Here is a 56746-nt window from a genome sequence, read left to right as displayed (position 1 = left end):
ATCGCAGCCTACCGCGAGAACCTGACGACGCACACGGAACTCTATCCGGGCGCGCGCGAGCTTCTGGAGCAACTCAAGGCAGAGGGCCGGAAGCTTGGACTTTGCACCAACAAGCATCACGCGGCGACGCTCGCCATCCTTCAGAAGCTCGACATCGCGAAATATTTCAGCAGCGTGATCGGCGAGCGCGAGGGGCAGCCTCGCAAACCCGATGCAGGTCCGCTGCTCGATGTTCTTCATGCGCTCGATGTCTCGCCCTGCTGCGCGGTGATGGTCGGCGATAGCGAAGCCGACGTTGGCTGCGCGAAGGCGGCGGGCGTCCGCTCCGTCGTCGTCACCTTCGGCTACAGCCGAACAGCACCCGACCTTCTCGGCGGCGACACCCTCATTTCGTCGTTAGGGGAACTCCCGCAAGCGCTCAAGGCGCTGCGTCGCGCCTGCTAGTAACCCGCTTCCGACATTTGCTCGCAAGCGTGCTGCAAACGGATGCAAATGTCGGAACCAAAAGGACCACTAGCAACATCCTGATTCTAGGGGAGCTTTTGAATTTCACATTCGAGCGAGAGTTCGCAGCCACCGGGACTCAAATGTCAAATTCGCCCCACTAGCGCACACAACCCAAATTTGAATCAAACTATATGGTTGACGCTCCCGGAAAGCTAAATATTGTAGCCGACCTACGGGGTGGGTTACGGATGGGCGAAGTTTCCGTACTTCGGCCTCATGCTGTGTATAGGAGTAAAGATCGACGTTTTGCGTTGAATAAATCCTGTTCGACGCGCGCCGATTGAGCCGCTTATTGGGAACGGCCAAGCCGAGGGCAGTAAATGACTAAGATGCAGGGGCGCGCCTCGCTATTTTTGTGGGCGGCATCGGTGGTTGCCTTCTCATTCTCGGGCGCTGCGGACGCGTCTGCCGCCGAGTGCAAGCGGAAGACCGCAGGTTACTTCCTCGAATACATGAACCCCGATGCGCCGAGCAGGCTGGCGCTTTCGCTCCAGAGCATGCCGTCGCCGCTTACGGGAAAACCGGGCGATGCGAGCCGCGGTCGCGATGTGCTCGTTGACCGTCAGCGGGGCGACTGCCTCAGTTGCCACAAGATCAGCGCGGTGACGACGGTCGCCGATCAGGGCGGCATCGGCCCCGCTCTCGACGGCATCGGAAGCCGCTATTCGGAAGGGCAGCTTCGGCAGATCCTCGTTGATGCGAAGGTCTACTTTCCGGATGCCATCATGCCGTCCTACTACAAGTCGGACTCTGGCGAGCCGTCGATCCTGAGCGCGGCGGAAGTCGAGGACTTGATCGCCTATTTGAAGACGTTGAAATAAATCGGGCCAAAGGTGCCCGCTACTGGGAGACGTACCGGTGAGAGGGAACCTCGGTGCGGCACTGTTTCAGATCGCGATAGGAATATTTGCCGCTGCGGTCTTCACCGCGAAGGGCGAGCCTCGGCGCGCCTTCGCGCCCGCCGATGCTTCGAACCCCCTGAAATATCTGATCCCCGGAGAGGAGTTTCTTCCGCCGTCCGTGGCCGCACAGCAGGCTGACGACTTCGACAATCCCGCCTTCGCTCTTGTCGAATCCGGTGAAAAAGCTTGGTCCGCGCCAGAAGGAACGCTCGGTAAGTCATGCCGCTCCTGCCATGGCACGGGCGACAGAAACGGCGTCAGGCGCGCCGCTGCGTCCTATCCGAAATATCTGCCGGGTCTGAAGGAAGTGATCACACTGCCCGCCCGCATCAACCTGTGTCGCAAGAACAATCTCGGCGCGGATGTTCTGGCGGAAGACAGCGCGCCCATGCTCGCCATGACGGCTTATCTTCGCTGGCTCGCTCGCGGCAACCCGGAGACGGTCGACAAAACCGGCCCGGCGGCGGAACTCTTCGAGCGCGGGCGCGCTCTCTATCAGACGAAACAAGGGCTTCTGCAATTGTCCTGCGCGCAGTGCCATCATGAGAGGTTCGGCCAGAAGTTCGGGGGTGACACCCTCAGTCAGGGCCATCCCGTAGCGTATCCCGCGTACAAGCTGGACCAGCAGCGGGTGATCACGCTGCATGAAAGGTTCCGCATGTGCAACGCGCTGGTGCGTGGCAAGGGGCAGCCCGACGGGTCGGACGATTACATTGCGCTCGAACTCTTCCTGAACTGGCGCAGCCGGAACCTGCCCGTCACCGCGCCCGGCGTGCGCCCATGAGCACGCGGGCGACGAGTTGCCGCCATGAGCGCTGACGGCACCGCCAACACGGCAAAGACTGTTGCTGCCCTGTCCATTGCCGGATCGGATTCATCCGGCGGGGCAGGCATTCAGGCCGACCTCAAGACATTCGCGGCGCTTGGCGTCTATGGCGCGACCGCGATCCCGGCCATCACCGCGCAGAACACGCTTGGCGTGACCGCCGTGCATCTCATTCCGGGCGACATCGTCGCGGCGCAGATCGACGCGGTATTCGCGGATTTGAACGTCCGCGCGGTGAAAACCGGCATGCTCGGCGGGGCGGAGCAGATCGGGGCGACGGCGGACCGCCTCCGCCGTTGGGCGGGCGACGTGCCCGTGGTGGTCGATCCCGTGATGGTTTCGACTTCGGGCGCGCGCCTTCTCGAAGCGTCGGCTGTGCGCGCGCTTGTCGAGGGGTTGTTCCCGCTCGCTGACATCATCACGCCGAACCTCGCCGAAGCGGCCGCGCTTCTCGACGTTTCCATCGCGCGCACCGACGGCGAGATCGACGAGCAGGCGCGCCGCTTTTATGCGCTCGGACCGCGCGCCGTGCTGATCAAGGGCGGCCATCGAGACGACGCCACGGCCACCGATGTGCTTTTCGACGGGACCGAGATCCACCGCTTCACCGCGTCGCGCGTGCCGACGCGCAACACGCACGGCACCGGTTGCACGCTCTCATCGGCCATCGCGGCGCACCTCGCGACAGGCGTCCCCATAGCCGCCGCCGTCGAAGCCGCAAAGGCTTATCTTCAGGGCGCGCTGCTTGCCGCAGACGCCTTCCACATCGGCGACGGCGCGGGGCCGGTCGCGCATTTCTGGAAGATGCCGAAAATTTAATAAAACTCGGCGCACGTGCGCCATTGCCGCCGGTTTCGCCCCGCCTTAAGTCGCTTGGAACGCGGGTTCGAAACGTGAGCGGCGGATCATTTTTTTGCTGCATTCGGCAACGAAACCGCAAATGTCGTTCGCTTGCCCGCGAGAGAGAGGGATTGTCTATGTTCAAGATCGTTGCCGCAGCCTGCACCGCCGCTCTCACGCTCGCGGCAGCCAACCCGGCCTTCGCCTTGTGTTCGAGCCAGGGGCTGGAACTCATGAAGAGCCTCGACGGCAGTTGGAAAGGCAAGGGCGCAGTCACGCCCATCGGCGGGTCGGCCGAGCGCATTTCATGCCGCATTTCCTATTCGCTCGCGGGCGGAGACAAGATCAACCAGCTCATCACTTGCGCCGGGGCGGCCTGGAAGATCGAGGCGGCGAGCCGCGTGACCTGCACGGGCAATCGCGTCGAAGGGCTGTTTGAGGAAAAGGTTGCGCATAACACGGGCTCCGTCACCGGCAGCATCGACGGCAATCAGCTCGTCTTCGAGGCCGACAGCCCGAACTTCAAGGGCAATTTCCACGTGACCTTCAAGGAGACGGGAAGCCACGTCGTCGCTATCACGCAATTCGACAGCGCGAAGGGGCGGCAGGTTCCGGTCGCTTCGGTGCAATTGACGCGCTGATCGGCCGCCTTTCGGGCTAACAGGCGCTGCGGGTAAGAGCGGCGCTTGTGAAGCGCGCGCGCGTCTTCTATTTTGCGTTCATGACAACGCTTTTCGAAATTCCGTCCGCCGCAGACGCCGTGGCGCCGAAGCCCTCGCTCGCCGGCATGACGCGCGCCGAACTGATGGCCGCGCTCGCCGAAGCGGGCGTGCCCGCGAACCAGGCCAAGATGCGCGCCGCGCAGCTCTGGAACTGGATCTATGCGCGCGGCGCGACGGATTTCATGGCGCTGTCCAACATCGCGAAATCCCTTCGCGCGGAACTCGACGCCCGCTTTACGCTGGCGCGGCCCGAGATCGCCGCCGAGCAGATTTCGGAAGACGGCACGCGCAAATGGCTGCTGCGCCTCGCGCCGTCGCATCCGGCCGAAAGCCCGCCGGAAATCGAGACCGTCTACATCCCCGAGCCGGATCGCGGCACGCTGTGCATTTCAAGCCAGGTCGGCTGCACGCTGAACTGCTCCTTCTGCCACACGGGGACGCAGCGTCTCGTCCGCAATCTCACGGCGGCGGAGATCGTCGGGCAGATCCTCGTCGCGCGCGATCGTGTGGGCGACTGGCCGGACGCCGAGGGCCCCGCCGACCGGCACGGCATCCCCGAGTCCGAGCGCAAGATCACGAACATCGTGTTGATGGGCATGGGCGAGCCGCTCTACAATTTCGACAACGTGAAGGCCGCAGTCGGTGTGACGACAGACCCGGACGCGCTGTCCTTCTCGAAGCGGCGGCTGACGCTGTCCACGTCGGGCGTCGTGCCGATGATGCACCGCGCGGGCGACGAAATGGGTGTGATGCTGGCCATCTCGCTCCACGCCGTCCGCGACGACCTGCGCGACGAACTCGTGCCGATCAATCGCAAATATCCGCTGAAGGAATTGCTCGCCGCCTGCCGCGCCTATCCCGGCCTGTCGAACGCGCGGCGCATGACGTTTGAATATGTGATGCTGAAGGGCGTGAACGATTCCGTCGCCGAGGCGAAGGAACTGGTGCGGTTGCTCAAGGGCATCCCGTCGAAAATCAACCTGATTCCGTTCAATCCGTGGCCGGGCACCGCTTACGAATGCTCGGACTGGGCGCAGATCGAGCGCTTCGCCGATGTGGTGAACCGCGCAGGCTATGCGAGCCCGATCCGCACACCGCGCGGCCGCGACATCATGGCGGCCTGCGGGCAGCTCAAATCGGCGAGCGAGAAACTGCGGGCGAGCGCACGGCGCGGCGAGGCGGCAGCGCCTGCCGTCGACGCAGCGGTGTGAGTGGGCTGCAACATGCCTCGCCCGAGCTTCAAACGGGCTCAACAAATTCGGGGCGCCGACGCTCAAGGCCGGCATGGACAAACAGGGCAACGATGAGCATAGGACATTTCTTTCGCGTGCTGTTCGCCATCGTGCTGTCCGGCGTCATCGGCTGGATTTCGCTCGTCGCTCTCCATGCGGTGAAGCTTGTGAAAGAGGTCGAGCGGCTTCAGGCCGCGGCGCCCGACGAGACCTTCATCCTCGACGCGAATTTCGAAAACGCGATCCTCGCGCTTCAGGGTGGCGGTGCGGTGGTGCTGGCGGCAGCCATTGCGGGCGTGCTGCTCGGCGAAGTGCTGCGGTCGCGGTCGCTGTTGTTCTATGCGGGCGCGACGGGAGCGCTTTCCGTGGTACTCGCGGGTGCGTTCTGGCGGGTTGAGCTGTCCTCGCTCACGTCGCCGGTGTCGGCCGCACTGGTGATGGCGGGTTGCATAGCGGGCACGATCTATTGGCTGATCGCGGGCTATTCGGGCCCTGCGCGCTAAGCGGTGAAGACACTGCCTGCCCAAACTGCGGCATCGTAAACGCAATCCTACCAAAATCGCATACAAACGACCGATTTTAACCTCAGCGTGGCCATATTGCCTCATTAAATGAGAGGCTGGGTAAGTTGAGTAGGGGCGTTTGTCATGGGCGACTCGTGGCGTAATATTCTCGAAAGAGCGGCGACCAATCTCGCGGTGGATCTCGATCCGGCTGCGCCGCCACCTCAATACGAGCCACGGCCGTCGTCCTCGCTGTCGCGACCGGCGGTTCAGGCGTATCGGTCGTTCGAGGAAAGCCGCGCGGCTTTGGAGCGCGAGCTTGCCATGGTTTCGGCATCCATTCCGACGGCTTACGTCCAGACCGCACGTGCGCAGCGCGTGGAGCCCGGCCCAATCGGCGAAAGCGCCGCGCCCGTCCGATCAGCCCCCATTATACGGCCCATCGCCGTGCAACCGCCGAAGGCGGAATCGCGCCGGGCGAAGCGCGGACGTGCGTGGAGGAATGTCGCGGCGGTTTCCATCTCCAGTGCTGTGGTGGTTGCGTCCGGCTATGTGCTCGTCGGCTATTTCAAGGCGGGCGAAATCGCGCTGCCACAGATGCCGCGTGTGGAGAAGGCTTTCAACGTCGAGGTGCGCCCGGAGATCTTCGCGCAGCAGCCTTCCACAATACAGGCGAGCGCGGTGTTACCGGATGTCGAATCCGAGCCGGAATTGAACCGCGGCACGGAGGATGCCCTGATGGAGCGCGGCCTGAACCAGCTTGCGCAGGGCGACGGCGCGGGCGGCCGCGCGGTTCTGGAGGTGCTCGCCAGATACGGCAGCGTGCGCGGCGCGCTCGCGCTCGCACAAACCTACGATCCGGCGAATGTGAGGCATCGCCCGGACTGGGGCCTCGCGGCGGATGTCGAGCGTGCGCGCGAATGGTATCGGAAGGCGGCCGATCTCGGCAGCGTCAATGCCTATCAGCGCCTGAAGGAACTGGACCGCTCCAACCAGTCCAGCATGGCGAGGCGATCGAACCCGGTGTAACACTTCCCGGCTTTTGCAGCGTCATGCCGCAAATCGGAGGCGGCACGGCGCTGGACAGCACATGCCGATCGGTCGCCCGCGTCAAATCGGGTCCGATTGACGCGGGCCGATGGATTTCGATCAGCCTCGACATACCAATCCACATCGCCGGGGCCGAAGACCGTCGTCGTTGCGCAACGTTCCGTAATGCCGTATCCACACAGCCGCGCCGCCGCTCGGCATCGGGGGAAGGGTCATGGTGTTGCTTGCGGTCGTCTTTGTCGCGGGGCTTTGGGCGGGCGTTCAGAACGCACTCGCGGGCGGCGGTTCGTTCGTCACGCTTCCCGCGCTCATACTTGCCGGACAAACGCCGCTCGCCGCAAACATCACATCCACCGTTGCGCTGTTTCCGGGGCAGGTGACGTCCGGCCTCGCGGGAAGAAAGCTCGTCTCCGGCCTCGAAGGGCTGCCCTTCCGGGTGCTGTTCGCAATCAGCATAATCGGCGGCGCGCTCGGCGGACTGCTGCTTCTCAACACGCCGGAGCGCGTGTTCGCGGAACTCGTGCCATGGCTCGTGCTCTTCGCCACCGCCGTCTTCACCTGGGGGAGCTTCTTCCGCAAGAAGGGCGCGGAGCCGACGCATATCGGCCCCATACCGGCGGCTTTTGCGCAATTCTGCATCGCGATCTACGGCGGCTATTTCGGCGGCGGCATCGGCATCCTGATGATGGCGGCGCTGACGCTCGCAGGCATGGGCACGCGCAACGCGGGCGCGACGAAAAACGTGCTTGCCGGCGTCATGAACGCGTCCGCCGTGGCCCTGTTCGTGACGTCGCCGCAGGTGGATTGGCGTCTTGCGGTTTCGCTCGGAATTGGCGCGATCATCGGCGGCCTTCTGGGCGCATGGGCGTTGCATCGCGTGAACGAGACGCTGCTGCGCATCGCCATCGTCTGCATCGGACTCGCGCTGACGGTCGCGCTGTTCGTTAAGCCTGTTTAAGGCTTATCCTCCTTCGACGGAAATCAGGCGGCGCATTACCGTGGAAAGCCGGACAAGCCGGCAATTCCTCACAGGCGCCGCAGGAAAAGGTCGGAGCCCGCGATTCCGTTGAAGATCGATTGCACGGCAATCGCGGAGAGCAGCACGCCGAAAAGCCGCGTGACGACCTTTTGCGCTGTCATGCCGATCCGCTCGCGAAGCTCCTGAGCGGCGAGCAGCAACAGGAAGGTGATCGCCATGACGGCGAACAGGGCGATGATGATCGCGACCTGAAGATGGGGCTGGCCGCTCGCATTTGCCATCAGCACCATCGCGCCCGACATGGCGCCGGGGCCGGCGAGGATGGGCATCGCCAGCGGGAAAACCGCGATCTCGTCCGGCGTCTTGATGCGGGCCTCGTCGCTTTCCGGCATGGTGATGGTACTGCCCGCGATGGTCGTCTCGAAAATCATGTCGAGCGCAATGAGGCCGAGAATGATGCCGCCCGCCGTCTGGAGAGCAGGCAGGGTGACGCCCAGCGCTTCGAGGATTTCCGAGCCCACGAGAGCAAAGAAAAGAAGGATGCCGGTCGCGATGCCGACGGCCTTGACAGAAACCTCGACGCGTTCGGAACGGCTGAATTTCGGGGAAATCGAGGCAAACAGCACCGCGGCTTCAACCGGACCGATGGTTGCGAAGAACAACGCGAATGCGGAGAGCGCGATCTCGAACATTCGCTCTTGGTAGCAGGCAAGACTTGGTGAAGCGTCAACGGGATCGCTTCATTGCAGCGAGGTCCAAGCGCGTTTGGAAAAGTGTGAAGCGATTTTCCGACAAGACGCGCGCCACAAAACAAAAGATGGAGCCCGCTTCTGATCAAAAGCGGATGCTTCTAACGCTGGATTTCTTCCGTCCAGACCTGGAAAGTGGAAAGCGTGCCGGGACCAAAAATCTGGGTCAAGGGCACGTCGGCGGCGTCTCTCCCTTGCGCGATCAGAATGCGCCCGAACCGGACGGCGTTGTTGCGCGGATCGAATGTGTACCAGCGCCCGCCCAGATAGACCTCCATCCAGGCAGCGAAGTCCATCGGCGCGTATGGGGGCGGCAGCCCGATGTCGCTCACGTAGCCGGTGCAGTAACGCGCGGGGATGTTGAGGCACCGGCAGAAAGTGATTGCCAGATGGGCGAAGTCCCGGCAGACGCCGCGCCGCTCTGCGTAGGCTTGCGCGGCGGTGCGGGTGGAGCGGGCATGTTCGTAGCCGAACGAAAGATGGTTATGCACAAAATCGCAAACCGCCTGCACACGCGGCCATCCGAGCGGCTGATGCTTGAAAAGCCGCCAGGCCTCCTCCGACAGGACGTCGGTCTCGCAATAGCGGCTGCCGAGAAGAAACTGGAGCGTATCGGCAGGCAAGTGCTCGACCTGATGCTGCAAGGCATTCAGGTCCACCGGATCGGATGCGCCGCTATCGCGGATCACGGCATCGGTCTTGAGCGTGAAGCGCCCGGCGGGAGCGACAACCCGAGTGCACCAATTACCGAAACTGTCGCGATACCCTTCTGTGGGCGCGGCCGGGGTCGTTGTGAGACAATCCGGGCGTTCGAGATCGGAAAAGCGAGAGTAGTGCACGTTGAGAAGGGCAATGATCGGCGTCGGCTGAGGAAAGTCGAATGTCAGTTCACTGCCAACGTGAATGCGCATGAGCGCTCCTTGCGTAAGTGCGCGGAGATAATGTCCGTGCCGCCAGCTGCGGGGCGGCGCCGTAAGGATCACTCGGACGCGGTTTGCACATGACCGCGTTTCTTTCAGCCTGCTACCACGCTTACATGGGATGGCCGCGGCGAATTACAGCAAAAATCGCCCCCCCGCTCCCTAAGTCAAAGCGCAGGCCGATCTAAAGCCCCAGTTCCTCGCGCAGGATTTCGAGTTCGAGCCAGCGGTTTTCCGCCTCGGTCAATTCGGCCTGCGCCTTCGCGAGCGCAGCGGTCGCCTGATCGAACGCCTTGCGGTCCTTCGTGTAGAGGTTCGGGTCGGCAAGCTTTACCTGAAGCGTGCCGATCTCTTTTTCGAGCGCCGTCATCTTCGCGGGCAGCGTTTCGAGCGCATGCTTCTCGTTGAAGCTGAGCTTGCGCTTCGGCTTCGGCTGATCGCCGCCGGACGCCGCGGCCTTCGGCTTCGCTTCCTGCGCGGGCCTCGTCTTCGCGGGCTCGGCGCCGAAACCGCGCCCGCCGCGCTGCGCGAGCATGTCGGAGTAGCCGCCCGCATATTCGATCCACTGGCCGTTGCCTTCAGGGCAGATCATCGACGTCGCGACGCGGTCGAGAAAGTCGCGGTCGTGGCTGACGAGCATGATGGTGCCGCCGTAATCGTCCAGCAGTTCTTCGAGGACGTCGAGCGTTTCGAGGTCGAGGTCGTTCGTCGGTTCGTCGAGCACAAGCAGGTTCGACGGCTTCGCGAAAGCGCGGGCGAGCATCAGCCGCGCGCGCTCTCCGCCCGAGAGCACCTTCAGCGGCGAGCGCACCTGCTCCGGCAGAAACAGGAAGTCCTGCATGTAGGAGGCGACGTGGCGAGCCGCACCGTTCACCACCACGAGGTCGCCATGCCCTCCCGTCAGCGCGTCGGCGACGGTCATGTCGGGCTTGAGGCTGTCGCGGTTCTGCTCCAGCGCGGCGATTTCGAGATTGGTGCCGAGGCGCACCGCGCCTTCGTCGGGTTCCAGCGCGCCGATCAGCATCTTGAGCAGCGTCGTCTTGCCCGCGCCGTTCGGTCCCGCGAGGCCGATGCGCGCGCCGCGCATGACGCGCGTGGAGAATTTCTCGACCACGGGCTTGTCGCCGCCGAAGGACTTCGAGACGCCCTCCGCCTCGATCACGAGCTTGCCGGATTGCGCGCCCTCGGCCGCTTCGAGCCTTGCTGCGCCGGGCGCCCGTCGTGCCGTGCGAAGCTCGTTGCGCAATGCGTGCAGCGCGCCGAGGCGGCGGACATTGCGCTTCCTTCGCGCGGTGACGCCGTAGCGCAGCCAGTCCGCCTCGCGCTCGATCTTGCGCGCGAGCTTGTGCCGGTCGAGTTCTTCCTGCGCCAGAAATTCGTCTCGCCAGTCCTCGAACTTGCCGAAGCCGAAGTCGAGCGTTCGCGTGGTGCCGCGATCCACCCACACGGTCGAGCGCGACAGGTTGGTGAGGAAGCGCCGGTCGTGGCTGATGATGACGAGCGCGGCTTTCATCGCGGCGAGGCGCTTTTCGAGCCACTCGATCACCTGAATATCGAGGTGGTTTGTCGGCTCGTCGAGCAGCATCACGTCGGGGTTCGCCGCAAGGATGCGGGCAAGCGCCGCGCGGCGGGCTTCGCCGCCCGAGAGCGTGCCGGGCGCTTCCTCGCCGGTAAGGTCGAGTTCGCCGAGGAGCAGCCGCGCCTGATAATGATCGTCCGTCGGGCCGAGACCGCTTTCCACGTAGGACAGCACCGTGGCGTGCTCGCCGAAATCCGGCTCCTGCGGCAGGTATCGCATGATCGCGCCGGGCTGCGCGAAGCGGCTGCCGCCGTCCGGCTCGATCAAGCCCGCCGCAATCTTCATGAGCGTGGATTTGCCGGTGCCGTTGCGGCCCACGATCGCGATGCGGTCGCCCTCGGATACGACAAGGCTCGCGCCCTCGAAAAGCGGCGTGCCGCCGAAGGTCAGCTCGATGTTCTGAAGCGTGAGAAGCGGTGCGGCCATGTGCGGGGCGTTGGTTCCAGCTTGTTTGTGGTCCCCGCAGATTTGGACAGGAACGCCGCGCGATGCAATCTTTTCCGGCTAAATTCTCCTACGCCTCGTTTGCTCTCGCTGCATTCGCTGCGCGGCTTAAGCAGCAGGCCAATTCAACGGCAGCTTCGCCTAATGCGGCGTCAATGCTCGATGCACGATCGATATCTATGCGCAGCGTGCAATCGCCTAAGTTAGAAAAGACGACCTTATAGAAAATAGAAATATCAAAAAGTCGCTCGGAACCAGAGCCGTGAGTATTTCTAACGTCAATCTTATCGATCATTATACCAATATCGTCGTGGTCCATCATCATTTGCCTAAATGGACGCGGCCGGACATTGGTCCGGCCGTTAAACATCAAAAAACGGAAGCGGAGGCTTACAGCCCCACTTCCTTCACGCCTTCCGGCTCGCCGACAACCGTCACGATGAGGTTTTTCGGTTCGAGAAGCCGCTTCGCGACGCGCTTCACGTCGTCGACCGTCACGGCTTCGATCTCGCCGTTGCGGCGCTCGATGTAATCGGCGCCCAGTCCGTCGAGCTGGATCGCGAGAAGCTGCGCCGCGATCTTTCCGCTGGTGTCGAAACGCAGCGCATAGGAGCCGATGAGATAGTCCTTCGCCTGCCGAAGCTCGGCGTCGGTCAGGCCCTCCTTCGACACGCGCTCAAGCTCTGCGCGGATGAGGTCGAGGGACTGCGCCACACTCTTGTTTTCCGTCGCGACGCCGCCGGCGAAGATGCCCGCGTGGTCGAGCGGATAGAGATAGGTGTAGACGCCATAAGCGAGGCCGCGCTTCTCGCGCACCTCCTGCATCAGCTTCGACGAGAAGCCGCCGCCGCCGACGACATAATTCAGGATGAACGCCGGGATGAAGTCGGGATCCTTGCGCTTCAAGCCCTGGAAACCGAACTGCACGACGGACTGCGGATTGGGCATCGCCACGACACGCTGTCTGGCGACATTCGCAAGCGTCACCTCGGGCACAAGCTTGAGATCGCCCTTCTCGGGCAGGTCGCCGAAAACGGTGTCGAGCAGTTCGCCGAGCTGCTTCGCGTCGATATCGCCGACAACGGCCACCTTCAGATTATCGCGCGCGAAGATTCGCTTGCGGTAGGCTTTCAGATCGTCGGGCGTGATGGCCTGAATGCTGTCCACCGTGCCGTTCGACGAGCGGCCGTAGGGATGGCTGCCGAAAGCGAGCTTGTACCACTCGATGGAGCTGATCTTGTCCGGGTCTTTCTCCTCCAGCCGGAGATTGGCCAGAAGCTGTTCGCGGATGCGGTTGGCGTCCTCCGCGTCGAAATGCGGATCGGTCAAGGCCGCGCGCAGAAGCTTGACGGCTTCCTCGCGGTTTTGCGTCAGCGTCTGGAACGAGCCGGAAAAGTTGTCGTAGTTCGCGCTGAAGGACATCTTCGCGGCGAGTTCTTCGAGGCGCCTCTGGAAGCCCTGCGAATCGAGATCCCCCGCGCCTTCATCCAGCATGCCCGAAACGAAGGTCGCGACGCCCGACTTGCCGTCGGGGTCCTGCGTCGAGCCGCCCTTGAAGGCGAACTGAAGGCTGAGTATCGGACGGCTGTGATCTTCCACAAGCCAGGCTTCGATACCTTTCTTGCTGACAACGTTTTGAATCTGCATGGCACTCGCTGGCAGGACTGCTCCGAAAAGGAGCGAGATAAACAGGGCTGATGCGGCGAGCGACGTCAACAGTCGGTTGCCGGAAATCGTGGGGCTCATGTGGGTCTTCCGCTCCTTAATGCAACGTGCCGCCAGCGGAAGCCGGACGGGGATCGACCTTGGCCACCTGAGAAGGCTCCGGAATGAGATAGCCCGTGACAGAACGCTTACGCTTCAGGTACTTCGCTGCGACGGCCTGAACGTCTTCGCGCTTGACCTCCTTCAGGCGATCGGCGCGGGCTTCGACATCGTCCACAGTGCGGCCGGTGGCGAGGCTCCAGCCGTAAGTATGCGCGAGGCTCTGCTGGCTATCGGATGAGTAGATAAGGTTGGCGATTTCGCTTGTCTTGGCACGCGCCAGCTCTTCGTCGGTGACGCCATTGCGGATCACGTCATCGATCACGCCATCGATCGACGCCTCTATATCTTCGAGCTTGTTGTCGCCCGCAGCCACCGCGTAGAAGCCGAAGCGCCCATTGTCGAGCGCCAGCCCGCTGTACCAGGCGCTCGCCGCGGAGGCTTTTTTCTCTTCGCGCACGAGCTTGTTGTACAAGCGGCTCGTGTTGCTCGCACCGACGATACGAGCGAGCAACTGCAACGCCTCGGCTTCGCGGCCGGTGGCGGTGCTGAAGCTCGGCGCGGTGTAATAACGCTCAAGCGACGCCTTGCCGACGCGGCCGTCGCGCAGAAGCACGCGTTTTTCGGCAACCGGTTCCGGCTCGACCGGGCGCTTTCGCGTCGCACCGACAGCGGAGTTCGCCGGGATCTTGCCATAGGTTTCCTTGGCGAGTTCCACCACCTGCTCCGGCTCCACATCGCCCGTGACAACGAGGATCGCGTTATTCGGCGCATAAAACTTCTTGTAATGAGCGATCGCGTCCTCGCGGGTCAGGCCCTTCATCTCGGTTTCCCAGCCGATGACCGGCGTATGATAGGGGTGCGCCGTGTAGAGCGAGGCCATCATCTGCTCTTGCAGCAGCGACGAAGGATCATTGTCGACGCGGCTCCGGCGCTCTTCGAGAATGACCTTGCGCTCGGTGAGCACATCGTTCTCGGCGAGCTTGAGGTTCGCCATGCGGTCGGCTTCCATCTCCATCACCCTCGGAAGCTTGTCCTTGGCGACGCGCTGGAAATAGGCCGTGATGTCCTGTGCGGTGAAAGCGTTGTCCTGCCCGCCGAGGCGCGCAACGATTTTCGAGTATTCGCCGGCGGGGATCTTGTCGGTGCCCTTGAACATGAGATGTTCGAGGAAGTGCGCGATGCCCGACTTGCCTAGCGGTTCGTCCGCTGCGCCGACCTTGTACCATACCATATGCGTGACGACTGGCGCGCGGCGATCCGGGATAACCACGATTTCGAGGCCGTTATCCAGCGTGCCGTGATAGGCGAGTCGCGAGGGAGACGATGTTTGCGCTGCGGCGACGGTATCGAGGGGAGAAAGCGCTAAAGCCATGAGCAGGACACCAAGAAGTTTGATTTTGGTCAGTGTGCCCGATCCAGATGGGGTTGAACAGGGGCGCGTTCCATATGATGGAGCTTGAAACATCGGCAATCCGGCATCCTTCTGCAAAGAGTCGCTGGAGATATAGCTCTTTCCGGCGATGGCGCCAGTAGTGGTGCGGCGATTTCATGACGTCACGAGATGAAAGTGCTGCCGCAATCTAGAAACAAGATCGCCCGCTGACATATTACATTTTTGTCATGTGTCCGGTTTGCGTGGAGCGAGAGCCCTACACATCGCCCGACCGCGCAAGAATTTCGCGCGGGCCACGCCAATACATCAAGATCGCCGGAACGGGCACGCAATCGTGATCCCCCAGGCGTGATTCCCCGGCCGGGTTGTCACCGCTGTAGCAGGCCGGGCTTTCGCGGACATGTCTGCGAACTCGGCGTGCACGAGGTTTTGGTCCGGCAGTTCATATGCCGCGTGCGAACGCAAGCGTAGGCCGTACCATTGATGCACTGAGAGAAACGAACGGTTTTCGGAAGGCAAAAGCCGACACGAACAAGCTTATCGTCACTATCGTTAGGCGGCGCTTCCACTAGGAGGAGCGATGCCACCGGTATGACTGCCAATTTTAGCATGGATCTGGTCCTCTGAATTGCAGTGTACTTTTTATCGCAATTATCAGGTAACGCTCATTACTCTATTCAATGGCCAAGCGTTATGGCGGTAATCTTCAGTTAAGCCATGCACGCCTAGCCTGCCTTAACACGTTCCAACAATGAAGAGGCAATGTCCATGAAGACGTTAGCGCTTGCGGTCGCGGCTGTGTTCCTTCTGACCACAGCGGCTTCATTCAATGCCGATGCGGCGAGCCGAAATCAGAGCCAGCACAGCCAGTCTGGCAAGAGCCACCTGAACAAGGCAAAGAACAAGGCCGGTCAGCTCGGCAAGTCGAGCGATCGACGCGCCAAGGCCCGCACCAGCGGTCAGCGCAGCGGGCAATATGGCGGGCGCGGCTGATCCGATCCATGAGACTGAGCTTCGGCGGCCTCCCAGCCGAAGCTCACCCGAACTCACCAACGCGGGCATGTTCATGAAACTCATCGTCTTTGCGGCAATTCCTCTCTTTACGATCCTGGCAATTCCCGGCTCGGTCACGGCTCAAACGGGACAAGGGATCGACAATGCTCAGGCCTCGCGGCAGCTTTCACGCGCCCTGCAGAACCGGGCCAATCCCGTCAGGGATCGCTCGCAGGCTGCCAAACGGGCGACGCAGAAGCGCCAGCAGGCTCGCCTCAAGGCGCGCGCGCAGCAAATGAAACGGGAGCCGGCCAGCGGCGCACGGTATTAGGATTTCTTTTTGAGGGTGTCGACTTATGGGCCGGCGCCTTTCATTTTCCCTTTCGGACGACCGGCGCCCTGCCGGTCTTCGTCGCCTTCGAGACGACGTCGAAAATGAAACCGAGCGCATCCTCGATGTCCCGGTCGAAATCCGTCGGATACATTTCGGCGAGCGTGCGCGCCAAGGCCCATTTCATCGCAGCGAAGTGCTCGGTCTGAACGCCTGCGCAGGCGTGGCGCAACCCGAGATATTCAATCTCCGGCAGCGAGGCGCGGCCCGCTTCGGGGTCGACCGGCCATAGCTGACTCGACCGCGTCAACGCGATTGTGCTGCGCAACATCGAGGCGAATTGCAACTGTTGCGCCGCGAAGTCGCCCTTGAATAAAGAAGCCGCTTCCGGCACCGCCTCAAAAAAGCGATCGTACATCCGCGCAACGATTTCAGGTAAATCACCTTCAACGTTCGAGAAAAAATCTCGTAAAGCAGCTAGCTGGTTTGGCCCTATCAACGAAAACTCCACATACGGCTCGCGGCTTTTCAAAGCGGCGCAAGAATATGGGAAACACCGCTACCATGCAATTTGCTCATGAACTCATGATTGGCTTGGAAATAGGACTGAACGCAAGCCTTCAGCCTTGCGCCAATCTCGCGGCCGCCTCCCGCCTGCCTATGAGAGGCAGAAAATCCTTGAGTTCCGGTCCCCGTTCCAGTCCCGTCAGCGCGAGGCGCAAGGGATGAAACAGAGCGCGGCCCTTTGCGCCGGTCTCCTGTTTCACGGCGTCGGTCCAGCTCTTCCACGTGTTATGATCCCACGGCTCCGGCGGCAACAGCGCCAGCGCCTTCCCGACGAGCGCGGCATCCTCGATCACGGGCGTGATCGGGCCCCTTGCGACGCGCCACCACAGATCGACATCGGCGAACACTTCGAGGTTCGCGCGCACGGCCAGCCAGAAGGCCTCGCCGCCATCGATACCGCGCGCCGCAAGCCGATCCGCCACCGCCTCAAAGGGCGTCGTATGCAGCAGCTTCGCGTTCAGTCCCGCGAGTTCGGCGGGGTCGAAGCGCGCGGGGGCGCGCGAGATCTTGCCGAAGTCGAACAGCTTCGCCAGCGTGTCGAGGCCGTCATGCGGCTGCAACGCCTCCGACGTGCCGATGAGCGCGGCATGCGTCATCACCGCGAGCGGCTCGAACCCGTCCTCCCGCAGCCCCGCGATGGACAGCGAGCCGATGCGCTTCGACAAGGCCTCCCCTTGTGCGCCGATGAGCAGATTGTTATGCGCGAAACGCGGCACGGGCGCGCCCAGCGCCTCGAAAAGCTGGATTTGCACCGCCGTGTTGGTGACGTGGTCCTCGCCGCGAATGATGTGCGTGACGCCGGTGTCGGCGTCGTCGGCCACGCTCGTGAAGGTGTAAAGCGGCGTGCCGTCCTCGCGGATCAGCACGGGATCGGAGATGGTGCCCGCGTCGATTTCCTGCGGCCCGCGAATGAGGTCGTCCCACGCGGTCGGCCGCTGGTCGAGCTTGAAGCGCCAATGCGGCTTGCGTCCGGCGGCCTCGAGTTCCGCGCGCTCGGCGTCGGTGAGGTTCAGCGCCGCGCGGTCGTAAACCGGCGGCTTGCCGCGCGCCATTTGCAACTTGCGCCGCCGCTCAAGCTCCGCCGCCGTCTCGTAGGCCGGATAAAGCCGCCCCGCGCGCTTCAGCTTTTCCGCCGTCTCGGCATAAAAGGCAAAGCGCTCCGACTGGCGGAACTCCTCGTCCCACGAAAGCCCGAGCCAGCGCAGGTCCTCGCGGATGCCGTCGACATATTCTTCCTTCGAGCGTTCGAGGTCCGTGTCGTCGAAGCGCAGCACGAAAACGCCGCCCTCGCGCCGCGCGAACAGCCAGTTGAACACGGCAGAGCGGATGTTGCCGATGTGAAGCCGGCCCGTGGGGCTCGGCGCGAAGCGGACTTTGACGGCGTTGGTCATGGATGCTCGGCTTTTGGCTGCGAAGCGGGCCTTTGCTTGTAGCGATTTGGCGGGGGCAGGTGGACGCTCACGGTTTTAGGCTTGTACCATTGAATGAACTTATCGCTTACGCCTTTTGCGTCTGCTTGCGTAGTAATCGAAGTGCTCGATCAGTCACGAAGCGCCAGCGCGACCGTGTTATGCCGACGCTGCGCGCTTGGCCGTCCTTTCCTTGCGGGCCTTTTTAGAAGCAGGAACGAAAGAGATGGCGAGACGGCTCCCCGTGGCGGCAGCAAAGCGCTTCAAAGTCCGCGTGGACGGAAGGCTGCGGCCGCTTTCAAGCCGGGCAATGACGGTCCGTGAGGTGTCCATACGGCTCGCAAGCTCATCCTGGGTAAGGCCAGCGCGGGCGCGAGCCTCGATCATCTCGCGGGCGAGCGCGAACTCCGTTTCGAGTTCGGCATACGCCTCCGCGTATTCGGGCTCATCCATCCACCGTTCGTGCAAATCTGTCACGCGAGTCATATCACGTCCTTCGCCCTTTTCAGGGCTAACTCGATCTCCTGGCGAGGCGTTTTCTGTGTCTTTTTCACAAACACACGCACCACCACCACTCTTTTACCCCTCGCCGTTACATAAAGCGCCCGCGCGATTCCGTCGGCGCCCTTCATGCGGATTTCCCAAAGCGCCCCATTGATGTGATCGACGTGCGGGTGGCCAACCTTCTCCAAGCCTAGCGCTTCAATCATGCGGGCGATGCGGACAAAGCGCGCCCGCATGTCGGCAGGCAAAGCCTCAAGCTCAGCGTCGACGGCGGCGTTCAGCGTTTCAACGGTCCAGTATGTCATATGTAGCAAATTTGCTACCTTGAGACAATAGACTTCGCAAGCGAAAATGTAGCTTTAGGATGGGTTGCACGCTCAGGGGGAATGCGGCATCGCTGACCGCAGCCAGCGTCCGCGCAAACGGCTCTTCCACCTAACTTGAGGCGTCACTCCGATTTCACTTTCCTCCCCCTCACCCCACCGTCTCACGAAACCGATTGACGATGGGATAGCGGCGGTCGCGCCCGAAATTCCTCTCGGTGATCTTCACGCCGGGGGCCGCCTGCCGCCGCTTGTATTCCGAAAGATAGAGCAGGCGCTCGACCTTTTTCACGGTTTCCGGCGCATGCCCGCGCGCGACGATCACGCTTAACGGCTCTTCGCGGTCCACGAGGCTTTCGAGAATATCGTCCAGCACGTCGTAAGGCGGCAGCGAATCCTGATCGGTCTGGTTCTCGCGCAATTCGGCGGTCGGCGCTTTGGTGATGATGTTGTCCGGGATCACGACGCCGCCCGGCCCAAGGCAGCCCTTCGGCACATGCTCGTTGCGGAAGCGCGACAGCGCGAAGACCTCCGTCTTGTAGAGATCCTTGATCGGGTTGAAGCCCCCGTTCATGTCGCCGTAGAGCGTGGCGTAGCCAGCCGACACCTCGGACTTGTTGCCCGTGGTCACGACCATGCCGCCGAACTTGTTCGACACGGCCATCAGCGTCGTGCCGCGAATGCGCGATTGCAGATTTTCTTCGGCGAGCCCCGGTTCGGCGCCCTTGAACAGCGGCGCGAGCATGCCGCTGAACGCCTCGACCGCCGGATGGATCGGCACGATGTCGTAGCGCACGCCGAGCGCTTCGGCGCAGGCGGCCGCGTCGTCGAGCGAGGCGTTCGACGTGTAGCGATAGGGCAGCATGATGCAGTGAACCCGCGAGGCGCCGAGCGCGTCCGTCGCTATCGCGGCGCAGATTGCGCTGTCGATGCCGCCCGAGAGCCCGAGGACCACGCCAGGGAAGCGGTTCTTTTCCACATAATCGCGAAGCCCTGTCACGCAGGCGAGATAGGCGGCTTCACGCCCTTCCTCGACGCGCGCATTTGGGCCGTCGACGCAGGCCCAGCCACCTGCGTCCCGTCGCCATTCGGTGATCGCAAGCGCCGTCTCCCATGCGGGAAGCTGCGCCGCGAGCGCGCCGTCGCTATTGAGCGCGAAGGACGCGCCGTCGAACACAAGCTCGTCCTGCCCGCCCACCTGATTGACATAAAGAAGCGGCAGGCCGGTTTCAGCCACGCGTGCGCGGGCGACGTCGAGCCGTTGGGCGCGCTTTTTCACCGTGAAGGGCGATCCGTTCGGCGAAACCAGAAGCTCCGCGCCGCGCGCCGCAAGCGAACCGGCAATCGCGGGCGTCCAGATGTCCTCGCAGATCGGCAGGCCGAGACGCAGCCCGGCGAAATCCACCGGCTCGGGCAGGGGCCCCGGCGCGAACACGCGCTTCTCGTCGAACACGCTGTAATTCGGCAGATCCACCTTGTAGCGCAGCGCCTCTATGCGGCCGCTCGCAAGCAGTGCAACGGCGTTGTAAACCTTGCCGTCCTCCCCCCATGGCGTGCCGACGAGCAGCGCCGGGCCGCCATCCGCCGTCTCCGCCGCCAGCGCGCGCACCGCATCCATGCAGGCCGCCACGAAGGCGGGCTTCAAAATCAGATCCTCGGGGGGATAACCCGCAAGAAAAAGTTCGGGAAAGACAACCAGATCGGCGCCGGGCGCGCTCGCTTGCCCGCGAGCTTCAAGAGCGAGCGCCACGTTTCCGGCGAGGTCGCCCACAACGGGGTTGAGCTGAGCGCAGGCGATGCGCAAGGATGCCGTCATGGCGCGTAGGTCTCCGTTCCCCGCCGACGAGAACGGCGAGATGGTGTGCAGGGTGCACCACAAATTACGTCACGTTGCACGATTTTACGTCGGATTACGGCAGACTTGCACACGAATTCAAGACCCGAATGCAGTCCCAGGCCTCGGTCGGCAGATCACCCGTCGCCAAGGGGAAGAGGCGCTTCAGCACGCGACCACAGGATTTCGCCAATCGTCGCCGTCGAGCGGTTGCCTAAACAGGCGCGATTTGTTATTTGCACTGAGAGTGTGCGCTGCGTACGCAGAGTGTGGCGCCGTGCCGGCTTAGCACAGTGGTAGTGCAGCGGTTTTGTAAACCGAAGGTCGGGGGTTCAAATCCCTCAGCCGGCACCACAACGTCACATTGCTGTATAAGGCTTCCAGCGGCGTTCGCGGAACGCGAGCCGTTTCGCTTGGCATTAAAGCTAAGTCCCAGCCCGAGACGGAAGACCTTCACCGAGTCTCAGATCACTTCGACACGTCTTCGCGCCTTGTCAGCGCCTCGCGCAAGGCTGAAAAGCGCCTTTCTCTCCTGCGGGATCGCGTTGCCATCCGTCGCCGAGAGCGCTGCAGCGCCGAGCCGCCGATGAAGCGGCACGACGCTGTTGAGCAGGTCAGGAGCAAACGTCATGCCCTCACCGTCAGACCCGACGAAATCCCTGCATCAGAAATCGATCTTCGTGCTGACCAGGAAGGTGCGTCCGGTTTCATAGAGAGGCTGCACAACGCCGGTGCCATACTCAAGACCGTAGGTTCCGCGCGCGGAATAAGTCGCATCGAAGATGTTCTTCACCTCGCCGCGAAGCGTCAGTGATCGCAGCGACGGCGGACGGTATTCGACAAAGGCATTGGCGACCTGATAGCCCTTGATCGTGCCGAACGTGCTATCCGTCCGTTGCGTGAGTTCGTCATAGTCGAAAACGATTTCGATATCGGCGCCGACGGTTACGTTCCATTGCGCGATGGTATGCGCCGCTTCGAGTGTCAGCACGTCGCCGATCGGGGCCGTGAGGTAGTTTCCAAGATAGGTGTCGGCCTTTTTGCCGTCGATCTCCGCGTCAGTGCGCACAAATCGCACGCGCGCGAAGCCGTCGCCCCAATCATAGGCGGCGCTGAGGTTGAAGCCGCGCGTTTGCACGTCGAAGGCGCGCAAAGGCTCCTTGTAAAGTGGCACGCGCGCATTATCGATTTCGGTCTGGAACACGCCCGCTTCGAACCGCAGGGCCCCGTATGGGATGACGAAGCCAGCGGTGTAGTTGTCAGACGTTACCGACTTCGGTCCGGCGCCGTAATTCCAGGCTGAGTTCTGGACGTAATTCTCCGCAAGCGGAACGCCCGCCCAGACATGGGAATACCCGGCCTTGACGGAAAGAAAGCTCGCCAGTTCGTATTCGCCCGAAACATTGGAGCTGAGGCCTTGATCGCTTGATTCAAAGCCGTTGACGCCCTCGAAGCGCTGGTGATCGCCACGCACGCCGAAAGACAGCTTCGTGCGCTCCAAAGGCGTCAGCCTCGCCTGAGCGTAGGCGCCGAAATTCAGGGCTTTTTCCGCTGTCGAAGGCGTATTGCCGATGTATTTTGCACGCTCGCGATAGAAATCCACGCCCGTTACGACATTTCCAAGCGACAAGGCGAATTTGTTTTCAAAGCGTCCGTTAAGGCTATCGGTGATACCTTCACTGGTGTAATCGTAAATGTATGTCTTTGTTACATACTGATCTATCATCACGTTCGATTTATTATAGGCCAGCACAATTTTTGGATCCCACCAGCCAACCGGCGTCTGATCAGTATAGGTGAACACTGTATTCTGCCGATCCAGCGTATAGGGGCGCAGGACGGGCCACTTCGACTCGTCTGCAGCCATTCGCGCGGCGTTCGCACGAAAGGGCCGGAGGGCGTCGTCCCGCACCTGCTCATGGCTGATCTCGAAGCGATGGCCGCCGGCGCTCTCATAGGCAAATTTGCCGAGGCCGCTCAGGAAGTCCGTCTTTGTGCCGAGCACTTCGCCTCCATTGCCGGCAGTGAAATTGCTTCCCTTGGCATAATTGAACGAGCCGAGGGCCTCGAAACCGTTCTGGCGTCCGTAGGCAGCAAGATTATTCGTCGAGGTATTGCTGTTGAAATTGTAGGTCGTCTTCAGAAAGCCGCCGACGCCATCCTGGGACAACAGATCCGCGACATCCTTGGTCTCGTAAGCGATCGCGCCGCCAAGTGCGCCTGGGCCCGCATCGGCGGGAGCCACGCCCGCATCGACGCGCACGGCCTTGAGAAGGCTCGGATCGATCACCGTCGTCGCGTTGTGATGGAAGACCTTGTTATTCTGGCGCGCGCCGTCAATCGAGACTGCCAGATTGGTTTCCTCGATGCCCTGCACATATACCTTCTGAGAGGTGGGCAAGGACGAACCGACCGTGACGCGCGGCTCTCCTCTGAAAACGCCCCTGACGTCGGTGGCGTTGTGACGTTCGAGGTCCGCGCTCGTGATGTTGACCTCGCTGACGCCGTCTCGCCCGATGCCTTCCCCCGCGCCTCTGACGTCGATCGTATCAAGAGCTATGCCCCCTGCAATACCGCCGGCGCCTGCGCCCGCATCTCCGCCCTGCGTCTCAATCGCGACCGTTCGTGAGCCCGTGAAGCGATAGGTCAGGTCCGAACCGGCGAGGATCGCCCCGAGCGCCGCTTCCGCCGAATGCCGTCCCTTGACGGGCTTTGAGGATCCACCGATAGCACCGGTTCCCGCACGAACCACCTGGATGCCGGTCGCCGCCGTGAAGTCGGCAAGCGCGGAAAGACGCTGCCTGGCCGGAATATTGAAATCGTAGGTGGCGTTCGCCTGAGCCCACGCCGCAGGCATATCGGAGAAGACGAACGATAACGCGCACATAGAAACACCGCAGCTCAGCGCTGCGATTCTTGCGTAGTTCTGCATAGTAATGCCCCACACCCATACTCGGGGCACGCGTCCAGCGGCCCCACCCATGTGTTCAACGGGCGGGAGGGGCAAACCCCGCAAAAAAAGTGAGACTCATCGATAGATCAGGGTCGCGAAGCCGGGCACAGACAAGATTCGGACGTTGAGCGCGCTTCGCACCGCCTCCAGGACAGTTGCCGGATCGTCGGCGCGAAAGGTGCCGGAGAGCGTGAGGCGCTTCAGCTCCGGATTGGCGAACAGGACGCGGCCGGGCGTCATTTTGCCAAGTTCTTCGACGACTCGGGAAAGGGGAGCCCGGTCAAGAATGATCAACCCACGACGCCAGGCGAGAGCCTGGTCAGGATCGACGGCAACGGGCGAGCCCAAGCTGTCATTCTGCAGCGCAACGCTCTGCCGCGCTTTCAGCCGCACCGGGCTGCGTGAGAGGTGTGCATCGGACACGGCAACCTCGCCACGCTCCACGGTGACGGCACCGGCCTCGCGATCGACCCCGAAGGCTGTACCGAGCACCTGGGAATCGACGCGCCCTGCATGCACGATGAAAGGACGTGTCTTGTCCGATGCGACATCGAACCAGACCCTGCCGCGCAGGAGGGTGATCTCGCGGAATTCCTTCCCCATACGACTGTCAAGGGCTGTATCGCCGTCAAGAAAGGCCATCGTGCCGTCGACCAGGCGGACTTCACGCCGTTCCCCGGGCCACGTCGCAACATCGGCGAAAGCACGGTCGAGAAGGCCCGCATCTCGCCATATGGCAACGGCACCCGAGAGGAGCACCATGACTGTCGCGGCTGTGGCGTATCTGAATCCTCGAAGCCGCTCCGCGCGCTGTTGCCTTTCAGAGCGGTCGGGGGCGCGATGCCAGCCGGTAGCCGCAAGCTGCGCCGCCGGGCGGTCGAGCGCCCCCCACAGTTCAGAGACATCGCGCATCGCATCATGATGGGCGGGATCGGCCGCAAGCCAGGTCTGATATGAGCGCCGCGTCGCTTCGGAGGCGAGGGGGTTGTTGAGGCGGACGAACCATTCGGTTGCCTCGCGCGAAGCCCGCTCGCGGTCCTCGCTGTCGTCGGTTGCGGATTCCATCGCAAAGCGTTCTCTCGCAAATCGTCAGTTCTTGAAGCGCGTTTAGACTTATATTAAGGCCTGAGCAGATTGAACCCCAGCGCTCTGGCCGTCGATTTCAGATGGAGAGGGCGCACGTTTTCCGGGGACGCTCGCTCGCGGCGGACAACGCCAAGCCGCAGAAACATGGCCAACGAGAGCGGGGAGCGCTTGCTCTCAACTTCACAAAAAACGCCAGCTTTGCCTCAAGCTTTCTCGCGCCGTCGCTTCCAGTCGCGACAAAATTCGAGGGCGGAGATCATTTCCTTCTCGACGGTAGAGACCGAGATGCCCAAGGTGCGTGCAATCTGGGGATGGGTCATGCCGTCGATCTTGCTCAGAAGCAGGATGCGCTGAGTACGACGCGGCAGCGTTTCCAGCGCGCGCATCAGCGCGTCGAACTCCATCCGGCTCGCAGCCGCGTCCTCCGGACAAACCTCACCGGCTTGCACCTGCTCGGTCGACACGCTCTTGGCATAGGTAGCGCGCACCTGCTCGGCCCGCATGGCATCGAGCGCAAGATTACGCGCCGTGGTGACCACCAGACCGACATCACGTTCCCTTACATCGCGGTTCATGAGTTTGAGAAAGGTGTCGTGAACAACATCCTCCGCCATGTGCGCATTGCCCGTGATCCGCCGGATCAGCCGATGGAGCCGACCTTGCTCAGCACCGAAAATGTTGAGCAGTTGCGTAGCAGACGACATAGCCCCCCTCATCGTCAACCAGCAGCCTGCTCGCGCCAAAGACCACGAGCTAAGGGCCGCCGCGCCCTAAAGTTATAGTAATTCTAAGCTGGTATTGCATGCCCATTTGATTAACCGCATTATTCTCAGAAATGTCAACGCCGCCTAGACGATTGTTTATTCAGATAAGCTGCGCGTCTGACGCGCTTGCAACACCGATAACGGAGGAAACGACTTTGAAAATTTGATAGCAGCGGTATTTAGCGTATACGGGCTCGGTGCGACCCGCACTGAAACACAATGAAGCTGGATCAGAACTCGGTCATTATATAATTATTCTAAATCTTTTTTGCAATTTGGCGCCCCGGCGCCTTGATTTTTACATGAGGACTTTCTGGAAAGGCGCTGGCCGCTGCGAGGCTGGAATCCGCAAGCACTGCGTTGGCCGGGTCAAGCTTCGGCGTGCTGGCCTCATCGATCATCGCGCTTCGTCATCGCGAAGCGTTCGCTCACGAGCAGTGGCCTGCAGCAGATCAACCGATCAGGCTCCATCAGCTCGGCGCCGGTCTCGCGCCTCTCACCGTGACCGGCGGCATCGTCGCCCCTCGCCGATTGCGCGTGCTGGTCGCCGCATCCGGCTTCACTCGCTCAACTTCGGTCCCTGAGACGGTGCAAAACTGTTGAGCGAGCCGACCATCAGGTTCCGCGCCCGCGCGGTGCTTGCGCGCGCGATACTGCCTCGCGCGCGCGGCCATCACGTCGCGGGCGTATGCCCCGGCAGACCGTCGACCGGCGCTTGCACGGCGGCGGTAACGGAAACGGCGGGCGCTTCCCGCAGCGCCGGGCGCACATCCGCCTCGCGCGGCTCCATCGCCCGCACCGTCGCCTTGCGTTCGAGCTTTCCCCAGCCGACCACGCGGCCCTGAAGCGCCCTCACCACGGACTTCGCCACCACGTAATACATCACTTGCCGGTAGCCGAAGCGCTGGAGCACGAGCCACCAGAGGAGCGAGCGGTCTTCCCGCTTTTCCAGCACGAACGCGATCAGCGCGGCCGACAGGTCCACGGTCATGAACACGGCATAATAGGTCAGCGTGATCATGAAGTTTTCCGGATTGAACTGCGAGCCATGCTGCAGGTAGTCGACACCGGTCCGCACGATCTGCACGAGGAGCAGCAGGTCCACCAGCGGCGATATCAGCGCGAGCACGATCTGGAACAGCCACACCTGCGGCAGCGCGACCATGCCCAGCGCGCCGTAGCGCGGATTGAGGTTGGCGGCGCGATGCTTCCAGAGGCATTGCAGCGTGCCGAATGCCCAGCGGAAGCGCTGCTTCGCGAGGCCGCCCATCGTATCGGGCGCTTCGGTCCACGCGATCGCATCGGCATCGAACAGCACCTTGTAGCCCGCGCGCTGAACGGAGATGGTCAAGTCTTGATCTTCGGCGAGCGTATTCGACGGGAAGCCGCCGAGCCCCGTGATTGCCTCGCGGCGCCATGCGCCGACCGCGCCCGGCACCACCGTAATGCAGTCGAGCGTCGCGAGCGCGCGCCGTTCGAGGTTTTGCGCCGTGATGTATTCGAGCGCCTGCCAGCGGGTCAAAACGTTGATCCGGTTGCCGACCTTCGCATTGCCCGCGACTGCGCCGACCTTCGGATCGGCGAACCAGCGCACCAGCCGCGAGATGGTCAGCGGCTCGAACTGCGTGTCGGCGTCGAGCACGACGACAATGTCGCCCGTCGCCTGCGCCAGCGCGAGGTTGATGGCGTGAGCCTTGCCGCCGTTCGAAGTCTTAATGAGGCTCACGCGCGGATCGTCCGCGAACTCGCCGCGCACGACGTCGGCCGTGTTATCTGTGGAACCGTCGTCCACGACGATCACGTCGAGCTTCCGGTGAGAAGAGGCGAGGATCTGCCGGATCGACGCGGCAATCACCTTCGCCTCGTTGAAAGCGGGGATCAGCACCGACACGGAAAGATCGTCCACATAAGGAGGATCGGCGCGCCGCTTCCGGCGCCGGTTGCCGTAAGCTGCCAGCCCGCACAGCACGACGAGCCGGCCGAGGCCGAGCGCGATTGCCGCGATGAACAGCGTCGTCAGCGCGTTCTGAAACATGTTCAGCGTGTAGAACATGTAGCGGTTGAAGACGGACGCAGCCTCGTCCGCGGGCACCGGCGGCATGGCGCGGTCCCTGGACCAGCTGGCCATTTCCGAAACCGTCGCGAATTCGAAGCCGCGCGCGCGAAGCTCGTCGATGATCCTCGGGAGCGCCTCCACGGTCGTCGTGCGGTCTCCGCCCGAATCATGCAGAAGCACGATCTGCCCGCGCTTTTCGAGGTCGGGGTCGGTCGACTGCGCAACGATGCGCTGCACGATCTCGTCGGCCGTGGGCTTCATCCAGTCGTCGGGGTCCACCTTGAGCCCCACAGTGACGTAACCGAGACGCTCGGCGACTTCGAGCGGGCCGATTTCCTGCGCGGTCGAAGGTTCGGCGTCGCCGAAATAGGGGGGCCGGAACAGCCGCGTCGACCGGCCCGTCAGCGCCTCGATCAGCCGCTGCGTGGCGTTGATCTCGATGGCGGCGACACTGTCGGAGACCTCGCCGATATTCGGATGCGTGAAGGTATGGTTGCCGAGATCGTGGCCTTCCGCCAGCACCCGCTGCACGAGCTTCGGACTGGCCGCGCCATTTTCGCCGATGATGAAGAACGTGGCGTGCACATTCTTCTCTTTCAGGATTTCCAGAATTTTCGGCGTCCATTCGGGACTGGGCCCATCGTCGAACGTGAGCGCGATCTTGCCGGGAGCATCGCCAAAACGCCGGATCACGAAAGACGCCGGCATCGCGGTGTAGTTTTCCGCAACGATGGTCGCGTTCTGTTCGTCGGTCTTGAAGGTTCGCGCGCCCGCCTTCGGATCGGCGGCGACCTGAAGAAGCTCGCCCTTGCCGATGAAATTCACATCCGCCGTGGGAACGATGGTTTCAAGGGAAGCGGGCGGGGAAGCGCCATAGCTGCGCGGCAGAACCTGCCACAGGGAGGGGTCTTCGGACCCCAGCCGCCAGATCGCGTATCCCGCTGGACGATACTTGTCCGCCGCGCGCAGATGGTTGTAGGCCGTCACCGCATCCATGAACCAGACGCGATGCGTCTGCCCGTCTTCCATATAGGAGAAGCGCGGGTTGAGCGTGGAGGAGTCGAGATCCACCGTCGCCCTGGCATCGCGCGCGGCGAGCATGATTTCCTGGAAGGTGAGATCTTCGGCCGGGGCCTTGCTGCCCACCGTCCAGTCGTAGCCGTAATTGCCGACAGCGACGATGGTATGCGCGGGGTCGAGGTCGCGCATGCGAAGGGCGAGACGGGTCGAGAACCATGACTGCGACGCGATCGGGCCGGGTTCGCCCTCCGCCCAATGCTCGTCATAGCCCATGAGCATCACGTAGTCGCTGACCTTGGCATAAGCCTTGTAGTTCCATCGCGGATCGTCGAAGGGAGCCGCGATGGAAACGACGAACCCCTTCGGCTGGAACGCGGAGCGAACTTCACCGAGAAACGCGAGATAATCATTGTGCGCGTTGTCCGGCACCTGCTCGAAGTCGAATACGAGACCTTGCAGCTTGTGCTCCTCAAGGAACGCGAGCATGCCTTCGATGCGGGCCTTGCGCTTTTCGGGGTCGGCAAGCAATCGGCCAAGGCCGGGACCATCCCATTTCGCGCCCGATGCGTTCTGGATCATGGCCATGATCGCCATGCCGGGTTTCTCGCGGCGGATGAGATCGAGCGCCTTGTCGTCCACCTGGATCTTGAGGTCCAGGTCGGGGCCTTGAAGGAACAGCCAACTCGGCGCCACCCAGTCGAGGCTCTGCATGTTGGCGCGAAGCGACGCGAAGCTCGAGTCGTCCCAGTTCACGTAATATCCGATGGTGAGCGGCTTTTCACGCCCCTCTCCCACAACCTTCGTTGCCTTCGCCTTCGCGGCAGTGGCCGAGAAGGGATGCTGCGGATGTTTGGTCTTCTTCTTGTCTGCCTGAGCCGCATAGGCGAGGCTGCGGGCCTGCGGCAGGAGATAGGGCGCTTTCGCGACGTCGTTCAGCACGGCGAAACGTTGCTGCGTCTGCGTGGCCTCCGGAAACGAGCGAAAGACGAAAAGGCTTGAAAGAAAAATAACCCCCGCGATGCTGCTCACGATCGCGAGCGCCCATGCTATGCGCGAGACATGCCCCGCGCGCTTGTTTCGAGGGTCGAAGAAAACGGGATATTGTGCCATGAGCCTTGCGGAATTTTACCCGCCCGAACGCGGGCGTCACCGGGTGAAGGAGAAGCCAGACAATAGGCTGCCCATCCTGAACGTCACCTGTACAGAACCAGATTAATTCGCATAAGACCCGCGATGACCCGGCGGAGTCTTTTTCGTCGCGGTGTTGCCGCGACGACCTCAAATTCGTCCCATCCGGCAGATGTCATATTCGACGGCCAAGGTGGCCGCGCTCGGTCGCGTTTATCTTGTTGAATTTCGCTAAGGTTTCGCGAGATTGCCATAGCATTTCGCGAAAGCGCTGCTTTTTCATGACACGGGGATATTCCGGCCTCGATTGAAAGCTATGGATCGGATGTTTTATCTATCCAAATTGGTATGGGCGGTGCTTCAGCCTTCCAACTTCATTGCCCTCCTTCTCCTGCTCGGCATCGGGCTGCTCGCACTGCGAAAGCGCAGCGCCGCGCTCCGGCTGATCGTTGGCGCGACGGCTCTTTATGTCGTCGTCGCCTTCTCGCCGCTCGCGAACTGGCTCCTTCATCCGCTGGAACACCACATAAAGCCGGGCACGGAACGCGATGTAACCGGGGCAGCCGGAATCATTGTCCTCGGCGGCGGTATTTCGGGAGCGATCCCGTCCGAGGACCGAGCGATCCCGATGGGGGGAGCCATCGAGCGGGTGACGGAAACCTTGCGCCTCGCGGTGCGCCATCCCGAGGTTCCCGTCATCTTCTCGGGTGGAAGCGGACTGATCCTGCGGTTGGGGGACGAGCCGAACGAGGCAGACGCCGCACGGCGATTCTTCGCGGGCTTCGGCATTGTGCCGCCGCGCCTGCAACTCGAAGACCGTTCGCGCAACACGCTCGAAAACGCCACCCTGAGCGCGGCCATGCTCAAGCCGAAGCCGGATCAGCGTTGGATCCTCGTCACGTCGGCGTTCCACATCCGGCGTGCGACGGCACTGTTCGAGGCACAGGGCTTCAAGGTGGTGCCGTGGCCGGTGGGTTATCTGACGAATGGTTCCGACGATCTGCGGCAGCCTTTCGGGCGCGGATCGGAGGGGCTGCGTCGCATGGACCTCGCCACGAAGGAATGGCTCGGCTTGTTCGTGTCGTGGCTGCGCGGAGACTTCTCACCGGCGCAGAACGGAGGAAACCTCGTCGAGCCCGCGCGCGTTTCCGGCTCATGACCACACGCAACCCCGTCATTCGCGCCGGCATCGGCGGTTGGACCTATGAACCGTGGCGCGGTCTCTTTTATCCGAAGGGCCTGCCGCATGCGAGCGAACTTCGGTTTGCGAGCCGCGCGCTCCCGTCCATCGAGGTCAACGGCACGTTCTATCGCACGCAAACGCCCGCCACGTTTGCGAAGTGGCGCGACGAGACGCCGGAGGGCTTCGTGTTCTCCATCAAGGCGCCGCGCGCCGCCGTGATGAAGCGTGTGCTCGCGGAGGCGGGGCCAGCGGTCGAACGCTTCATGGCAAGCGGGATTTCCCGGTTGGGCGGCAAGCTCGGACCGATCCTGTGGCAGTTCGCGCCGACGAAGAAATTCGACGGAGACGACATGGCGGCGTTTCTGGCGCTCCTCCCTCGTGAAGCGGGCGGCCATCCCCTGCGCCACGCGCTCGAAGCCCGCCACGAGAGCTTTCGCACACCCGCCTTCACGGATCTCGCGGCGAAGGCCGGAGCCGCCATCGTCTTTGCGGATTCCGACGACTATCCGCTGATCGATGAGCCAACCGCCAGCTTTGTCTATGCGCGGCTTATGAAGGCGCGGGCAGACGAGGAAACGGGCTATGCGCCCGCCGAGATCGCGGCCTGGCGGCAGCGTGCCGAAGGCTGGGCGGCAGGCGGCCGAGACGTGTTCGTGTATTTCATCGACGGCGCGAAGGAGCGCGCACCCGCCGCGGCTCAGGCTTTTCTCGCAGGGCTCTGACGGCGCGGTGCCGCCGCCCTTACGGACGCAGGAACGCCTTCGCCTGCTCGGTCAGATAGGCAAAGGCCCGCGCGCGTTTCGCGTCGTCCTGAAGCACGGACGGCAGGACGCCGTAAAGCGCAATCTTGTCGGTTTGCGAGCCCGGCATGCGGCACACATAAACGCCTTCCGGCGCGCTTGGCGCGGGCCTGACGCGAGACACATGGAGCATGCTGCGCGCGGCGTCTTCGCTCCAGATTTCGAGCGCGAAAGTTCTCCGGGCAAGCCGCAGCCATTTCGGCGCGCCGAACGGGTCCGCATCGCGGCTCACAGGCTCCTGACAGAAATAACTGCCCTTCTCGTCCTTCACATCGCCGGTGACGACGAGCAGCGTCTCCTGCTTCACGCCAGACCGCGTCACCACTCCGGCTTGAGCGCGGATAACGTCCAGCGCGGTGTCGAGATAATACCGTTCGAGAGAGCCCGGTTCGAAGATTGCCTCTGGCGCGGGATTGACGTGCGAAGCGGCAATCAGCTCGCGCAGGAAATCGTTGCGCGCGCTGCCGTCGGCGAGAGGAGTTCCGCCGTCGGTAACCTCGATCTTCCTTGTATCGAGGGTCACACCGGCCTGCGCGCGCGCCAGCACCTTCCTCTCATACCGCGCCGACGACACCGTGCGCACCAGATCGAAGACGTTCGTCCACATGGCTTCGACGCCGGAAGCGCCGATCGACTCGGCCAGTTTCGAGTTGGTCGAGAGCACCGCGATGAAGGTTGACCCGGCCCGCTGCAGCGAACGCGCGATGGTGCCGTCGCGAAGTTCCTGCGCGTCGACGAGCGGTCGCGCTTCGAGTTCGCACAAGGGCGCGTTCGGTCCGTTGAGGATGATGGCGGCGGCGCCCGCTTCGGCCGTGCTGATGAGAAGCTCGCCCGCGTCGATGGTGGGAGGCAGGCGAAGGCGATAGACGCTGCCGTCGCTGACGGTGAAGGGCAGCCCGCGCGGGCGCTGCTGCGGCTGGAACTTGGGCCAGCCCTCGCCGATGCGCCGGTTCATGGACACATCGAGCGCGGGATCGCAGCCGCGAACAGGCTCCCCCGCCGCGCCCGTGATCCTGATCGCAAGGTCTGCCGCGCGCACGAAAAGCGGCTCGACCGTCACCACAACGCGTTGGGCGTCGTTGTTCACATCGCTGATGCGGAAATGCGGCATCTGCATTTCGAGATAGGCGGCATCCTGCGCGCGCCTGAACGAAGCCTCGGGAAGATCGGCGACCAGTCCGACAGGCGTCGGCGTCAGGATCTTGCCGTCGATACTGATGCTGCCCTCGGCGCGAAGCACGTCCTCCGCCGGAAAGATCTCGCCCGATTGCCGCCGGAACACCAGCGTCAGGCGGCGTAGCGTCTTGGCCGCATCCTGCCCTGGCACGGAGCCGTCCACGGAAGGTGCGGCCGGGGAAGGGGCGCTTTCGACGGGCTTGCCAGTGGAAGCGGACGGCGATCCTTCCTGCTGCTGCTGCTGCTGCTGTTGAGCGGGCGGCGCAGGCGGAGCGACAGCAGGAGCTTGCGCAGGGTCCGAAGCTTCTTGCTGCGCATCGGGGGCGCGATCGTCCTCTCTGGATGGAGACAGTCGAGGCACCGAAGGCGCTTCGGGGGTCGCAGGCTCCGATTTCGGCGCGGGCTTTTCAGCCTCGGCCAGGGGTTCGGGCGTGCCTTGAAGCGCCGGTTTGCCAATCTCCGCCGGAGCGACGGGCTCGGCGGTTTTCGGTGACGCGTCCTCCGGGACGTGCGCGGGCTCGCCTCCGGCCGGCTTGGCGTCGGCGGTCGAACCAGCGGCATCGGGCTGCGTCTTGGGCGATGCCTCGGGCGACGATGGAGTTGCGGGTGGAGGCGGCGGAGGCGTCCGGTTTCCATCGGCAGGCTTCGGCGCCGGTACTTGCTCTTGTGGCGCGGAAGGCGTCGGCGGCGGCGTAATGAGCGACGGCGTCGTCGGCGGAACGACCGGCGCGGGCTGGGAGAGCGCGGGCGGCAGTTGGCGGCGGGGCGGCGTGGCTAGCGCTGGCGGCAGCGAAGGCGCGGGCCTGTCCTTCACCTCGGGCTTGCTCTGCGGGTCGGCGGGCTTCGGCTCGACCGCTTTCTCAGGCGCGGGAAGCGGCTTGGCCGGTGCGATCTCTTTCAGCGGCTTTTCCGGCTGGACGGAGCGAGGCTCTTCCGCGCGCGTCGCAGCGGTCTGTCTCGATTTCACGAGATGATTCACGAGCGATGCGCCGAGCGTGACCGAGTCGGGCGGGCAAGACCCCTGACAGACCAGCAGCGCCGGAACCCCGCACAGGAAGAACGGACGGATCTCGTCAAAACGCGAGCCGCCGCGCTTCAGGCGGAAGCCCACATCGGCGAAACTCGTGCCGATGTCGAGCAGCTTCGATGGCGCGAATGCGACCATCTCCGCATCCTCTTTCAGTTCCTCCAGCGACGCGCCCTGCCGCCCCACGAAGAAGACGGGCACCTTCATCGGCGATTGCTGGGCGCCGTCACGCGCGAGAACGCAGGTGCGCGGCGCGCGGCTCGTGAAGACGCCGATGCGATCCGACACGTCGAGATAGAGGGCGAAAGACTTCCGATAGGTGTTCCGACCCGCCGACGACGGAAAAAACGGCATCGGCTCCGCGGCTTCGCCGAAAGGTTCGAGAAGGAAGCGGCGCGACTGAAGGTCGTGGCCGACGATGAGCGTATTCTGCGGCCACTTCGCGCAGGCGTTCGACCACTCCGCCGCCGCCGGGACAGCGCAGATTGCAGGCGCGAGACCGGCCAGAAGGGCCAGCGCGCTGAAAACGCGTCGATAAACGGGCGGTGCGGGCATGCAGTGGAAGCGGGCCGGATGGTTGATGCGCGCAATTTACCTCGAATTGAACAGTTTCGCAAAAGCACCCGCACCGCATCGTTAATTGAGTGTCGCTTTACAGCCCGGCGGGACAAGAACCTTCGCGGGCTTGGAAACGAAGTCTTGTCCTCGCGCATGTTACCGCTAAATGAATGGCGAGGTTCTGGACATCCCACAGCGATCATGGCTGACCCCTATACAATTCTCGGCGTTTCCAAAGCGGCGACGGATGACGAGATCCGCAAGGCATACAAGTCGCTCGCGAAGAAAAATCATCCCGACCTGAACCCTGGCGACAAGGAAGCCGAGGCGCGGTTCAAGGACATCTCGGCCGCCTACACCTTCCTCGGCGACAAGGAAAAGCGCCGCGCCTTCGACGCGGGCGAAATCGACGAGCACGGTCAGGAAAAGCCGCAGCGGCGCTACTACCGCGACTACGCGGATGCGGGCGCGGGAGAGCGCTATTATACGAGCCCCGAAGGTGGGTTCGAGGGTTTCGGCGGCTCCGGCGATTTCAGCGACCTGTTCGGCGACATCCTGCGCCGCCGCGGCGAAGCCGGCGCGGGAACAGGCGGCGCGCAGTTCCGCATGCGCGGCGGCGACCTTCATTACGCGCTTCCGGTCGACTTCCTCGAAGCGGTGAACGGCGCGAAGAAGCGCGTCGACATGCCCGACGGCAAGACGCTCGACATCACCATCCCGGCGGGCGTGGAGGACGGCCAGACGCTGCGCCTGAAGGGGCAGGGCATGCCCGGCATCGGCGGCGGCCCCGCTGGCGACGCGCTCATCACCGTGAGCGTTCTACCGCACCCTGTTTTCCGACGCGAAGGGCAGGATATCCGATCGGTTTTGCCGGTCACGCTTGGCGAGGCGTTGTCCGGCGGTTCCGTCCCGGTGGAGACAGTCACCGGGCGGGTGAACGTCAAGATCCCGAAACACTCGAATGCCGGGCGCGTGCTGCGCCTGCGCGGCAAGGGCGTTCAGGGCAAGATGAAGGGCGATCATCTCGTGGAGCTTCAGGTGGTTCTGCCGCCCGAGCCGGACGCCGCGCTCGAAGATTTCGTGACTGCGTGGGAGAAGGACCACCCCTATGATCCGAGGCAGGGAGGCTAGAGCATGATGGTCGGCGAAACCGAGATCGTCACCCGCTTCAGGCTCGACGAAAAGGTTCTGGAACGGTGGATCGCCGCCGGGTGGGTGAAGCCGAGGCGCGGCCCGCAAGGCTTCCTGTTCGACGAGACGGACGTCGCGCGCACGCATTTTCTCTGCGACCTCAGCTATGGCATGGACCTTGGCGACGAGGAGATGACCATGGTCTTGTCGCTGGTCGATCAGCTCCATGGTGCGCGCGCGTTGCTTCGTGCGATGACCGAGGCCGTGCACAAACAGCCTGACCACGTCCGCGAGGCTATTCTGACGCACGTGCGGGTCGTCGTGGGACCGCGAGAGTAGGCGCGGCGCCGCTTGCCCCTCTGCGAGCTTGCATTCATTTTCTTGACGCGCGGCAACGCGCTCGCTTTATGCTCGGCGCATTGATCGCGGCCGGAACAAGTCAAGGTGAGTGCGTGATGCCTGCGAAGAAGGAAATCGTGCTCATCGGTGCGGGCCTCGCGCACGCCAACGCCTTGCGTGCGTTATGCAAGAGCGTGCACGAGCATGCGCGTCTTACCGTCGTCACGCGGCATCCACGCACACCCTATTCCGCGATGCTGCCCGGCCTCATGGCGGGCTTCTATACGAACGACGACATCCATATCGACGTTGCCGGGCTCTGCCGGTTCGCGGGAGCGAAACTCGTCGTGAGCGAGGTGTCGGGCATCGACATCCACGCGCGCCGCGTTTTCTGCGAAGCCCGCGAGCCCATCCCGTTCGACATCCTGTCCATCGACACCGGCTCGACGCCGAACACGCACGAGGTGCCGGGCGCGGACGCGCACGCCGTCGCGATCAAGCCGGTAGACAAATTCCTCGCGGGCTTCGAGGCGGCGCGGGCGCGGCTTCTGCAAAGGGGCTCTGCGCAATTCGTGGTCGTGGGCGGCGGCGCGAGTGGCGTGGAACTCATATGCACCATGGAGCGCGTGCTGCGCGCCGATCTCGAACGCGAGGGGCTCAACCCCGACGCTGTCGGCTTCACCCTGCTGACGCGCAAGGCGGCGATCCTCGACATGTTCTCGCATGGGCTCGGCACGCGCTTCGAGCGGATTCTCGCCGCGCGTGGCATCGAGGTGATCACGGGCAAGAACGCGAGCCGGGTCGAAGCGGGCGCGGTGCACACCGATTGCGGGGCGGTCGTGGCCTATGACGAGCTTTTCTGGACAGTCGAAGCGTCCGCCGCGCCGTGGCTCGGCGAAACCGGCCTCGCGCTCGACGAACGCGGGTTTGTCGCGGTTCGGCCCACCATGGAGAGCATCTCGCACGCGGACGTCTTCGCGACAGGCGACGTGGCGTCTTTTGTGGGGCGCGCCGTGCCGAAGGCGGGCATCTATGCCGTGCGCCAGAGCGTCGTGCTGGCCGAGAACCTTCGCCTCGCGGCGGAGGGCGCGCCGCTCAAGCCCTTCCTTCCGCAGAAGCGTTTCCTCCAGCTCATCACGGCAGGGGAACGCTACGCGGTGGGCGCGCGCGGGCGCTTCAGCTTCGAAGGCCGCTGGGTCTGGCATCTCAAGGACCGGATAGACCGGGGCTTCGTCTCGGGGTTCAAAAGGCTCGCTCCGGCCGCTGAGACGGTCAAGTCGGCGTGAAATCGCTTGGCGAGGCGCCGCCGCATCCCTTATCGCATGTGAAAGCGAATGGAGCGCACATGCAGCAAGCCGCGTCGGCATCGACCAGCCAGCCACCGGGCGCGGCGGAAAAGTTCGCCGATCCCGTCTGGACCGCAAAGGGTGAGCGGCGCGCTTCCGTGCCGCTGACGCGCCTAGACACGGTGTGGTTCAACACCGGCACGCTGTGCAACATCGCCTGTGAGCATTGCTACATCGAAAGCTCGCCGAAGAATGACCGGCTCGCCTGGCTCACCGTTGCCGATGCCGTGCCGTTTCTCGACGAGATGGCGCGGCTTCCTCGTCCGGTCTCGCTCGTCGGTTTCACGGGCGGCGAACCGTTCATGAATCCCGATTTCGTCGCCATCCTCGAAGAAACGCTCGCGCGGGGTTTTGAGACACTGACGCTCACCAATGCGCTGAAGCCGATGGAGCATCGGAAGGCCGATATCGCGCGGCTCGCGGCGGTCCATGGCGCGCGCCTTCGCATCCGCGTATCGCTCGACGATTTTCGCGAGGGGGTACACGACCGCGAGCGCGGCGGCGCCGCCTTCGCCGGTGCGCTTGGTGGCCTCGAGTGGCTCTGGAACGCCGGCGTTCGCGTAGAGATTGCCGCGCGATCCCTTCAGGGCGACGACGAGCACATCATTCGGCGCGGCTTCGCGACGCTGTTCGCGGATCGCGGCATCGTGCTCGACTGCGACGACCGCCAAGTGCTTGTGCTTCTGCCCGAAATGCGCCCCGACGTCTCGCCGCCCGAAATCACCACCGCCTGCTGGGGCATTCTCCGCAAAACACCGGACGACGTGATGTGCTCGAATGCGCGCATGATCGTCAAGCGCAAGGGCGCGGCGCGGCCAAGCGTCGTGGCGTGCACGCTGCTGCCCTATGACGAGCGTTTCGAACTTGGCGCGACGCTCGATGAAGCGTCCCGCGCGGTGCCGCTCGTGCATCCGTGGTGCGCCACGTTCTGCGTGCTGGGTGGCGGCTCCTGCGGTTCGGCGCGGGCGTCCGGATGATGCGCTCACGTCTGAGAGATCCGCTGTTCTGGCTCGCTCTCGTCGCGATTGGCCTTGCACTCACGGTGCATGGTCTCGGCTGGCCCAGTTTTCTGACCTTCACCCATCTGAAGGCGCACCGGCAGGAAATCCTGGCCTTCGTCGCGAACAATTACGCGCTCTCCGCCGCCGCCTATGTCGGGCTTTACATTTTCGTGGTGGCAATGTCGCTGCCATCCGCCGTGCTCCTGACGCTGACCGGCGGTTTCCTGTTCGGCGCGGTGGCGGGAACGATCCTGACCGTCATCGGGGCGACGGCGGGCGCGGCGCTCGTCTTCCTCCTCGCAAGGGCGCTGGCGGGAGACACGCTCCTCGCCCGCTTCGGCGCGACAGGTCAAAAGCTCGTGCGCGAAATCCGTGCAAACGCCTGGTCCTATCTGCTCGTGCTGCGCCTTGTGCCGCTGTTCCCCTTTTTCCTCGTGAACATCGTGCCTGCTTTCGCGGGCGTGCGTTTCTCGACCTTCGTGCTGACGACATTCTTCGGAATCATGCCGGGCACGGCGGTTTATTCGATGTCCGGGGCGGGGCTCGGCTCGATCCTTGATCGCGGCGAAACGATTTCGTTCAGCGCCATCATGACGCCCGAAATCCTTGGCGCGCTCATCGGGCTTGCTGGTCTCAGCCTCGCCATGATCCCGATAAGGCGCAGATTTTCGAGGGCGCCCGAAGACAAGCCGGATGGCCAGCCGGGTGAAACACGGCCCGTTCGCGAGCATTCTCATTGACGCGGGCGCGCCTTTGCCGCACATCTAGCCCCAAATCTCGCATTGCAACACGACGGAAAGAAAGGCGCGGCTCGGCATGGACTTGCGCAACATCGCCATTATTGCCCACGTCGACCATGGCAAGACGACGCTTATCGACGTACTTCTGAAGCAATCCGGTTCGTTCCGCGAAAACCAGCGCGTTGCCGAACGCGCGATGGATTCGAACGATCTCGAACGCGAGCGGGGCATCACGATCCTCGCGAAAGTGACGTCCATCAACTGGAAGGACACGCGCATCAACATCGTGGACACGCCCGGCCACGCCGACTTCGGCGGCGAGGTGGAGCGTATCCTGAACATGGTGGATGGCGCGATCGTGCTGGTGGACGCGGCCGAAGGCCCCATGCCGCAGACGAAATTCGTGGTGTCGAAGGCGCTCAAGATCGGCCTTCGTCCCATTGTCGCGATCAACAAGATCGACAAGCCGGAAGAGCGTCACGTCGAAGTGGTGAACGAGGTGTTCGACCTGTTCGCGAACCTCGACGCGACCGAGGAGCAGCTCGATTTTCCGATCCTCTACGGCTCCGCGAAACAGGGCTGGATGGCGCTCGATCCGCATGGCCCGAAGGACAGCATGGCCCCGCTGTTCGATCTCGTGCTGAAGCATTTCGCTCCGCCGAAGGCCGAAGGCGGACCGTTCCGCATGCTCGCGACCACCATCGAAGCCGATCCGTTCCTTGGCCGCATCCTCACGGGCCGCGTGTCGAACGGCGTCGTCAAGCCCAATCAGGCCATCAAGGCCCTGTCGCGCGACGGCAAGGTGATCGAGCAGGGCCGCATCTCGAAGGTGCTCGGCTTTCGCGGCCTTGAGCGCCAGCCCATCGACGAAGGCACGGCGGGCGACATCATCGCCATATCGGGCCTGACCAAGGCCACCGTTGCCGACACGATCTGCGACGTGTCCGTGACGGAAGCGCTCGAAGCGCAGCCGATCGACCCGCCGACGCTGACCATGACCTTCCGCATCAATGACGGGCCGTTCGCCGGTCAGGAGGGCGACAAGGTGCAGAGCCGCGTGATCCGCGAGCGCCTGCTTCGCGAGGCCGAGGGCAACGTCGCGCTGCGCATCGGCGAGACGCCGGACGCGGACGCGTTCGAGGTTTCCGGCCGCGGCGAACTCCAGCTCGGCATTCTCATCGAGACCATGCGCCGCGAGGGCTTCGAACTCACCGTGTCGCGTCCGCGCGTCGTGTTCGAAACGGACCCCGCGACGGGTCAGCGGCTCGAACCGGTCGAGGAAGTCATCATCGACGTGGACGAGGAGCATTCCGGCGCGGTCGTGTCGAAGCTCTCCGAGCGGCGCGGCGAACTCGTCGACATGCGGCCGTCGGGCGGCGGTCGTCAGCGGCTCATCTTCTACGTGCCGACGCGCGGCCTTATCGGCTATCAGGGCGAGCTTCTCACCGACACGCGCGGCACCGCCATCATGAACCGGCTGTTCCACAATTATTCGCCGTACAAGGGTGAAATTCAGGGCCGCCGCGCAGGCGTGCTGATCTCGAACAGCACGGGTGAGGCGGTCGCCTACGCCCTGTGGAACCTCGAAGATCGCGGCCCGATGATGATCGATCCGCAGACGAAGGTTTACCCCGGCATGATCGTCGGCGAGCACACCCGCGAGAACGATCTCGAAGTGAACGTGATCAAGGGCAAGCAGCTCACCAACATTCGCGCGGCAGGCAAGGACGAGGCCGTGCGCCTGACGCCTCCGATGAAGATGCCGCTCGAAAAAGCGCTGGCCTATATTCAGGACGACGAACTCGTCGAGGTAACCCCCAAGTCCATCCGGCTTCGCAAGCGCTATCTCGATCCGAACGAGAGAAAGCGCATGGAGCGCGCGGCTTCGGCGGCAAACGCGGGCTGACCGTTTTCTTGAACCGCAGACCGTTCAGAGCGCCGCGCGAGCGGCGCTTTTTTGCGCGCGGAACCCTGCGCACGCCTGACCCAAGACAATGTGATTTTTCCGTGTGCGGCGGAACGCGCCACTCTGACAGCGGGCGCAGAGAGCGCCTATCCGCGCTTCCGCTCCACGCCGCACCCACGGAGCGGAAGCGCTTCATTCAGGGGGGTGAGAGTGAGACTTCTTTCCGGCCTCGTGATCGGGTTCTCCGGGCTTGCCGCGCTTCTTCTCGCCGCGACTTTCGTCCTGCCGTGGGCGGCAGGCTACGGTTATGCCGCGACATTCTTCTATGCTTACGAAAGCGCCTGCCCCGGCAAGAGCGAACCGCTGACCGAAAACAACTATCGCGTCTTTCTGCTCAATCGCGGCTGCACGCTCGAAAAGGCCATCGACGATCTGGCAAGCGACTATCGCAAGACGCCCGAGCGTCTGCTGGCGCTCTACAAGGGCGATGTGAAGCCTGAGAGTGCGGACGAAGTGATGGTAACCGACGCAGTCCGCGCGGAGTTGAAGCGCTCCTTCAAGCCGTTCGGTCTGGCGAGGCATTGCGCGCCGGGCGAAATATGCAACGAAGGCCTTTCGCCATTCTGGGGCGATGACGCGGTCAGCCGCATTTTCGCGAAGGCGGGTGACCTCTACCTCAGCCACGCGGTGCCGGTGTTTTACGACGGCCTTGGCACCGGCGCGCAGCATATGGCTACGCTGCTCGCCACCGGGCCGCTGGCGCGGGGGCTGCTGTTCGTCGTTTACGCCACAGGCGCGGCGATTCTCCTGAATATCCTGTGGGGGCTTTTGCGAAGGGCGGCCTCTTAGAGCCGGATCCGATGCGGACCGTCAGGCGGGCGCTGAGCAGTCCGGCTCGGGCTTGCCCGCAGCGCGCGCCGTTTCCTGCACGCATTTATCGGTAACGGGTGCCGCGGTTTCGACAAGCCCGATCCACGAACGCACGCGCTCCGCGTCGAAACCCGCTTCGCGGCGGCCGTCCACCTCCATCAGCGGGCGCCGGATCAGAAGATGATCCGTGAGCATGAGCGCTATGGCTTCGACGGGGTCGAGCGTCGAAGGCACGATCTCGCCGGATTTCACGCGCGGCGAGGACATGTTGAACCACTCCGCCACCGGGCGCGTGCCGAAGAAGCTGCGGAGACGCTTCCCGTCCCACTCCTCGGCAAGGATGCTCTTCACATCGAGCGTATGGCCGCTTGCCTTGAGCAGCGCCTTCTGCCTCGCGTTCCCGGCGCAACCGGGCTTTTCCCAGAAAATCACATGCGCCATTCACTCAACCCGATTGTCGCGCGGAAAGCGGTTTCGCCCTGGAAATCCTCGCGGCGCGCGGCTGCCCGTAGGTCAGCGCCGTGATGATCGCCTGGGCGATGTCCCGGCCGCCCTTGTCGATCCCCTCCCACGTGGCCGAGCGCCCGCGCGGATCGATTTCGAGAAGCTTCGTTCCCAAAAAGACTTCCGTGCCATCGCGAACGATGCCGCGAACGATGCCATCGATTGGTGCCGTCACCGACTCGCCGTTCAGAACGCCGACGGGGAAATTCTTGAAGACGCGCGTGCCGATCTCGACGGCGCAATGCCATCGGCCCGGCGCCTTCGCGAGTGCAAAGCGCTCCGGTCCAACGCCACCAAGGCGGCGCTCCTTCGATGCGGGCGCGGCGGTTCGGCCCGAGAAAAGGGTGATGCCATTCTTCGTTGGCTGTGTCTCGATAGCGATATCGCAATTCTCTCCGACGCTGAAGCCGGGACCGACGCCGACGGTGATGCTCGCGAGATGACGGATGTCCGGAACGACCGCGCGATCCTGCATGCGCGCATCGACAAGCAGATGCACAGCGGCCATGGGAATGAGGTCGAGCAGACCGAGCCGGGTGACGGCGACGCAATCGCCGCTTCCGAGCAGCATCGCGGTTGCGAGCGTCGTTTCGGCGTATTTCGCCTTGACGCCTTCGAGTTCGGCGCAATCTCCGAACAGCGCGTCATGAAAGGCCATTTGCCGCCGGATCACGGGCGGGTGCGTATCGTGCGAGAGAACTGCGCTCCAGCCTGCGCGATAAAGGTCGACAGCAATGGCCGAGGCGATCTCGTTCGTTCCGAGAATCACCGCGAAAGCCGAGCGGAAGCTGCGGGGCGATTGAGGGGGACGCGGCATTATGGTCATGATGGACCCCTTAGGCAGGCAGCCGGAGGGGCGACCTTTGCGGCCACGCCCTCCGACGCACCTTTGCGCCGCTTGCTAGACCGGACGATGCTCGTACTTGTTGCGGACCGGCAGCATGATACCGAGCCCTTCCTCGTAGGTGATCTCCGGGTAGCTCTCGTCGAAGGAAGCAGCAGCGTCGGCAATCGCATCGAGCTTGCCGGCCGTGTCCTTCTTCTTCAGCGTCTGCTTGTCGAGATAGAGAAGGTCGAGGATCTCGGCGTAAACGCCCGCCTCGTCGATCGGCAGGATGTAATACGTGATGCCGTTGTAGGTGGCGCGGAACTTCTTCGAAAGGTCGATATTGTTGCAGTACAGGAAGTACTTGCCCGGGGGCGTCAGCGCATCGCCCAGAGCTTCAGCGACGTCCTTCAGATATTCGAACGAGTGCAGGTATGTGGTGAAGAACGAGATTGTCGTCTCGCCTTCCTGCGAAGCCGCCATCACCTGATCGATCTTCAGCTCCGGCGGGCGCGCTTCGTCGGCGAGCTTCGGCGCGAACTTCAAAGCGATGTCGCCGCGAAAACCGAAGCGGCCCGGCTTGTGGGTGGGCGACTTCAGAACCGGATTCAGCAGGCGTCCCTCGGCTTCGAGCTTCGCGAAACCGGTCTTGGAGATATCCGTCATTTCTTATTTTTCCTCGTCGTTGCGGAGATGATCCGCGAGTTGATAAAGCCGTTCTTCCAGTTCCAGGCGGATCTTTTCGTCCGTCACCACAGCTTGCAGGGCTTCCCGCATGCATTGCATCCAGGCGTCGCGCTCGTGGGGCCCGATCGGCATGGTGGCATGGCGTGACGCCAGACCGGCTTGCCCAAGCGACGTTGATATCCCCGCAGGCCGGTTGAGCCACTCGCTGAAGTAGCGCTTCATCACGCCCTTCGTCTGCGCGAGGTCTTCCCGATGCAGGTCGCGAACCGAGCGCGCCTGTGGCAACGCGTCCATCCGCTTGAAAAACTCTTCAATGATCCGGTCGACAGTTTGAGCGCCGCCGATCTTGGTCAAATACGTCATAGTCAGGCCCGTCTATGTGTGGCGAAGGATAAGCAACCTTCATACCAAATCAATTTGGCAGGAGCGTGGGTCACTTTTCAATGACTTATGTCACTTGACATGGGGAGATGTCGCAAGCGCGACAGCGCGTGTCAGACTTCACACACCGGGGCTCGCCCTTGGAACGCGCGGAAAGAGCTGCACCTTCGGTTTCGCGCTGACGCGGCCAAGCAGGATGTCGGCCTGACGGCGGACGGCCTCGATGGTCAGCGGCTTGGGAATGATCGCATGCGCGCCCGCGCCGATCCAGGCTTTCGCATCTCCGGCATCCGTCTCTTCAACGACGACGGCGACTTTCGCTCCGGGAAGGCGATCGGCGATATCCTGAAGAACGGACAGCCCCCCGCCTTTAACCAGGGAGGCATCGACGATGATGAGATCGGGTTTCCATTCCGCCCCCTTCTCGAAGGCCGCGTCGATGTCACGCAATTCGTGCGTTTCGTTTCCGTCTGTCAGCATGAACGTCAGGATCGCGCTCGTTACTTCATCGCCCGATACGACGAAGACGCGCTTGTTATCCGTTCGCGATGTGTCGACGCCGATGCGCATCGTCTCTTCTCCCTGCTGCTGGCCGATGGCGACAATTCTATCGCGATCCTGCAATTTCCGCGCCCGTTCGTTTCCCTGCCCTGTCCGTTTTCATACACGCGGGATGTGCGTGTCGGCTTTGAAACACGTCCGTTGAGCCCGCTTTTGCGACATTGGACCGTTAAGTCCTTTTTAGAACGGTTCTTTCGGGATTGGCACGACGCTTGCTCTTAATGGGCTGCGGGCGAGGAACTGCCAGATGCTCCGCCCTTTCGAGGAGCAAAAGCCCCGCACCTGAGCTGTTGGCGACGGCGCTCGTTGGGCGTTTCGATCACTGGCGAAAGAATACGCTTCCGGCCGTCGGGCCGGGTGCGACACGTACGGACTACGAAGGAGACTTGCAATGGCATTGCGCCAAATCGCATTCTACGGAAAGGGCGGTATCGGTAAATCGACTACCTCCCAAAACACGCTCGCGGCGCTCGCCGAGATGGGGAACAAGATCCTCATCGTCGGTTGCGATCCGAAAGCTGACTCGACCCGCCTTATCCTCCACGCAAAGGCGCAGGACACCATCCTGAGCCTTGCGGCTGAGCACGGCTCTGTCGAGGATCTCGAACTCGAAGACGTGATGAAGATCGGCTATCGCAACATCAAGTGCACCGAGTCGGGCGGCCCGGAGCCGGGAGTTGGCTGCGCCGGTCGTGGCGTTATCACCGCCATCAACTTCCTCGAAGAGAACGGCGCTTACGACGACGTGGACTACGTCTCCTACGACGTGCTCGGCGACGTGGTGTGCGGCGGCTTCGCGATGCCCATTCGCGAAAACAAGGCGCAGGAAATCTACATCGTCATGTCGGGCGAGATGATGGCCATGTACGCGGCCAACAACATCTCGAAGGGCATTCTGAAGTACGCCAACGCCGGCGGCGTGCGGTTGGGCGGCCTCGTCTGCAACGAGCGCAAGACCGACAAGGAGTTCGAGCTTGCTTCGTCCCTCGCAGAGAAGCTCGGCACCAAGCTCATCCACTTCGTGCCGCGCGACAACATCGTGCAGCACGCCGAACTGCGCCGCATGACCGTGATCGAGTATGCGCCGGACTCCACGCAGGCCGGTCACTACCGCACCCTCGCCACCAAGGTCCATGCGAACGCGGGTAACGGGGCCATCCCGACCCCGATCACCATGGACGAGCTTGAAGACCTGCTCATGGAACACGGCATCCTGGAACAGGTCGACGAGTCGATCGTCGGCAAGACGGCTGCGGAACTCGCGGCGTAACTCTCGGGCCGCAAGGCCCATTCGCTAAGCGTCCCCGTCAGCCCTTGCCAGAGGGCTGACGGCGGTAACGCAAAACCCAGTTTGAAAGGCTAGCGGCATGAGCCTGGGACTCGCAGAAACAGAAGATCTGAAGGCAAGAAACAAGGCACTTGTTGAAGAAGTGCTGAAGGTTTACCCGGACAAGACGGCAAAGCGTCGTGCAAAGCATCTTGGTGTTTACCAGGACGGCAAGCCCGACTGCGGCGTGAAGTCCAACATCAAGTCGATCCCCGGCGTCATGACGATCCGCGGCTGCGCTTACGCAGGCTCGAAGGGCGTGGTCTGGGGTCCGATCAAGGACATGGTTCACATCAGCCACGGCCCGGTGGGCTGCGGTCAATATTCCTGGGGTTCGCGCCGCAACTACTACGTCGGCACGACCGGCATCGACAGCTTCGGCACGATGCAGTTCACCTCGGACTTCCAGGAAAACGACATCGTCTTCGGCGGCGACAAGAAGCTCGCCAAGCTGATGGACGAAGTTCAGGAGCTTTTCCCGCTCAATAAGGGCCTGTCGGTTCAGTCCGAATGTCCGATCGGTCTGATCGGCGACGACATCGAAGCCGTCTCGAAGAAGAAGTCGAAGGAATATGGCGGCAAGCCGATCGTTCCTGTCCGCTGCGAAGGTTTCCGCGGCGTGTCGCAGTCGCTCGGTCACCATATCGCGAACGACGCGGTTCGGGACTGGGTCTTCGACAAGGCGGAAGGCAAGCCGGCGCGTTTCGAAGCGACGGAATACGACATCGCCATCCTCGCCGACTACAACATCGGCGGCGACGCCTGGGCCTCGCGCATTCTGCTTGAGGAAATGGGCCTTCGCGTTGTTGCGCAGTGGTCGGGCGACGGCACGATTGCCGAGCTGGAAGCCACGCCCCGTGCGAAGCTGAACGTGCTGCACTGCTACCGTTCGATGAACTATGTGGCGCGCCACATGGAAGAGAAGTACGGGGTGCCGTGGGTCGAATACAACTTCTTTGGCCCGACGAAGATCGTGGAGTCGCTGCGCAAGATCGCCGCTCAGTTCGACGACAAGATCAAGGAAAACGCCGAGAAGGTCATCGCGAAGTACCAGCCGCTCATGGATGCGGTCATCGCGAAGTATCGCCCGCGCCTCGAAGGCAAGAAGGTGATGCTGTACGTCGGCGGCCTTCGTCCTCGCCACGTGATCGGCGCTTACGAAGATCTCGGCATGGAAGTTGTCGGCACGGGCTACGAGTTCGCGCACAACGACGACTACCAGCGTACGACGCACTACATCAAGGACGGCACGCTCGTTTACGACGACGTCACCGCCTACGAGCTTGAGAAGTTCGTCGAAGCGATCAAGCCGGACCTCGTCGGCTCGGGCATCAAGGAAAAGTACGTCTTCCAGAAGATGGGCATTCCCTTCCGCCAGATGCACTCGTGGGACTACTCGGGCCCGTATCACGGCTACGACGGCTTCGCGATCTTCGCTCGCGACATGGACATGGCGATCAACTCGCCGGTCTGGAACCTGACGAAGGCGCCGTTCTAAACCGGAACGATACCGCACACAAACACGCGAAAGCGGTCCGCCCTCCGTTGAGGGCGGAGACCGCGAACGAAAGCGGCTTGCCCGCGAGCTGAAAGTTTCAAGGATCACACAATGGTTCAGAATGCAGAAAACGTCGTTGACCATTTCCAACTATTCCGGGGTCCGGAATACCGGGAAATGTTCAAGAACAAGCGCGACAAGTTTGAAAACGGCACTCCCGAAGAGGAAGTGAATCGCGTTGCCGAATGGACGAAGACGGTTGAATACCAGGAGAAGAACTTCGCTCGCGAAGCGCTGACGATCAACCCGGCGAAGGCTTGCCAGCCTCTCGGCGCGGTGTTCGCGGCGGTCGGCTTCGAAGGCACGCTTCCCTTCGTCCATGGCTCGCAGGGCTGCGTGGCTTACTATCGCTCGCACTTCTCGCGTCACTTCAAGGAGCCGACTTCTGCGGTTTCCTCGTCGATGACGGAAGACGCGGCGGTGTTCGGCGGTCTCACCAACATGGTGGACGGCCTCGCCAACGCCTACAACATGTACAAGCCGAAGATGATCGCCGTTTCCACCACCTGCATGGCGGAAGTCATCGGCGACGACCTGAACGCCTTCATCAAGACCTCGCGCGAGAAGGGCTCGATCCCGCAGGACTACGATGTGACGTTCGCTCATACGCCCGCGTTCGTCGGCAGCCACATCACCGGCTACGACAACACCATGAAGGGCGTGGTCGAATATTTCTGGGGCGGCAAGGCCGGTCTCGCGCCGAAGCTTGAGCGCACCCCGAACAACTCGATCAACTTCTTCGGCGGCTTCGACGGCTACACGGTCGGCAACCTGCGCGAAATCAAGCGCATCTTCGACCTGATCGGCGCCGAGTACACCATCATCGGCGACAACTCCGACGTCTGGGATACCCCGGCCGATGGCGAGTTCCGCATGTATGACGGCGGCACGAAGCTCGAAGACGTCGCCAAGGCTGTGAACGCCAAAGCCACGATCTCGATGCAGGAATTCTCCACGGAGAAGACGCTCGACTACATCAAGACGTGGGGCCAGGAGACGGTTGCGCTCAACCATCCGCTTGGCGTTGCCGGCACCGACAAGTTCCTTCAGGAAGTGTCGCGCCTCACCGGCAAGCCGATCCCGGACGCGCTGAAGAAGGAGCGCGGCCGCCTCGTCGACGCGATCGCGGACAGCCACAACCACATCCACGGCAAGAAGTTCGCGATCTACGGCGATCCGGACCTCTGCCTCGGCCTCGCGGCGTTCCTGCTCGAACTCGGCGCGGAGCCGACCACGATCCTGTCGACCAACGGCGGCAAGACGTGGGAAAAGAAGGTTCGCGAACTCCTCGCCTCCTCGCCCTTCGGCAAGGATTGCGAAGTTTACGCGGGCAAGGATCTCTGGCACCTGCGTTCGCTGCTCTTCACGCGCCCGGTAGATTTCCTCATCGGAAACACCTACGGCAAGTATCTTGAGCGCGACACCGGCACGCCGCTGATCCGCATCGGCTTCCCGATCTTCGACCGCCACCATCTGCACCGCTATCCGGTGTGGGGCTATCAGGGCGCGCTGAACGTTCTCGTCTGGATCCTCGACAAGGTCTTCAGCGAAATGGACGCTCACTCGAACGTGGCTGGCAAGACCGACATCAGCTACGACATCATCCGCTAAAGACAGCGATGGCCCGCTTCTCGCGGGCCATCGTCCCAAGGCGATCCCAGGGAGGCGGCAAGCGGTTTTCCCGTTCGGGGTTGCGCCAGACCAATCGCAGTTCTTCGGCCCGCAGCCCGCGGAGGTTTGTGCATGAGCACAGTGGCGAACAAGATCCAGGACGTTTTCAACGAACCGGGTTGCGAGATCAATCAGGCCAAGGGCGCGAAGGAACGCAAGAAGGGTTGTTCAAAGGCATTGCAGCCCGGCGGAGCCGCCGGCGGTTGCGCCTTCGACGGTGCGAAGATCGCGCTTCAGCCCATTACCGACGTCGCCCACCTCGTGCACGGCCCTATCGCCTGCGAGGGAAATTCCTGGGACAACAGACATTCCTCCTCGTCCGGCTCCAAGCTCTACCGCATGAGCTTCACCACCGACATGAGCGAGCAGGATGTGATTTTCGGCGGCGAAAAGCGCCTCTGGAAATCCATCAAGGAAATCGTCGACAAATACGCTCCGCCCGCCGTCTTCGTCTATCAGACCTGCGTGCCCGCCATGATCGGCGACGACATCGACGCAGTCTGCAAGAAGGCGAGCGAGAAATTCAGCACGCCGTGCATTCCGGTGCAGGCTCCCGGCTTCGTCGGCTCCAAGAGCCTCGGCAACAAGCTCGGCGGCGAGGCTTTGCTCGACCACGTGATCGGCACGCAGGAGCCGGATTACACGACGCCCTACGACATCAATATTATCGGCGAATACAATCTCGTCGGCGAGCTGTGGCAAGTGAAGCCGCTTCTCGACGAACTCGGCATCCGCATCCTCGCCAGCATCTCCGGCGACGCGAAATATCATGAGGTCGCCCGCTCGCACCGCGCCAAGGCTGCGATGATGGTGTGCAGCCGCGCCATGATCAACGTCGCTCGCAAGATGGAAGAGCGCTACGGCATCCCGTTCTTCGAGGGATCGTTCTATGGCATCGGCGACATGAGCGACACCCTCCGTCAGATGGCGGCGCTTCTCGTGAAGCAGGGCGCGCCGGACGACATCATCGCCCGCACCGAAGCCGTGATCGAGCGCGAGGAAAAGAAGGCTTGGGCCGCGATTGCGACCTTCCGCGAGCGCCTTCTCGGCAAGCGCGTTCTCCTCATCACGGGCGGTGTCAAGAGCTGGTCGATGGTCGCCGCGCTTCAGGAAGGCGGCATGGAAATCGCCGGCACAAGCGTCAAGAAGTCCACGAAAGAGGACAAGGACAAGATCAAGGAGATCATGGGCCAGGACGCGCACATGATCGAAGACATGAAGCCGCGCGAAATGTACGCGATGCTGAAGAGTGCGAAAGCCGACATCATGCTGTCTGGCGGACGCTCGCAGTTCGTCGCGCTGAAGGCGAAGATGCCGTGGCTCGACATCAATCAGGAACGCCACTACGCCTATGCGGGGTATGTCGGCATGGTGGAACTCGTCCGCCAGATCGACAAGGCGCTGTCGAATCCCGTCTGGCAGCAGGTCCGCACCGCCGCGCCGTGGGACGAGGTGAGCTGGGAAGAACGCGCCGACGAGGCGAACGCCGCCGATGCCGCCGCCCTCGCGGCCGACGCCGAGGCGAAGGCCAAGGCCGACCGCGCGAAAATCCTCTGCAACTGCAGCGGCGTCGAAACAGGCTTCGTCGAGGACATCATCCGCGCAAACAAGCTGACTCGCGCCGAGGATGTGGCCGGCTATGTGAAAATCGGCACCGGATGCAAATCCTGCGCGCCGCATCTCGACGCGCTTCTCGAACGCATCAACGGCACCGATGTCGTCCCCGCAAACTCCAACAAGGCTGCGTGAGGACATCATGGCGCGCATCGAACTCTCGAAGAAAGCGTGTTCGGTCAACCCGCTAAAGATGAGCCAGCCCATCGGCGGCGCGCTCGCCTTTCTCGGCCTAAACAAGTGCATGCCGCTGCTGCACGGCAGCCAGGGCTGCACCTCCTTCGGTCTGGTGCTGTTCGTCCGCCATTTCCGGGAGGCGATTCCGATGCAGACGACCGCCATGAGCGAGGTTTCGACCGTGCTCGGCGGCTTCGAGAATGTGGAACAGGCGATCCTGACGATCGCCAATCGCACCAAACCGGAGGTCATCGGCATCTGCTCGACGGGCGTCACCGAGGTCAAGGGCGACGATGTCGACGGCTTCCTGAAGCTCGTGCGGCAGAACCACCCCGAACTCGACCATGTCAAGCTTGTCTACGTTTCGACGCCCGACTTCGAAGGCGCGCTTGAGGACGGCTGGCGCAAGGCCGTCACGCGCATGGTGGAGCAGCTCGTCGACACGCCGCCACCAGGCGCCGCGCGCGAGCCGAACCGCGTGAACATCCTGCCCGGTTCGCATCTGACGCCGGGCGACCTCGATGAGTTGCGCGATATCTGCGAGGCGTTCGGCCTCGAACCCACCTTCCTGCCCGACCTGTCCGGCTCGCTCGACGGCCATATGCCGGAAGACTTCACGCCGACCACAATCGGCGGCGCGAGCGTGAACGACATCGCGGGCATGGGCCGCGCCGCGTTCACCATCGCCATCGGCGAGCAGATGCGCGAGGCCGCCGTCGCGCTCGAAGCGAAGACGGGCGTGCCGTTCCGCGTCTTCGACCGCCTCACCGGGCTGGCGCCGAACGACGCGCTCATGGCGCTTTTGATGAAGATCAGCGGCCGCCCCGCCCCGAACAAGATCAAGCGGCAGCGCTCCCAGCTTCTCGACGCCATGCTCGACGGACATTTTTCCTTCGGCGGCAAGACCATCGCGGTCGGCGCGGAGCCGGACCTGCTTTACGGCATCACGAGCTTCCTGACCGAGATGGGCGCAACCGTCGGCGCGGCGGTTACCTCGACACAGTCGCCGATCCTTCACAAGGTGCCGGTTGAGGAAGTGCTCGTCGGCGACCTTGAGGATTTCGAACACCGCGCGAAGGGCATGGACCTTCTCGTAACCCACAGCCACGGGCGGCAAGCTTCCGAGCGCTTGCGTATCCCGCTGTTCCGCTACGGCCTGCCGACATTCGACCGGCTCGGCGCAGCGCATCGCGTCTCGGTCGGCTATCGCGGCACGCGTTCGCTGATCTTCGATATCGGGAACGTCTTCATGAGCGAACTTCACGAAGCGACGCCCGACACCTGGGCTGATAATTTGGCATCGCACCGCGAGGGTAGCCATGATGATACGCAGACTGCGGCTCATTAATCCCGATGCGAGCGAAGAAAAGACGATCAAGGAAAGGCCGGGCGCTATGAAAGTCGCTTTTGCAACCCAAGACCTGAAGCGCGTGGATTCGCATTTCGGGTGGTCGCCGAACATAGCGGTCTACGAGATTTCCGCCGAGGATTCGAATCTCGTCGAAGTGTTCGTGTTCGAGCCGACCGGGCAGGACGGCAATGACGACAAGCTCGCGCCGAAGATCGAGGCGATCAAGGACTGCGCGATCCTCTACGTCACATCGATTGGCGGCTCCGGTGCGGCACGCGCGGTACAGGCGGGCCTGCACCCGATCAAGCTCCCCCAGCCGGAACCCATCGAAGATCTCATCGCCAAGCTTCAGACCGTTCTGAAGGGCAACCCGCCCCCGTGGCTCCGCAAGGCGCTGCTCAAGGGCAAGGAACGCAAGCTCGATTTCGAAGACGAGGAGGAAGCGGTTCATGGCTGACGCAGAGACGGTCGAAAAGGATCTCACGAAGTCGGTGTTTTTCACCGAGCTGGTGAAACAATGGCGCGCCCAAGACTCTTACGGCGCATGGGACAAGAAGACCGACCTCGAACTGCTTGAGCCGTACATCCTAGACAAGGAAAAACGCAAGCAGATCCCTATCATGGGCGATCCCGACCCGGAGACGATCTGGCGGCTCGAAATTTTCTATAACGCCGTGGGTCTCTCGATCGAACGTGCAACCGGCATCATGGTCTCGCCGATCATGAAGATGCATCACGAGGGCTTCGGCCGCATGGTGCTGACAGCGGGCCGCCTTGTGGTCGTGAACAAGCACCTGCGCGATGTGCACCGCTTCGGCTTCGACAGCTACGAGAAGCTCGTATCGGATGGCGAGAAGCTCGTCGCGTCCGCCATCGAGATGATCGAAAAGTTCCCCGAAGTGGCGAAGTATTGAGGAGACACGGCATGAGCTCTATCGAGGAGTTGAAAGCGGAGATCAAGAAGCTGTCGCCGAAAGCTACGCAGGCGAAGATGGACCTGCACGACCTTTCGGAAGATCTGCCGACCAACTGGGAAAACATCTTGGACGTGGCGCAAAAGGCGTATGACGCCTATGCGCTCCTTGAGAAGAAGCGCGCGGAGCTGAAGCAGCTCGAAGCGGCGTAAGCGACAATGAGGAAGCGGGCGCGTACCGCCCGCTTCAAGCCGCAAGGCAATCATCGGACAGATATGGCGCAAGGCCGGGCAGCAAGCCGGTCCTGCGACTTGTCACGTCCGAAAAAAGATTTAGAGCGCCTCTAATTCCAGTTCCAGTGCAGTGAGTTTTACATCTGATCCGCCGCCGCTGAGGGCGCCGTCATCAAATGCAAGACTGGAAACTGCAATGGAATCAACAAGTTGCCAGTGCTCTCAAGGCGCATAGGTTTGATTGAGAGCGGGCAGCAACGTGGACCAAACGAATGCGCCGGAGCACGAGCAGGCGCGACGCAGACATCTCTAGACTGAAGGAAAAGGGCAGATGGCAAACTTGACACGCGACGGCCGCGAGTGGGAGCCGAACTTTCTCATCGAAATCAATCCTGAAACCTGTATCGGCTGCGGCCGCTGCTTCAAGGTTTGCGACCGCGATGTCATGACCCTGAAAGGCGTAACCGACGAAGGCGAACTCGTCTCCCTCGACGGCGATGATGACGACGACGACGATGAATTCGAGCGCAAGATCATGGTCCTCTCGGATGCCGGCAACTGCATCGGATGCAGCGCATGCCATCGCGTCTGCCCGCGCGCCTGCCAGACCTTCTCCACGACCCCGCCTGCCCTTTGATCCGCGGCCGGGCGGCGGCACGCGTGTCAACCGTCCGGCACATTCTCGCGATCAGGCATGCTCCTTGCATTTATCCGAACAGGCCGCGGCGCGTCGTCTTCACGACAAAACCGCAGATCGAAGCGAGGAGTGCTCGCGAAATCGCGGGTAAATCGACGATGTCAGTGCAGAACTCTCCCGAAGGTTTCACCATTTCTTCCGCAGGGAATGTTTATTCCATGCTGATGGAGGCGAAAGCTCCGGGCACCGATGCCTTCGATGCGCATGTGATTGCCTGTATTCTTGCAATGTCCTTTGCCGAAGCGAAAGCGGAGCACATTCCGCTGGTCGATGCCGTCGGCCTCGAAGCGGACCAACTGACCGACCTTGTCGAAACATGCTTCCCGGATGCGCTCGCTTGGCTCAGCCGCGACATTGGTCGGCGTGACATCGCGCGGAGCGCCGATGAAGCCTGTCTCCTCGATCTCCTGAAGAGCGGCGCTGGCAGGCAAACCGTCTTCGCGCACCGCCTCGCCGCGCTCGTGGCGCGCCGCGCGCAGCGCCCGAACCACCTCTGGCAGGATCTCGGCCTTCGCCATCGTGGCGATCTTTCCGAACTGATGAAACGCCATTTCGCGCCGCTCGCCCGCCGCAACAGCCACGACATGAAGTGGAAGAAGTTCCTCTATCGCATGATCTGCGCGGACGCCGCCTTTTCGCTTTGCACCGCGCCGAGCTGCGCGGAGTGCGGCGACTTCGAAACTTGCTTCGGCGACGAGACGGGCGAGTCGCTCCTTGCGCGCGGGCGTCGCGCCGCCGATCTGCATGGCAGCCGTTCCGCCGCTTGATTTGGACACGGGCACTTACGACTTTAGTCTAAGTGCGTCATGCTCCCGATACGGTTCTCGTGTAGAGTGTGTTCGACGCACATTGCGCTGGACAACTCGAACGGAACGGAAACTCAATGAGAATTGCCTTCTTCAGCGAACATGCTTTCCAGACCCCTTTCCTGATCGAAGCAAATCGGGAGTACGGGCACGAACTCGTGTTCTTCAAGGAGCAGCTCTCGCGTCGGACGGCGCAGCTCGCCGCCGGTTTCCCCGCCGTTTGCCCCTTCGTCACCGACAGGCTTGACGCCGAAACGCTGCAAATCCTTGCGGACGGCGGCACAAAGCTTATCGCGTTGCGCTCGGCGGGCTTCAACAACGTCGATCTCGAAGCGGTGGAAAGGCTTGGGCTCTGCGTCATGCGCGTTCCGGCCTATGCGCCGACCGCCATCGCCGAGCATGCCGTGGCGCTGATGCTCGCCCTCAACCGCCGCATCAACCATGCCTACAACCGCGTGCGCGAGGGCAATTTCTCGCTCGACCATCTCGTCGGCTTCAATATGGAAGGCCGCACTGTCGGCATCGTGGGCACCGGCAAGATCGGCGAGTCGCTCGCGCGCATCATGCACGGTTTCGGCTGCAAGATCCTCGGCTACGACATCTATCAGAACCCGGCTTGCATCGCTCTCGGCATGAAATATGTCGACCTCCCGACATTGCTTTCGGAATCCGACATCGTCTCGTTGCACTGCCCGCTGACGCCTGAAACGAAGCACCTCATCAATGAGGAGACGCTAAAGCTCATGAAGCCGGGCTCCATGCTGATCAACACCGCGCGCGGTGGCCTGGTGAACGCGGAAGCGGTGATCGAGGCGCTGAAGCGCAAAGACGGTCTCGCCTATGTCGGCATGGACGTCTATGAACGCGAGGAGGGGCTGTTCTTCTCGGACCACTCCGGGAGCATCATTCAGGACGACGTGTTCGAGCGGCTGACCACCTTCCGCAACGTGATCGTTACAGGCCATCAGGCGTTCCTCACGCGCGAGGCTCTGTCTGAAATCGCCCACACCACCCTCGGCAATGTGGCCGATTACGAGCGCGGCACACCGAACCCGAAGAACGTGTTGAGCGCGGGCACGAAAGGCCCCGGCGGCCCCCTGCATCAGAGCCCGCGCGAATAGAAAGTTGGCGGGCAAGGGCGCGCGCGTGACGCGCCCTAACCCCCGATGCGCGGCTGCGAGCGATTGCGGAAGAACAATGTCAGCGCCATGCCGACGAAGAACCCGCCGATATGCGCCATGTAGGCGACGCCGCCTTGCTCGCCCGATTTGCCGAGTTCGCCCGCGAAGCTGAGCAGTTGCAGCCCGATCCAGAAGCCGATGGCGATGATCGAAGGCACCAGGATGACGCCCGGCTGCGTCAGGAGTCGCACGCGCCCGCCCGGAAACATCATCACATAGGCTCCGAGCACGCCGGCGATGGCGCCCGACGCGCCGAGGTTCGGCACGCTGGAGCCCGGGATCAGAAACGCCTGCGCCGCCATCGCCGCGACGCCCGACAGCACGTAGAAGATGAGAAACGGCACATGGCCGAAATTGTCTTCGACATTGTCGCCGAAGGTCCAGAGATAGACCATGTTGCCGATCAGGTGCATCCAGCCGCCATGCATGAACATGGAGGTGAGAACGGTAACGCCCTCGGAAAGCGGCGCGGCGAAGAATTCCTTCGGGATGAACGCCCATTGCGTGATGAAAGGCTCGCCACGGCTCAGTTCGAGGCCGAAAACGGCGATGTTGATCAGGATCAGCGCATAGGTCACGAATGGCGTCGAGGCGTCGCCGGTTTCGTCGTCCCCGATTGGAAAAACCATGAGTGTTCACATCTGAAACGCACTTTGGCCGCTGCGCCGATCATACACGAATTGCCGGCACGCGAGAATTTGCCGAAGGGTGTCAGTTGCAGGCGTTTCGGATGACCGGCGCCACAACGCTTCTCCGTTTTGCCATCCTCATGACGGCGTCGGGAGACACTATTTGCCGCC

General features: G+C 62.7%; 55 protein-coding genes and 1 tRNA gene (1 of these 56 cut by a window edge). 32 read left to right on the top strand and 24 right to left on the bottom strand.

Translation table 11 applies throughout. The annotated features are described in order from the left end of the window. From gph to QM659_RS09485, 9 genes are all read left to right on the top strand, one after another. A protein-coding gene (gene gph / locus QM659_RS09525) for a phosphoglycolate phosphatase (protein WP_415188238.1) crosses the window boundary here: on the top strand, positions 1-444 show its 3' portion. 240 nt of this gene lie to the left of the window's left edge; the window shows 444 of its 684 coding nt (coding positions 241-684); its start codon lies off the left edge, out of view; its stop codon occupies positions 442-444. Between the two features lie 383 nt (positions 445-827). Beyond that, entirely contained in the window at positions 828-1328 is a 501-nt protein-coding gene (gene soxX / locus QM659_RS09520) for a sulfur oxidation c-type cytochrome SoxX (RefSeq protein ID WP_127077051.1), read from the top strand. A 37-nt stretch (positions 1329-1365) separates the two neighbouring features. After that, positions 1366-2193, top strand: a complete 828-nt coding sequence (soxA, locus tag QM659_RS09515; protein WP_415188237.1) for a sulfur oxidation c-type cytochrome SoxA — start codon at positions 1366-1368, stop codon at positions 2191-2193. Positions 2194-2217: 24 nt separating this feature from the next. Then, entirely contained in the window at positions 2218-3054 is an 837-nt protein-coding gene (gene thiD, locus QM659_RS09510) for a bifunctional hydroxymethylpyrimidine kinase/phosphomethylpyrimidine kinase (protein ID WP_415188236.1), read from the top strand. Between the two features lie 158 nt (positions 3055-3212). Next, the gene (locus QM659_RS09505) at positions 3213-3716 is read left to right on the top strand and encodes a hypothetical protein (RefSeq protein ID WP_415188235.1); all 504 of its coding nucleotides are present in this window, start codon (positions 3213-3215) and stop codon (positions 3714-3716) included. Positions 3717-3796: 80 nt separating this feature from the next. Continuing rightward, positions 3797-5008, top strand: a complete 1212-nt coding sequence (gene rlmN / locus QM659_RS09500) for a 23S rRNA (adenine(2503)-C(2))-methyltransferase RlmN (RefSeq protein WP_415188250.1) — start codon at positions 3797-3799, stop codon at positions 5006-5008. A gap of 92 nt (positions 5009-5100) precedes the next feature. Then, entirely contained in the window at positions 5101-5532 is a 432-nt protein-coding gene (locus QM659_RS09495; protein ID WP_415188234.1) for a hypothetical protein, read from the top strand. Positions 5533-5676: 144 nt separating this feature from the next. Next, positions 5677-6561: a hypothetical protein gene (locus tag QM659_RS09490; RefSeq protein ID WP_415188233.1), complete on the top strand. Its 885-nt coding sequence runs from the start codon at positions 5677-5679 to the stop codon at positions 6559-6561. Between the two features lie 235 nt (positions 6562-6796). Next, positions 6797-7540, top strand: a complete 744-nt coding sequence (locus QM659_RS09485; RefSeq protein ID WP_415188232.1) for a sulfite exporter TauE/SafE family protein — start codon at positions 6797-6799, stop codon at positions 7538-7540. A 68-nt stretch (positions 7541-7608) separates the two neighbouring features. Here QM659_RS09485 and QM659_RS09480 read toward each other — a convergent pair whose 3' ends face one another. The 6 genes from QM659_RS09480 to QM659_RS09455 all read right to left on the bottom strand — a co-directional run bounded on the left by QM659_RS09480 (position 7609) and on the right by QM659_RS09455 (position 14392). Beyond that, positions 7609-8253 (bottom strand): MarC family protein, encoded by a 645-nt coding sequence (locus QM659_RS09480; RefSeq protein WP_303484134.1) that lies wholly within the window; start codon positions 8251-8253, stop codon positions 7609-7611. A gap of 158 nt (positions 8254-8411) precedes the next feature. Continuing rightward, positions 8412-9221, bottom strand: coding sequence for a transglutaminase-like domain-containing protein (locus QM659_RS09475; RefSeq protein WP_415188231.1), 810 nt, complete (start codon positions 9219-9221; stop codon positions 8412-8414). A gap of 193 nt (positions 9222-9414) precedes the next feature. Beyond that, positions 9415-11235, bottom strand: a complete 1821-nt coding sequence (locus QM659_RS09470; protein WP_415188230.1) for an ABC-F family ATP-binding cassette domain-containing protein — start codon at positions 11233-11235, stop codon at positions 9415-9417. 88 nt (positions 11236-11323) lie between these two features. Further along, positions 11324-11572 (bottom strand): hypothetical protein, encoded by a 249-nt coding sequence (locus tag QM659_RS09465; protein WP_415188229.1) that lies wholly within the window; start codon positions 11570-11572, stop codon positions 11324-11326. Positions 11573-11643: 71 nt separating this feature from the next. Continuing rightward, positions 11644-12900 (bottom strand): M16 family metallopeptidase, encoded by a 1257-nt coding sequence (locus QM659_RS09460; RefSeq protein ID WP_415188228.1) that lies wholly within the window; start codon positions 12898-12900, stop codon positions 11644-11646. A gap of 115 nt (positions 12901-13015) precedes the next feature. Next, a complete protein-coding gene (locus tag QM659_RS09455) occupies positions 13016-14392 on the bottom strand; it encodes a M16 family metallopeptidase (RefSeq protein ID WP_303484126.1) in 1377 nt (458 codons plus the stop codon). 789 nt (positions 14393-15181) lie between these two features. Here QM659_RS09455 and QM659_RS09450 point away from each other — a divergent pair. Both QM659_RS09450 and QM659_RS09445 read left to right on the top strand, forming a co-directional pair. Beyond that, on the top strand, positions 15182-15406 hold the full coding sequence (locus tag QM659_RS09450; protein WP_127077063.1) for a hypothetical protein: 225 nt from the start codon (positions 15182-15184) through the stop codon (positions 15404-15406). A 73-nt stretch (positions 15407-15479) separates the two neighbouring features. After that, on the top strand, positions 15480-15737 hold the full coding sequence (locus QM659_RS09445; protein ID WP_415188227.1) for a hypothetical protein: 258 nt from the start codon (positions 15480-15482) through the stop codon (positions 15735-15737). Positions 15738-15777: 40 nt separating this feature from the next. Here the strand turns inward: QM659_RS09445 and QM659_RS09440 are convergent, their stop codons facing one another. The 5 genes from QM659_RS09440 to QM659_RS09420 form a co-directional block, all read right to left on the bottom strand. Further along, positions 15778-16248, bottom strand: coding sequence for a globin domain-containing protein (locus QM659_RS09440; protein WP_415188226.1), 471 nt, complete (start codon positions 16246-16248; stop codon positions 15778-15780). Between the two features lie 109 nt (positions 16249-16357). After that, positions 16358-17695: a glutamate--tRNA ligase gene (gene gltX, locus QM659_RS09435; protein ID WP_415188225.1), complete on the bottom strand. Its 1338-nt coding sequence runs from the start codon at positions 17693-17695 to the stop codon at positions 16358-16360. 177 nt (positions 17696-17872) lie between these two features. Next, entirely contained in the window at positions 17873-18166 is a 294-nt protein-coding gene (locus QM659_RS09430; RefSeq protein WP_415188224.1) for a helix-turn-helix transcriptional regulator, read from the bottom strand. A gap of 29 nt (positions 18167-18195) precedes the next feature. Then, the gene (locus tag QM659_RS09425) at positions 18196-18522 is read right to left on the bottom strand and encodes a type II toxin-antitoxin system RelE/ParE family toxin (protein WP_415188223.1); all 327 of its coding nucleotides are present in this window, start codon (positions 18520-18522) and stop codon (positions 18196-18198) included. 169 nt (positions 18523-18691) lie between these two features. Next, positions 18692-20356 (bottom strand): NAD+ synthase, encoded by a 1665-nt coding sequence (locus tag QM659_RS09420; RefSeq protein WP_415188222.1) that lies wholly within the window; start codon positions 20354-20356, stop codon positions 18692-18694. Between the two features lie 297 nt (positions 20357-20653). Between QM659_RS09420 and QM659_RS09415 the strand changes: the two genes are divergently transcribed. Next, positions 20654-20728, top strand: a tRNA-Thr gene (locus QM659_RS09415). A 109-nt stretch (positions 20729-20837) separates the two neighbouring features. On the opposite strand, the gene QM659_RS09410 is transcribed toward QM659_RS09415, so the two are convergent. The 6 genes from QM659_RS09410 to QM659_RS09385 all read right to left on the bottom strand — a co-directional run bounded on the left by QM659_RS09410 (position 20838) and on the right by QM659_RS09385 (position 29363). Continuing rightward, positions 20838-21005, bottom strand: a complete 168-nt coding sequence (locus tag QM659_RS09410) for a hypothetical protein (RefSeq protein ID WP_415188221.1) — start codon at positions 21003-21005, stop codon at positions 20838-20840. Positions 21006-21038: 33 nt separating this feature from the next. Continuing rightward, positions 21039-23261, bottom strand: coding sequence for a TonB-dependent receptor (locus QM659_RS09405; RefSeq protein ID WP_415188220.1), 2223 nt, complete (start codon positions 23259-23261; stop codon positions 21039-21041). A 141-nt stretch (positions 23262-23402) separates the two neighbouring features. Beyond that, positions 23403-24392 (bottom strand): FecR family protein, encoded by a 990-nt coding sequence (locus QM659_RS09400; RefSeq protein ID WP_415188219.1) that lies wholly within the window; start codon positions 24390-24392, stop codon positions 23403-23405. Positions 24393-24616: 224 nt separating this feature from the next. Then, positions 24617-25117 (bottom strand): RNA polymerase sigma factor, encoded by a 501-nt coding sequence (locus QM659_RS09395; protein WP_415188218.1) that lies wholly within the window; start codon positions 25115-25117, stop codon positions 24617-24619. Between the two features lie 317 nt (positions 25118-25434). Beyond that, positions 25435-25578 carry a hypothetical protein gene (locus QM659_RS09390; protein ID WP_415188217.1) on the bottom strand — a complete coding sequence of 48 codons (144 nt, stop codon included), beginning with the start codon at positions 25576-25578 and terminating at the stop codon, positions 25435-25437. A 272-nt stretch (positions 25579-25850) separates the two neighbouring features. After that, on the bottom strand, positions 25851-29363 hold the full coding sequence (locus tag QM659_RS09385) for a glycosyltransferase (RefSeq protein WP_415188216.1): 3513 nt from the start codon (positions 29361-29363) through the stop codon (positions 25851-25853). Between the two features lie 343 nt (positions 29364-29706). On the opposite strand from QM659_RS09385, the gene QM659_RS09380 reads away from it, so the two are divergent. Together QM659_RS09380 and QM659_RS09375 are read left to right on the top strand one after the other, a co-directional pair. After that, entirely contained in the window at positions 29707-30540 is an 834-nt protein-coding gene (locus QM659_RS09380; protein ID WP_415188215.1) for a YdcF family protein, read from the top strand. Beyond that, on the top strand, positions 30537-31286 hold the full coding sequence (locus tag QM659_RS09375) for a DUF72 domain-containing protein (RefSeq protein WP_415188214.1): 750 nt from the start codon (positions 30537-30539) through the stop codon (positions 31284-31286). Before QM659_RS09380 ends, QM659_RS09375 begins: the two co-directional genes overlap by 4 nt. Positions 31287-31305: 19 nt before the next feature. Here QM659_RS09375 and QM659_RS09370 read toward each other — a convergent pair whose 3' ends face one another. Further along, complete coding sequence (locus QM659_RS09370) at positions 31306-34122, bottom strand: hypothetical protein (protein WP_415188213.1); 2817 nt, start codon at positions 34120-34122, stop codon at positions 31306-31308. A 204-nt stretch (positions 34123-34326) separates the two neighbouring features. Between QM659_RS09370 and QM659_RS09365 the strand changes: the two genes are divergently transcribed. The 7 genes from QM659_RS09365 to QM659_RS09335 all read left to right on the top strand — a co-directional run bounded on the left by QM659_RS09365 (position 34327) and on the right by QM659_RS09335 (position 41437). Further along, entirely contained in the window at positions 34327-35256 is a 930-nt protein-coding gene (locus tag QM659_RS09365; protein ID WP_415188212.1) for a DnaJ C-terminal domain-containing protein, read from the top strand. A 3-nt stretch (positions 35257-35259) separates the two neighbouring features. Beyond that, complete coding sequence (locus QM659_RS09360; protein ID WP_415188211.1) at positions 35260-35595, top strand: hypothetical protein; 336 nt, start codon at positions 35260-35262, stop codon at positions 35593-35595. Between the two features lie 116 nt (positions 35596-35711). Continuing rightward, entirely contained in the window at positions 35712-36881 is a 1170-nt protein-coding gene (locus tag QM659_RS09355) for an FAD-dependent oxidoreductase (protein WP_415188210.1), read from the top strand. Between the two features lie 59 nt (positions 36882-36940). Then, positions 36941-37918, top strand: a complete 978-nt coding sequence (locus QM659_RS09350; protein WP_415188209.1) for a radical SAM protein — start codon at positions 36941-36943, stop codon at positions 37916-37918. Continuing rightward, on the top strand, positions 37915-38682 hold the full coding sequence (locus QM659_RS09345) for a TVP38/TMEM64 family protein (protein ID WP_415188208.1): 768 nt from the start codon (positions 37915-37917) through the stop codon (positions 38680-38682). The genes QM659_RS09350 and QM659_RS09345 overlap by 4 nt, the downstream gene beginning before the upstream one ends. Positions 38683-38758: 76 nt before the next feature. Continuing rightward, positions 38759-40588 carry a translational GTPase TypA gene (typA, locus tag QM659_RS09340; protein ID WP_127077082.1) on the top strand — a complete coding sequence of 610 codons (1830 nt, stop codon included), beginning with the start codon at positions 38759-38761 and terminating at the stop codon, positions 40586-40588. 210 nt (positions 40589-40798) lie between these two features. Next, positions 40799-41437 carry a hypothetical protein gene (locus QM659_RS09335; protein ID WP_415188207.1) on the top strand — a complete coding sequence of 213 codons (639 nt, stop codon included), beginning with the start codon at positions 40799-40801 and terminating at the stop codon, positions 41435-41437. 21 nt (positions 41438-41458) lie between these two features. Here QM659_RS09335 and QM659_RS09330 read toward each other — a convergent pair whose 3' ends face one another. The 5 genes from QM659_RS09330 to QM659_RS09310 all read right to left on the bottom strand — a co-directional run bounded on the left by QM659_RS09330 (position 41459) and on the right by QM659_RS09310 (position 44480). Then, on the bottom strand, positions 41459-41899 hold the full coding sequence (locus QM659_RS09330; RefSeq protein ID WP_303484087.1) for an ArsC/Spx/MgsR family protein: 441 nt from the start codon (positions 41897-41899) through the stop codon (positions 41459-41461). A gap of 4 nt (positions 41900-41903) precedes the next feature. After that, positions 41904-42788, bottom strand: a complete 885-nt coding sequence (locus tag QM659_RS09325) for a xanthine dehydrogenase (protein WP_415188206.1) — start codon at positions 42786-42788, stop codon at positions 41904-41906. A 75-nt stretch (positions 42789-42863) separates the two neighbouring features. Then, on the bottom strand, positions 42864-43454 hold the full coding sequence (locus tag QM659_RS09320; protein ID WP_415188205.1) for a hypothetical protein: 591 nt from the start codon (positions 43452-43454) through the stop codon (positions 42864-42866). 3 nt (positions 43455-43457) lie between these two features. Beyond that, a complete protein-coding gene (locus QM659_RS09315) occupies positions 43458-43829 on the bottom strand; it encodes a group II truncated hemoglobin (protein ID WP_303484081.1) in 372 nt (123 codons plus the stop codon). Positions 43830-43976: 147 nt separating this feature from the next. Then, a complete protein-coding gene (locus QM659_RS09310; protein ID WP_303484079.1) occupies positions 43977-44480 on the bottom strand; it encodes a response regulator in 504 nt (167 codons plus the stop codon). Between the two features lie 328 nt (positions 44481-44808). Here QM659_RS09310 and nifH point away from each other — a divergent pair, with 328 nt between their 5' ends. From nifH to QM659_RS09255, 11 genes are all read left to right on the top strand, one after another. Continuing rightward, positions 44809-45687: a nitrogenase iron protein gene (gene nifH / locus QM659_RS09305; RefSeq protein ID WP_127077089.1), complete on the top strand. Its 879-nt coding sequence runs from the start codon at positions 44809-44811 to the stop codon at positions 45685-45687. Between the two features lie 97 nt (positions 45688-45784). Further along, a complete protein-coding gene (nifD, locus tag QM659_RS09300) occupies positions 45785-47242 on the top strand; it encodes a nitrogenase molybdenum-iron protein alpha chain (RefSeq protein WP_303484076.1) in 1458 nt (485 codons plus the stop codon). Positions 47243-47353: 111 nt separating this feature from the next. Then, positions 47354-48913 (top strand): nitrogenase molybdenum-iron protein subunit beta, encoded by a 1560-nt coding sequence (nifK, locus tag QM659_RS09295; RefSeq protein ID WP_415188204.1) that lies wholly within the window; start codon positions 47354-47356, stop codon positions 48911-48913. Between the two features lie 132 nt (positions 48914-49045). Beyond that, positions 49046-50722 carry a nitrogenase iron-molybdenum cofactor biosynthesis protein NifE gene (gene nifE, locus QM659_RS09290; protein ID WP_415188203.1) on the top strand — a complete coding sequence of 559 codons (1677 nt, stop codon included), beginning with the start codon at positions 49046-49048 and terminating at the stop codon, positions 50720-50722. 7 nt (positions 50723-50729) lie between these two features. Continuing rightward, positions 50730-52112 carry a nitrogenase iron-molybdenum cofactor biosynthesis protein NifN gene (nifN, locus tag QM659_RS09285; RefSeq protein ID WP_415188202.1) on the top strand — a complete coding sequence of 461 codons (1383 nt, stop codon included), beginning with the start codon at positions 50730-50732 and terminating at the stop codon, positions 52110-52112. Positions 52113-52158: 46 nt separating this feature from the next. After that, on the top strand, positions 52159-52572 hold the full coding sequence (gene nifX / locus QM659_RS09280) for a nitrogen fixation protein NifX (protein ID WP_127077237.1): 414 nt from the start codon (positions 52159-52161) through the stop codon (positions 52570-52572). After that, positions 52565-53029, top strand: a complete 465-nt coding sequence (locus QM659_RS09275) for a NifX-associated nitrogen fixation protein (protein ID WP_127077094.1) — start codon at positions 52565-52567, stop codon at positions 53027-53029. The genes nifX and QM659_RS09275 overlap by 8 nt, the downstream gene beginning before the upstream one ends. Positions 53030-53040: 11 nt before the next feature. Then, entirely contained in the window at positions 53041-53241 is a 201-nt protein-coding gene (locus QM659_RS09270) for a CCE_0567 family metalloprotein (RefSeq protein WP_127077095.1), read from the top strand. 352 nt (positions 53242-53593) lie between these two features. Continuing rightward, positions 53594-53899 (top strand): ferredoxin III, nif-specific, encoded by a 306-nt coding sequence (gene fdxB, locus QM659_RS09265; RefSeq protein WP_127077096.1) that lies wholly within the window; start codon positions 53594-53596, stop codon positions 53897-53899. 158 nt (positions 53900-54057) lie between these two features. Beyond that, positions 54058-54726, top strand: coding sequence for a nitrogen fixation protein NifQ (locus QM659_RS09260; protein WP_415188201.1), 669 nt, complete (start codon positions 54058-54060; stop codon positions 54724-54726). A 116-nt stretch (positions 54727-54842) separates the two neighbouring features. Further along, positions 54843-55886 (top strand): 2-hydroxyacid dehydrogenase, encoded by a 1044-nt coding sequence (locus tag QM659_RS09255; RefSeq protein WP_415188200.1) that lies wholly within the window; start codon positions 54843-54845, stop codon positions 55884-55886. 35 nt (positions 55887-55921) lie between these two features. On the opposite strand, the gene QM659_RS09250 is transcribed toward QM659_RS09255, so the two are convergent. Continuing rightward, entirely contained in the window at positions 55922-56575 is a 654-nt protein-coding gene (locus QM659_RS09250; RefSeq protein ID WP_415188199.1) for a rhomboid family intramembrane serine protease, read from the bottom strand. Between the last annotated feature and the right edge of the window lie 171 nt (positions 56576-56746).

Source organism: Rhodomicrobium sp., from assembly GCF_047605405.1.
Taxonomy (GTDB): domain Bacteria; phylum Pseudomonadota; class Alphaproteobacteria; order Rhizobiales; family Rhodomicrobiaceae; genus Rhodomicrobium; species Rhodomicrobium lacus.
This window is presented reverse-complemented; position numbering and strand designations above follow the sequence as displayed.

Coding starts and splice junctions, on each gene's coding strand:
- gltX (WP_415188225.1), bottom strand. CDS start 17,695: ATGACCAACGCCGTCAAAGTCCGCTTCGCGCCGAGCCCCACGGGCCGG.
- QM659_RS09425 (WP_415188223.1), bottom strand. CDS start 18,522: ATGACATACTGGACCGTTGAAACGCTGAACGCCGCCGTCGACGCTGAG.
- QM659_RS09495 (WP_415188234.1), top strand. CDS start 5,101: ATGAGCATAGGACATTTCTTTCGCGTGCTGTTCGCCATCGTGCTGTCC.
- QM659_RS09450 (WP_127077063.1), top strand. CDS start 15,182: ATGAAGACGTTAGCGCTTGCGGTCGCGGCTGTGTTCCTTCTGACCACA.
- QM659_RS09470 (WP_415188230.1), bottom strand. CDS start 11,235: ATGGCCGCACCGCTTCTCACGCTTCAGAACATCGAGCTGACCTTCGGC.
- soxX (WP_127077051.1), top strand. CDS start 828: ATGACTAAGATGCAGGGGCGCGCCTCGCTATTTTTGTGGGCGGCATCG.
- QM659_RS09405 (WP_415188220.1), bottom strand. CDS start 23,261: ATGTGCGCGTTATCGTTCGTCTTCTCCGATATGCCTGCGGCGTGGGCT.
- QM659_RS09255 (WP_415188200.1), top strand. CDS start 54,843: ATGAGAATTGCCTTCTTCAGCGAACATGCTTTCCAGACCCCTTTCCTG.
- QM659_RS09325 (WP_415188206.1), bottom strand. CDS start 42,788: ATGACCATAATGCCGCGTCCCCCTCAATCGCCCCGCAGCTTCCGCTCG.
- QM659_RS09365 (WP_415188212.1), top strand. CDS start 34,327: ATGGCTGACCCCTATACAATTCTCGGCGTTTCCAAAGCGGCGACGGAT.
- QM659_RS09270 (WP_127077095.1), top strand. CDS start 53,041: ATGAGCTCTATCGAGGAGTTGAAAGCGGAGATCAAGAAGCTGTCGCCG.
- QM659_RS09375 (WP_415188214.1), top strand. CDS start 30,537: ATGACCACACGCAACCCCGTCATTCGCGCCGGCATCGGCGGTTGGACC.
- typA (WP_127077082.1), top strand. CDS start 38,759: ATGGACTTGCGCAACATCGCCATTATTGCCCACGTCGACCATGGCAAG.
- QM659_RS09260 (WP_415188201.1), top strand. CDS start 54,058: ATGTCAGTGCAGAACTCTCCCGAAGGTTTCACCATTTCTTCCGCAGGG.
- nifN (WP_415188202.1), top strand. CDS start 50,730: ATGGCGCGCATCGAACTCTCGAAGAAAGCGTGTTCGGTCAACCCGCTA.
- QM659_RS09505 (WP_415188235.1), top strand. CDS start 3,213: ATGTTCAAGATCGTTGCCGCAGCCTGCACCGCCGCTCTCACGCTCGCG.
- QM659_RS09430 (WP_415188224.1), bottom strand. CDS start 18,166: ATGGATGAGCCCGAATACGCGGAGGCGTATGCCGAACTCGAAACGGAG.
- QM659_RS09400 (WP_415188219.1), bottom strand. CDS start 24,392: ATGGAATCCGCAACCGACGACAGCGAGGACCGCGAGCGGGCTTCGCGC.
- QM659_RS09385 (WP_415188216.1), bottom strand. CDS start 29,363: ATGGCACAATATCCCGTTTTCTTCGACCCTCGAAACAAGCGCGCGGGG.
- thiD (WP_415188236.1), top strand. CDS start 2,218: ATGAGCGCTGACGGCACCGCCAACACGGCAAAGACTGTTGCTGCCCTG.
- nifH (WP_127077089.1), top strand. CDS start 44,809: ATGGCATTGCGCCAAATCGCATTCTACGGAAAGGGCGGTATCGGTAAA.
- nifX (WP_127077237.1), top strand. CDS start 52,159: ATGAAAGTCGCTTTTGCAACCCAAGACCTGAAGCGCGTGGATTCGCAT.
- QM659_RS09350 (WP_415188209.1), top strand. CDS start 36,941: ATGCAGCAAGCCGCGTCGGCATCGACCAGCCAGCCACCGGGCGCGGCG.
- QM659_RS09360 (WP_415188211.1), top strand. CDS start 35,260: ATGATGGTCGGCGAAACCGAGATCGTCACCCGCTTCAGGCTCGACGAA.
- QM659_RS09480 (WP_303484134.1), bottom strand. CDS start 8,253: ATGTTCGAGATCGCGCTCTCCGCATTCGCGTTGTTCTTCGCAACCATC.
- QM659_RS09410 (WP_415188221.1), bottom strand. CDS start 21,005: ATGACGTTTGCTCCTGACCTGCTCAACAGCGTCGTGCCGCTTCATCGG.
- QM659_RS09465 (WP_415188229.1), bottom strand. CDS start 11,572: ATGGACCACGACGATATTGGTATAATGATCGATAAGATTGACGTTAGA.
- QM659_RS09380 (WP_415188215.1), top strand. CDS start 29,707: ATGTTTTATCTATCCAAATTGGTATGGGCGGTGCTTCAGCCTTCCAAC.
- QM659_RS09390 (WP_415188217.1), bottom strand. CDS start 25,578: ATGATCGATGAGGCCAGCACGCCGAAGCTTGACCCGGCCAACGCAGTG.
- QM659_RS09455 (WP_303484126.1), bottom strand. CDS start 14,392: ATGGCTTTAGCGCTTTCTCCCCTCGATACCGTCGCCGCAGCGCAAACA.
- QM659_RS09320 (WP_415188205.1), bottom strand. CDS start 43,454: ATGACGGATATCTCCAAGACCGGTTTCGCGAAGCTCGAAGCCGAGGGA.
- QM659_RS09490 (WP_415188233.1), top strand. CDS start 5,677: ATGGGCGACTCGTGGCGTAATATTCTCGAAAGAGCGGCGACCAATCTC.
- QM659_RS09475 (WP_415188231.1), bottom strand. CDS start 9,221: ATGCGCATTCACGTTGGCAGTGAACTGACATTCGACTTTCCTCAGCCG.
- QM659_RS09460 (WP_415188228.1), bottom strand. CDS start 12,900: ATGCAGATTCAAAACGTTGTCAGCAAGAAAGGTATCGAAGCCTGGCTT.
- fdxB (WP_127077096.1), top strand. CDS start 53,594: ATGGCAAACTTGACACGCGACGGCCGCGAGTGGGAGCCGAACTTTCTC.
- QM659_RS09345 (WP_415188208.1), top strand. CDS start 37,915: ATGATGCGCTCACGTCTGAGAGATCCGCTGTTCTGGCTCGCTCTCGTC.
- QM659_RS09330 (WP_303484087.1), bottom strand. CDS start 41,899: ATGGCGCATGTGATTTTCTGGGAAAAGCCCGGTTGCGCCGGGAACGCG.
- QM659_RS09250 (WP_415188199.1), bottom strand. CDS start 56,575: ATGGTTTTTCCAATCGGGGACGACGAAACCGGCGACGCCTCGACGCCA.
- QM659_RS09355 (WP_415188210.1), top strand. CDS start 35,712: ATGCCTGCGAAGAAGGAAATCGTGCTCATCGGTGCGGGCCTCGCGCAC.
- rlmN (WP_415188250.1), top strand. CDS start 3,797: ATGACAACGCTTTTCGAAATTCCGTCCGCCGCAGACGCCGTGGCGCCG.
- QM659_RS09420 (WP_415188222.1), bottom strand. CDS start 20,356: ATGACGGCATCCTTGCGCATCGCCTGCGCTCAGCTCAACCCCGTTGTG.
- QM659_RS09370 (WP_415188213.1), bottom strand. CDS start 34,122: ATGCCCGCACCGCCCGTTTATCGACGCGTTTTCAGCGCGCTGGCCCTT.
- nifD (WP_303484076.1), top strand. CDS start 45,785: ATGAGCCTGGGACTCGCAGAAACAGAAGATCTGAAGGCAAGAAACAAG.
- nifK (WP_415188204.1), top strand. CDS start 47,354: ATGGTTCAGAATGCAGAAAACGTCGTTGACCATTTCCAACTATTCCGG.
- nifE (WP_415188203.1), top strand. CDS start 49,046: ATGAGCACAGTGGCGAACAAGATCCAGGACGTTTTCAACGAACCGGGT.
- QM659_RS09445 (WP_415188227.1), top strand. CDS start 15,480: ATGAAACTCATCGTCTTTGCGGCAATTCCTCTCTTTACGATCCTGGCA.
- QM659_RS09275 (WP_127077094.1), top strand. CDS start 52,565: ATGGCTGACGCAGAGACGGTCGAAAAGGATCTCACGAAGTCGGTGTTT.
- QM659_RS09395 (WP_415188218.1), bottom strand. CDS start 25,117: ATGTCGTCTGCTACGCAACTGCTCAACATTTTCGGTGCTGAGCAAGGT.
- QM659_RS09485 (WP_415188232.1), top strand. CDS start 6,797: ATGGTGTTGCTTGCGGTCGTCTTTGTCGCGGGGCTTTGGGCGGGCGTT.